This window comes from Mycobacterium asiaticum, assembly GCF_001673315.1.
Classification (GTDB): domain Bacteria; phylum Actinomycetota; class Actinomycetes; order Mycobacteriales; family Mycobacteriaceae; genus Mycobacterium; species Mycobacterium asiaticum_B.
Genome location: NZ_LZLQ01000110.1, coordinates 1 through 43,948 on the forward strand (window position 1 = coordinate 1; position 43,948 = coordinate 43,948).

Below are 43,948 nucleotides of genomic sequence, written 5' to 3' on the forward strand. Positions count from 1 at the left end.
AAGAGACCGACCTGACCCCCCACACCCACAGCCCCGCCGCCACCGCCGCCGATCGCACCGCCACCCGGGCCTCCGCGAGGGAACGCTGGGCACCGTCCGCCACCAGAACCGCCCGTTCGGCCACCCCACGGCGACGCGGCACGGCTAACACCACCGCCACTCCTGCCGCCGCAGGCGATGGCACCGCCGACACCGTTCCCCCCGGCGGCGCCACCCCGGGTGCCTGCACCGAGACCCGAAGGTCCACCGAGACCCGACGGCCCACCCAGATTCGAAGCCCCACCCAGACCCGACGCCCCACCCAGACCCGGCCCGTGGGCAATGCCAACGGCCCCGCCGCGCGCCAAAGCCCAGCCCGCCGAACGCGGTTGGCGACGGGTGCTGCGTGCGGCCACCTTCGGACTGGTCAACCCCGGCCCGGCGGCCGCCCAGCGCGATGCCGCCCAATTCGAGATGGCGATAAGAACCGCACTGCACGGCAACCACAAGGTCGGCGTCCTCGGCAAGGGCGGTGTCGGAAAGACGTCGGTGGCAGCTAGCGTCGGCTCGATCCTCGCCGAGCTGCGCCAGCAGGACCGCATCGTGGCCATCGACGCCGACACCGCGTTCGGCCGGCTGAGCAGCCGCATCGATCCGCGGACCGCTGGTTCGTTCTGGGAGTTGACCGCTGACAAGAATTTGCAGTCGTTCGCCGACGTGACCTCGCGCGTGGGCCGGAACTCCGCCGGGCTCTACGTCTTGGGGGGCGAGCCGCTCTCGGGTCCGCGCCGGGTCCTGGATCCCGCGATCTACCGGGAGGCCGCGCTACGGCTGGATCGCCACTTCGCGATCTCAGTCATCGACTGCGGCTCCACCATGGACGCCGCGGTCACTCAGGAAGTCCTGCGCGACCTGGATGCACTGATCGTGGTCTCCTCGCCGTGGGCGGATGGCGCTGCGGCTGCCGCCAAGACCGTCGAATGGCTATCGGACCATGCCCTGGGCAATCTGTTGCAACGCAGCGTCGTGGTGCTCAACGACTCGGACGGGCACGCTGACAAACGCACCCGATCGCTGCTTGCTCGCGAGTTCGTCGATCACGGCCAGCCCGTGGTGGAAGTGCCCTTCGATCCGCACCTGCGACCCGGCGGGGTGATCGACGTGACCCACGAGATGGCGCCCGCGACACGGCTGAAGTTCCTGCAGATCGCCGCCACGATCACCGGTTACTTCGCGTCCCGGCCACCCCCGCCGCGGAACCGTCCGCCCGGGCGTCTGGACTGAGCTGCGCATCTCTTTCTGTAGCAGCCCTGCAGTCCCGGTGCAGCCTCGGTCACGCACGCGCATGCCGGTGGTCGAACTGCATTCGAGGCCAGCTCGCCGCATCGGGTGCGGCCCCACCTATGCAACAGCGCGAGAGACCTTCTGATCTCTCGCGCTGTGCCGGCACTTGGCGGGTTACGCCGACTGGGCAGTCACCCGCTCGCGGACCGCGAAACCGTTGCGCTCGGCCAGGGACCTCAGCTGGCTCAGCGCGAACGCCCGCGCCCGGCCGGAGTCCGGAATCACCACACCGGCCCACAATCCTTCTGCGCCAGGCAATTCCACTGCTTCCTTGGCGCACAGCCAACGGCGCGGGCAGGCCCGGCACAGCGTCTTTGCCTCGTCGTCAGGAGTGGTGGTCCAGCGGTCGGGGTCTTGGGTGCACACGCCCAGCTGTGGGATTTCGTAAAGAGTTGTTGCAGTCATGTCTTGCATACCTCCGTAAAGCGTTGCAGGTGGTGCCCCTCTGCGCCAGAAGGCTAGCGGACAAACCGTCGCAGTGCAACAGTTCCGCCAAAGCGCCGTTTCGCGACGCTACGGCTTCGCAACAGAACCGGCGAGCCTATCCGACTAACCCCCCATCACCAGGGGGTATCTCCTGTCAATATGCTGTGCGTCGCCCGCAAATTGGCTGGTCGACAACGCAACCGTTGCAGAAAGTGTTTCGGTCTCTACGCCTGGACGGTATGGTTAACCGTAGCGGTGACTCGGTTACTCAGTGACTGCCTCGCAGCAAGCCGACGCGGCCCGGCCGTGAAAAGCGTAGCGAAGGTATAGCAATGGAAGGGTGCGACGGTTACGATGTTGGTCAGCGGAACGCGAGCGCTGCCGCCCGCTGCGACAACCGCGAGCAAGGATTTCACGCACATGCCTCATGCCGAGTCGACGGTCGGTCCGGCTGCGTTGGCCGCGCTACGCGGCGTGGCGACAACTGTCGCGCCCGGCCACGGCGTCGGGCACATGGGCCGTACGGTTCGCCCCCGAATGCTGCTCGAGCGCCCGCTACGAGGCCTAGGTGTTCACGGTTGTAACGGTATGTTCGCCGACGGACCGCGCGAGGGGCCGGTCACCGTCGGCGACAAGAGAAACGTCCGGTTCGGCGATCCCACTGGAGGCAAGGCGTTGACCTTTGAAGCCGTCAGGCCGTCGAATTCGGCTGAAGAACACGATGCCGACATCGATGCCGGCATAGCTCGCGCGGGTGCAGCCGCCGCGGCACGCCGCCGCGAGCTGGACATCAGTCAGCGCAGCCTCGCCGCCGACGGGATCATCAACGCGGGCGCACTGATCGCGTTCGAGAAGGGGCGCAGCTGGCCCCGGGAACGGACCCGCGCCAAGCTTGAAGAAGTGCTCCAATGGCCTGCGGGCACCATCACCCGCATCCGCGATGGCGAGGACGTCGCGCAACAATCGGCGCCGGCCCCGGCGCCGGAATCCGCGCCGGTCGCGGATGCCGCGTCCCCAGCCGACGGACCTGCCTCGTTGATCGCGCAGGCGGTGGCCGCCGCGATCGACACCTGCAGGCTGGCCATCGCCGCACTGCCGCCGCCGGAGGACCCCGAGTTCACCGAGCGGGCCGCGCCCATCCTGGCCGATTTGCGCCAGCTCGAAGGTATTGCCGTGCAAGCGACCCGCATCAGCCGGATTACGCCCGAATTGATCAAGGCGTTGGGCGCGGTGCGGCATTATCACGACAAATTGATGACATTGGGTGCAACTGCGCCGGGAGCGACCCTCGCGCAACGCCTTTATGCCGCACGGCGACATGCCAACCTCTCCACCGCGGAGACCGCGCAAGCGGCCGGTGTCACCGAGGAAACAATTGTCCGCGCCGAAGCAGAGGGCGCTTTGCCGGCCGAGTCCGCCGCAGCTATTGAAGCGCTCATACGACAAATCAATTGAGTTGAACCCGGGTCTGTTCACGCACTGACCGACTCGGGCTGATTATGCGGGGACGTTGTCGCGGCCCCGAATTCCGCTGTGTCGAGTGCCTGCTCTCCGGCGCGCGAATTCGCCCGCAGTATCGGAAAATTCGTGCTTCGAGCCCCGTCAGAGCGCTGTTAAGCTCAACGTACGGTGCGAAGGTGCAGATGAAAAAATACCGTGCACACCAACAGCCAAGTAAGGAAGAAGTCACATGTCGGGTAGCGCGATGTGCAAGACCACCAGTAATTTCATCTATGCTCAGTTGTTTTTACTAGGTGAAGGCATTCCCGACCCGGGTGACATATTCAATGCCGGTTCGTCACTGTTCAAAGGTGTCGCAGACAAGATCGGCGTGGCAATTCCGGGCACCAACTGGATCGGCCAGGCCGCCGACGCCTATTTGAACCAGAACACCGCGCAGGAACTCCGCGCCAAGTTGATGGGCGACATCGACAATTTAACCGGCAATTTGATCTCGAATCAGGCCGAACACGTGTCCGACACGCGTGATGTCCTGCGTGCGATGAAGAAGATGATCGACGGCGTCTACAAGGCGTGCAAGTGGCTGGAAGACAATCTGTGGTTCGTCGGTGACGCTGTGTCGGTCGCGCTGGCCATTCCGTCATGCGGGCTGGCGATGGCCGTTACCGGCGGTGCGTTGCTCTATCTGACGATCATGACCGCGATGAACGCGGCCAGCATGGTCGGACTCGGTGGCCGGCTCCTCGACATCTTGACCAACCTGCCCAACCTGGCCGGTCTGATCCCCGGAATCATCGACAACATCATCGACAACCTATGGCCGCCGAAGTTGCCCGACATCCCGTTCCCCGGCTTCCCCGATATCCCGGGCTTCCCGGACTTCAGCTGGCCGCCCACCCCCGGCATGCCGGACTTCAACCTGCCGATCCCGGGCCTGCCCGAGTTCCAATGGCCGACCATCCCGGGCCTGCCGGACTTCGGCGGACTCATCCCCGGCCTGCCAGGCTTCGGCGGCGATTTCCCGAGCTTCCCCGGCCTGCCCGGGTTGCCGGGCATCCCGAACCTGTTCCCGGGCCTGCCCTCGCTCAACGACCTGCTTCCGGGCATGGGCAACCTGGGCCAGCTGCCTACCTGGACCGATTTGGCCGAACTCCCCGACTTCCTGAGTGGTTTCGCTGGGCTGCCGTCGTTGAGCTTCGGCAACCTTTTGAACTTCGCCCAGCTGCCCGGGGTGGCATCCATCTCTTCGACGATGGGCCAACTGCAGCAGCTGATGGCGGCCGGCGGTGGACCGGGCCAGATGGGCAGCATGGCCGGTCAGCAGGCACAGATGATCTCCTCGCAGGCACAACAGGGAGCGCAGCAGGACGACGGTCGGGACGAAGAGGGCGCCGGCGCGGGTACCGCCGGTGCCGAGCGGGCACCCGTCGACGCGACCACCGGCGGCCAACAAGGCCAACAGGGAACCGTCCTTTAGCAATTAGCCAGTAACCCGCCAAACCCATAGCAAGCCAAAGCCATAGCGAGTAAAACGTTAGACCTAGAGGAGGGTTATCCCCATGTCCGGAATTCTCGGTGTCGTTCCTTCATTCCTGAAGGTGCTTTCGAACATGCAGAACGAGATCGTCGGTGAACTGAAAACCGCGACCACCACGGTCAACGGCATCAGCGGACGCGTCGACCTCACACACGGTTCGTTCACATCGAAGTTCAACACCGCGCTTCGGGAGGTGGAGACCAACCGCACCAACACCGGCAACGGACTGCAGGGTGTCAGCGGCGGACTCGCTTCCAACCTGCTCAAGGCCGCCACCGCTTACCTCAACGCAGACCAGGGCCTGGCCGGCGTCATCGACAAGATCTTCGCCTGATCATGTCCGGTCCGCTCGGTTCCGGTGGCGCGGGCCTCGCGGACGACGTGGTCGGCGTGGAGGTGACCATCGACGGCATGTTGGTCATCGCCGACCGGTTGCACCTCGTCGATTTCCCCGTCGTGCTGGGGATCCGGCAGAACATCCCACAGGAAGACCTGCGGGACGTGGTGTGGGACCAGGTGCGGCGCGACCTCGCGACACAGGGCGTGCTGGATCACAACGGCCAGCCCCACCCCGCTGTCGCGACGATGGTCGACACCGTCAGTAGGGCGGACCGGACGCTGGAGTGCCGGTGGTGGCGGCGGGACCAAGGCGGTTCAGCCGGTGGCGTGATGGTGCGATTCACCGTGTGCCGCAAGGACGACACACACGTCATCGCGGTGCGGGACGGCGAGATGCTGGTGCTGCAGTTGGTGGCCCCGCAAGTCGGACTGGCCGGGATGATGACCGTCGTTCTGGGTTCCGCCGAACCCGCCAACGTCGAACCACTCACCGGAGTCGCAAGCGAACTGGCCGAGTGCACGACGGCGGCACAGCTGTCCCGGCACGGTGTCCCGCCCGCGCAGGCACGCATCTACACCGAGATCGTCAGCAACCCGACCGGGTGGGTGGAGATCATCGCTACCCAGCGCCATCCCGGTGGTACCACCACCCACACACCCGCGGCCGCAGGCGTTCTCGATTCCGAGCACGGCCGACTGGTGTCGCTGCCCCGCCGCGTCGGCGGCGAGCTTTACGGAAGTTTCCTTCCCGGCACGCAGCAGAATCTGCAGCGTGCGCTGGAGAGCTTGCTGGAGCTGCTGCCCGCGGGCTCCTGGTTAGATCACGCGCCCGCCTCCGCCCGAGGCTGACTCCCCTCCCGACACGCAGAAAGGCACGCCATGCCCGGAACCGATTACGACAGCGACGATCTCGGTGCGCTGGATTTCTCTGGCGGGGCCGCCGTTGACGAAGCGTCGTCGCTGGACGCGCTGGGCGAGTACGCCCCGCCCACCGAATCGGCGGAAGCCGACGGTACCGAGCTCGATGCCCTCGACGGACTCACCGATCAGGAGGAGGAACCCGACCTGGCGATGTTCACCGTGACCAACCCTGCGGGGTCGGTGTCGGTGACGGCGTTGATGGACGGCCGCGTGCAGCGGGTCGAGGTGACCGACAAAGCCTCGAGCATGAGCGAATCCGGTCTGGCCGAGGAGATTTTCGTCATCGCGGACCTGGCCCGCCAGAAAGGGCGAGCCGCGCAGCACACCTTCATGGTCGAGAACATGGGCGAGATGACGGGTGGCAACGACCAGCAGAACGCACTGCTGCACGAGTTCGTCGGCGCAACGCTGAACCTGCCGACCCCCGAAGAAGCGGCCGCCTACCAAGAACAGGTGTTCGCATCGCGTTACGAAGTCGACTACACCGCTCGCTACAACGGTGATAAATGACTGATCGCCTGGCCGGTCTGTTCGACAGTGCCGTCGGCATGCTGCCGTTGTCGGAGGCACGATCACTGGATCTGTTCACCGAGATCACCAATTACGACGAATCGGCTTGCGATGCCTGGGTCGGCCGGATCCGGTGCGGTGACACCGACCGGGTGACGCTGTTCCGCGCCTGGTACTCGCGGCGCAACTTCGGCCAGCTGTCCGGCGCCGCGCAAATCTCGATGAGTGCTGTGAACGCCAGGGTGCCCATCGGCGGGCTTTACGGAGACATCACCTATCCGGTCACCTCGCCGCTCGCGGTCACGATGGGTTTCGCCGCATCCGAAGCGGCACAGGGCAATTACGACGATGCGGTGGAGGCGATCGACGCCAGCGCGGTCGCCGGATCAGAGCACCTGGTGTCATGGCTGAAAGCCGTCATCTACGGCGCCGCCGAACGGTGGACCGACGTGATCGACGAGGTCAAGGGCGCCGGAAAGTGGCCGGACAAGTTCTTGACCGGCGCCGCGGGCGTAGCCCACGGCGTGGCCGCCGCGAACCTCGGTTTGTTCACCGAAGCCGAACGCCGGCTGACCGAAGCCAACGACTCGCCCGCCGGTGAAGCGTGTGCACGGGCCATCGCGTGGTACCTGGCCATGGCCCGGCGCGGCCAGGGCAACGAGGAAGCCGCGGTGGCGTTGCTGGAGTGGCTGCAGACCACTCATCCCGACCCGAAAGTGTCGGCGGCACTGAAGGATCCGTCCTATCGATTGAAGACGACGACCGCCGAACAGATCGCTTCCCGGTCGGATCCCTGGGACCCGGGCAGTATGGTGACCGACACCTCCGGTCGGGATCGACTGCTGGCCGAGGCCCAAGCCGAACTGGAGCGGCAGATCGGGCTGAGTCGGGTCAAGACCCAGATCGAGCGGTACCGCGCCGCCACACTGATGGCCCGGGTCCGCGCCGCCAAGGGCATGAAAGTGGCCCAGCCCAGCAAGCACATGATCTTCACCGGGCCCCCCGGAACCGGTAAGACCACCATCGCGCGGGTGGTCGCCAACATCCTCGCCGGGTTGGGTGTCATCGCCGAGCCCAAGCTCATCGAGACCTCCCGCAAGGATTTCGTCGCCGAATACGAGGGCCAGTCAGCGGTCAAAACCGCCAAGACGATTGATCAGGCCATCGGCGGTGTGCTGTTCATCGACGAGGCCTACGCGCTCGTGCAGGAACGGGACGGCCGCACCGACCCGTTCGGCCAGGAGGCGATGGACACGTTGCTGGCGCGGATGGAAAACGACCGCGACCGGTTGGTGGTGATCATCGCCGGCTACAGCAACGACATCGACCGGTTGCTGGAGACCAACGAGGGGTTGCGGTCGCGCTTCGCCACCCGCATCGAATTCGACACCTACACACCCGATGAACTGTTGGAGATCGCGAAAGTGATTGCCGCCGCGAATGACTCGACGCTGAGCGTCGAGGCGGCGGAGCAGTTCCTGGCAGCGGCCAAGTCGTTGGCCACGCGCACAGCGCGAGGCAGGCAGGCCCTCGACATTGCCGGAAACGGCCGCTACGCACGCCAACTGGTCGAGGCCGCCGAACAGTGCCGCGACATGCGGCTGGCCCAAGGCCTAGACATCGAAGCTTTGGATGTGGACCGACTACAAGAGATCAACGGCGCGGACATGGCCGAGGCAATCGCCGCGGTGCATGCACACCTCAACATGAGAGAGTGAACCATGGGGCTTCGCCTGACCACCAAGGTTCAGGTTAGCGGGTGGCGTTTCCTGCTTCGCCGGGTCGAGCATGCCATCGTTCGGCGTGACACCCGCATGTTCGACGATCCGCTGCAGTTCTACAGCCGCTCAGTGGGACTCGGCATTGCCATCGCGGTGATCATCCTGGTGGGCGCGGGACTGCTGGCGTACTTCAAGCCCCAGGGCAAGCTCGGTGGCACCACCCTGCTGACCGACCGGGCAACCAACGAGCTGTACGTGATCCTGTCCGGGCAGCTGCACCCCGTCTACAACCTGACCTCGGCGCGTCTGGTGCTGGGCAACCCGTCGAACCCCGCCACAGTGAAATCCTCCGAGCTGACCAGGATGCCGTTGGGCCAGACCCTCGGCATTCCCGGCGCCCCTTACGCCACACCGGTTTCCGGCGGAAGTTCGTCGATCTGGACCTTGTGCGACACGGTCGAGCGTGCCGACACCGCTTCGCCGTCGATACAAACCTCGGTGATCGCGATGCCGTTGCATATCGACTCCTCGATAGACCCGGTGCAGGCCAACGAGGCACTGTTGGCGTCTTACCAGGGCCAGCAGTGGATCGTGACCGAAAAAGGACGGCACATAATCGATCTCAACGACCGCGCGCTGACCTCGGCGATGGGGATTCCGGTCACCGCGAAGGCCGTCCCCATTTCCGAGGGGATGTTCAACGCGCTGCCCAGTCAGGGGGCCTGGCAGCTTCCGCCGATACCCGGGGCCGGAGCACCCAATACCGTTGGCCTGGACGATGCTCTGGTGATCGGGTCGGTATTTCAGATTCACACCGAGAAGGGGCCGCGGTACTACGTGGTGCTGCCGGACGGCATCGCCATGGTGAACTCGACTACCGCGGCGGCGTTGCGCGCCACCCAATCCCACGGTCTGGTAGCACCTCCCGCGGTGCTGCCCAACGTCGTCGTGCAGATCCCGGAACGGGTCTACCCGTCCCCGCTGCCCGACCAACAACTCAACATCCTGTCCCGACCCGATGAGCCGACCCTGTGCTGGAGCTGGGAACGCGCCGCCGGAGACCAGGCGCCCAAGACCACCGTGCTGTCCGGCCGTCATCTGCCGATACCGGTGTCATCGATGGGCAGCGGGATCAAACAGATCCAGGGGACGGCAACGATTCACATCGACGGCGGCAAATTCGTCCAACTGCAGTCACCCGATCCGCGCTACGGCGAATCGATGTACTACATCGACCCGGAGGGGGTGCGCTACGGGGTGCCGGACGCAGATTCGGCCAAGGCGCTGGGTTTGAGCTCGCCGAAAACCGCGCCGTGGGAGATCATTCGGCTGCTGGTGGATGGGCCGGTGCTTTCCAAAGACGCCGCCATGCTCGAACACGAAACGCTGCCGTCGGACCCGAATCCGCGAAAAGTTCCGGGTGGAAGTCCAGGAGCACCCCAGTGAAGGCCGGAAAAGCATGACGACAAAGAAGTTCACCCCGACCATTACCCGCGGCCCTCGGCTGACACCGGGCGAAATCAGCCTCACGCCACCTGACGACCTCGGCATCGACATTCCGCCCTCCGGCGTCCAGAAGGCGCTCCCCTATGTGATGGGTGGTTGCATGGTCGGCATGATCGCGATCATGCTGGTCGGCGGTACCAAGCAGCTGTCGCCCTACATGCTGATGATGCCGCTGATGATGGTCATGATGATGGTCGGCGGCATGGCCGGCGGCACCGGAGGCGGCGGTAAGAAGGTGCCCGAGATCAACGCCGACCGGAAGGAATATCTGCGTTACCTGGCCGGCCTACGCAGTCGCGTCACCTCTTCTGCCAGCTCTCAGGTGGCGTTCTTCTCCTACCACGCACCGCATCCCGATGATCTGCTGTCCATCGTGGGAACACAGCGGCAGTGGTCCCGGCCGGCCAACAGCGACTTCTACGCGGCCACCCGCATCGGCACGGGCGACCAGCCGGCGGTGGACAGATTGCTGAAGCCCGCCGTCGGGGGTGAACTGGCCGCGTCCACCGCGGCGCCGCAGCCATACCTGGAACCGGTGAGCCACATGTGGGTGGTGAAGTTCCTGCGCACCCACGGTTTGATCCACGACTGTCCGAAACTGCTGCAACTGCGCACCTTTCCCACGATTGCCGTCGGCGGACACCGACCCGGCGCCGATCGGATGCTGGCCGCCATGATCTGTCATCTGGCGGTGTTCCATCCGCCGGACCTGCTGCAGATCCGGGTGCTCACCGAGGACCCGGACGACCCGGACTGGTCCTGGCTCAAATGGCTTCCGCACGTTCAGCACCAAACCGAGACCGACGCCGCAGGTCCGGTCCGGATGATCTACACCCGCCCCGACGGACTGGCCGATCTGGCCGCGCGGGGTCCGCACGCCCCCGACGCCCTGCCCACCGGTCCGTACGTCGTCGTGGTCGACCTCACCGGCGGCAAGGCGGGATTTCCGCCGGACGGCCGGGCCGGAGTCACGGTGGTGACGTTGGGCAATCACCGCGGGTCGGCCTACCGGGTCCGGGTCAACGAGGACGGGACCGCCGAAGACCGGCTACCCGGCCAGCAGTTCCGGCTGGTCGCGTCGAACTGCGACAGCATGACGCCGCTGGAGGCGGGCCGGGTGGCCAGGAAGCTCGCCGGATGGTCGATCACCGGCACCATTCTGGACAAGACGCAGCGCGTCCAGAAGAAGGTGGCCAACGAGTGGCACCAACTGGTTGGCGCCAAGAGCGTTGAAGAGGTCACGCCGGCGCGCTGGCGGATGTACACCGACACCGACCGTGATCGGCTCAAGATTCCGTTCGGTCACGAACTCAAGACCGGCAACGTGATGTATCTGGACATCAAAGAAGGCGCGGAGTTCGGCGCCGGACCGCACGGCATGCTGATCGGCACCACCGGGTCCGGAAAGTCCGAATTCCTGCGCACCCTGATCCTGTCCCTGGTGGCGATGACCCACCCCGACCAGGTCAACCTGCTGCTCACCGACTTCAAGGGCGGTTCGACCTTCCTCGGCATGGAGAAGCTTCCGCACACCGCCGCCGTCGTCACCAACATGGCCGAGGAGGCCGAACTGGTCAGCCGTATGGGTGAGGTGCTGACCGGCGAACTGGACCGGCGGCAGAACATCCTGCGGCAGGCGGGCATGCAGGTGGGGGCCGCCGGTGCCCTGTCCGGGGTGGCCGAGTACGAAAAGTACCGTGAGCGGGGTGCCGATCTAGCGCCTCTGCCAACGCTTTTCGTCGTCGTCGACGAGTTCGCCGAACTGCTGCAGAGTCACCCCGACTTCATCGGGCTGTTCGACCGCATCTGCCGGGTGGGCCGGTCCCTGCGGGTCCATCTGCTGTTGGCCACCCAGTCACTGCAGACCGGCGGCGTGCGTATCGACAAGCTCGAACCCAACCTCACCTACCGGATCGCGTTGCGTACCACCAGTTCTCATGAGTCCAAGGCGGTGATCGGAACCCCGGAGGCGCAGTACATCACCAACAAGGAGAGCGGCGTCGGGTTCCTTCGCGTCGGCATGGAGGATCCGGTCAAGTTCAGCACCTTCTACATCGGCGGGCCCTACATTCCCCCGGCGATCGCCGACACCAACGGTTCGGGTCCGCGGGACGGCTCGGCGATGGCCAAGCAGTCTGTGCGGATCCGCCGGTTCACCGCAGCCCCCATGGCCGAGGAGGTGACCGTTTGACGACCGAACCGGAGGTACGGGCGCTGCGCGAGGTGGTGCTCGATCAGCTGGGCACCGGTGAATCCCGGGCATACAAGATGTGGCTCCCGCCGCTGCAAGATCCGGCACCACTGAACGAACTCGTCGCTCGAGATCGGCGGCGGCCCTTGCGGTTTGCGCTCGGGATCATGGACGAGCCGCGCCGGCACCTGCAGGAGGTGTGGGGCGTGGACGTGGCCGGTGCGGGCGGCAACATCGGCATCGGTGGTGCGCCGCAGACCGGAAAGTCAACGCTGCTACAGACATTGGTGCTCTCGGCCGCGGCCACCCACTCCCCGCGCAACGTGCAGTTCTACTGCATCGACCTGGGCGGCGGGGGCCTGATCTATTTGGAGAATCTGCCGCACGTCGGCGGCATCGCAAACAGGTCAGAGCCCGACAAGGTCTATCGGGTGGTCGCCGAGATGCAGGCCGTGATGCGGCAACGCGAGCAGATGTTCAAAGAACACCGCGTCGGTTCGATCGCCATGTATCGGCAGCTGCGCGACGATCCGAACCAGCCCGTCGCGGCCGATCCCTATGGCGACGTGTTCCTGATCATCGACGGGTGGCCGGGCTTCGTCAGTGAATTCAACGAACTCGAGGCACCCGTGCAGGATCTGGCCGCCCAGGGCCTGGCGTTCGGCGTGCACGTGATCATCTCGACACCGCGTTGGACCGAACTGAAGTCGCGCGTCCGCGACTACCTCGGCACCAAGATCGAGTTCCGACTCGGCGATGTCAACGAGACGCAGATCGACCGCATCACCCGGGAGATTCCGGTCAACCGTCCCGGCCGAGCGGTGTCGATGGAAAAGCACCATCTGATGATCGGAGTGCCCAGATTCGACGGTGTGCACAGCACCGAGAACCTGGTGGAGGCGATCACGGCGGGCGTGGCGCACATCGCATCGCAGACCACCGAGCAGGCGCCGCCGGTTCGAGTCCTGCCCGAACGAATCCATCTGCACGAACTCGATCCGAACCCACCTGGCCCCGAGGCGGACTACCGCACCCGTTGGGAAATTCCGATCGGACTGCGCGAGGCGGACCTGACACCGGCCTACAGCCACATGCACACCAACCCGCATCTGCTCATATTCGGTGCGGCCAAGTCAGGCAAGACCACCATTGCCCACGCCGTCGCCCGTGCCATTTGTGCCCGTAACAGTCCCGACCAGGTGCGGTTCATGCTCGCCGACTACCGCTCCGGTCTGCTGGACGCGGTGCCGCAGTCGCACTTGTTGCAGGCCGGCGCGATCAACCGCAACAGCGCGAGTCTCGATGAAGCCGTTCAGGCGCTGGCGGTCAACCTGAAGAAGCGGTTGCCTCCAACGAATCTGACGTCGGCTCAGTTGCGTTCGCGTTCATGGTGGAGTGGGTTCGATGTCGTTCTGCTCGTTGACGACTGGCACATGATCGTCGGTGCGGCAAGCGGCATGCCGCCAATGGCGCCACTGGCGCCATTGCTGCCGGCCGCGTCCGATATCGGACTGCACATCGTGGTCACCTGCCAGATGAGCCAGGCGTACAAGGCCACGATGGACAAGTTCGTCGGCGCGGCCTTCGGTTCCGGCGCCCCGACGATGTTCCTTTCGGGCGACAAGCAGGAATTCCCGTCGAGCGAGTTCAAGGTGAAGCGGCGGCCTCCTGGCCAGGCATTTCTCGTCTCGCCGGACGGAAAGGAGGTCATTCAAGCGCCCTACATCGAGCCTCCGGATGACCTCGCAGAATAAGTGTTCGGACCACCCCCAACCCGCGGTTAGGATTATTTCAACGCAAGTTTGGAAGCAAGTTGGAAGCCAGTTCCGACGGTAGTTCGAAGCGGACAAACCGAGAACGCAACACGAGTTTGTTTCGGCGAAAACCAGTGACGTTTGGGACCGAAACACAAATACCAACTGAACAAAGTCAAAAGGCGCCCTTTTTCAGTTACAAGCCGCCACAATTCGAAGTCAGAAGGGAGTTGATCTTATGTTCTGGCATGCCATGCCACCCGAGCTGAATACCGCACGGCTGATGGCCGGGGCTGGTCCGGCTCCGATGCTGGCGGCGGCCGCAGGCTGGGAAGCACTGGCGGCGGCTCTCGATGCGCAAGCCGTCGAATTGACCGCGCGGTTGAACTCCCTCGGCGAAGCATGGACCGGGGGTAGCAGCGACAAAGCAATTAATGCCGCGCTGCCGATGGTGACTTGGCTGCAGACCGCATCCACTCAGGCAAAGACGCGGGCGATGCAGGCGACCGCGCAGGCGGCCGCCTACACCCAGGCGATGGCGACGACTCCGTCCCTCCCGGAAATCGCGATGAACCACGTCACCGAAGCGGTCCTCACCGCCACCAACTTCTTCGGCATCAACACCATCCCGATCGCCCTGACCGAGATCGACTACTTCGTCCGCATGTGGACCCAGGCGGCGGTGGCAATGGACGTGTACGAGGCCGAGACGCTGGTCAACACGATGTTCGACAAGATCGAACCGATGACGGCGATCCTCGACCCGGGGATGAGCCAGGCCATGGCCTCCAACCCGTTGATGGGCATGCCGACCAGCATCGGCAACGTGGCTGGTCAGCTGCCGGCCACCGCCGGCCAGGTGGCCGAACTGAGCGGCCCGATGCAGCAACTGACTCAGCCCGTACAGCAGATGACCTCGATGTTCAGTCAGATGGGCAGCAGCACCGGGTCGAGCACCGGGCTTGCCGACGACGAAGCCACGCAATTGGGCCTGGTGGGCGCCAGCCCACTGTCCAACCACCCGCTCGCGGGTGGATCCGGTGCCAGCATGGGAGCGGGATTGATGCGCGGGGAAGCGCTGCCCGGTGCCGGCGGCACGCTGGCCCGCACACCGTTGATGACCGGCCTGATCGACAAGCCTGCCGGTCCCGCGATGATGCCGGCGGCGGCGGCCGGTGAGGCGGCCACAGGTGGCTCGGCCCCGGTTGGCGCCGGCGCCATGGGCCAGGGCGCCCAGGCCGGTGGCGGATCCCGGACCGCCCTGGCGGTCCCCACGGCGCTCGCCGACGAAACCGACGAGCCCGAAGAAGATCTGTGGGACGACCAGGACGACTGGTGATCCCCCGGAACAACAACAGACTTCCCGGCCAAACCCGGCCGGAAGACTTGCCAACCACGGCGAGAAATGGAAAGAGAGAAAGTAGTCAGCATGGCAGAGATGAAGACTGACGCCGCTGCCCTCGCGCAGGAGGCAGGTAACTTCGAGCGGATCTCGGGCGATCTGAAGACCCAGATCGACCAGGTCGAGTCCACCGCGGCGTCGCTGCAGGGTCAATGGCAGGGTGCCGCCGGCCAGGCCGCCCAGGCCGCCGTGGTGCGTTTCCAAGAGGCCGCCAACAAGCAAAAGGCTGAGCTGGACGAGATTTCGACGAACATCCGTCAGGCCGGCGTCCAATACTCCCGGGCCGACGAGGAGCAGCAGCAGGCGCTGTCCTCGCAAATGGGCTTCTGATTCCCCCTCAAATACCACCAAGAAACGGAGCAACAAGATGACAGAACAGCAGTGGAATTTCGCGGGCATTGAAGCCGCGGCCAGCACCATTCAGGGAAATGTCACCAGCATTCACTCCCTGCTCGACGAGGGTAAGCAGTCCCTGACCAAACTCGCCGCCGCCTGGGGTGGTAGCGGTTCGGAGGCTTACCAGGGTGTTCAGCAGAAGTGGGACGGCACCGCTCAGGAGCTGAACAACTCCCTGCAGAACCTGGCTCGGACCATCAGCGAGGCCGGTCAGGCGATGCAGTCGACCGAGGGCAACGTGACGGGGATGTTCGCGTAACTAACGCCTCTGTACGCGTAGAATCTCGAAGCACGAGATCGGGCGAGTTCAACCCATCCGGGGGATCTCGCCCCTTCTCGTGCTTATTCATTTTGACGAACTTCTGAGAGGTTCTCATGCCGGCCGACTATGACAAACTCTTTCGGCCCGTGCAGGATTCCGATTCGGACGACGACGGCGGTTTCTTCGATCCGAATGCTTCATACCCCCCGGCGTCCAAAGGCAACGGGGACAACGGCTCCGACGCCATCGACTGGTCGCAGCCGATTCCTCCGCCCCAGATGTCCACTCCGGCGGCGCCGGTTGTACCGGCTCTGCCCGAGTCGCCCCCGCCTCCGCCGCCACCGGCGCCACCGCCCGAACCGCCGCAGTTCGAGAGGCCGCAGTTCGAGCCGCCGCACATCGCGCCCGCGCCACCGCCTGAACCGCCGCAATTCGAACCGCCGCAAGCATCTGCCGCGCCGGCAGCCGGACCAGCAGCCGGGGGATCCAGACCGCCGCTGCCGCCGATGCCGATCTTCGGGCCGGCACCTACACCGCCGGACGAGCTCCCACAGTTCTCGCTGCAATCGCCGCCCGAACGAACGCCCCAACCCGAAGAGGCCGCCGCCGAACGGGAAGAGTCCGCCGCCACACCGGCCGAGTCGGCACCGGCACCACCCGAGCAGCAGTCCGCTCCACGCGAAACCCTCTCGGCGCCGCCCGAGCCGCCACCGGCACCGGCCGAGCCGCCACCGGCACCAACCGAGCCGCAACCCGCGTCAGCCGAGCCGCAACCCGCTGCACGCGAAACCCTCAAGGCGCCAACAGAAATCCCCCCTGAGCCGCGGCAGCCCCGCCCCAACCCGCCGTCGCGCGCTCCTGAGTCCCGGGAAGGACCGGCGCCGACCACCGGCCGACCCACACCCGAACATCCCTCCGGCCCAAGACCGGCCGCCCGACCGCCACAGCCACAGCCACAGCCGCAGCCACCACCCGAAGGCCCGACCCGCAGGGTGCGCCTCGGTGGGCATCGGCAGGGCCAGCCTCCCCCACCGACCCCCCCAGAACTGCGCCCGGAACCGTCCGCCGCTCCCCCGTCGCGACGAGAACGTCGCGGACACCGCTACCTGCCCGACCCCGAATCCGGCGAACCCGACCCAGCAGCCGGCCCGTATTTCCGGGTTCCGATGCCCCCCAGCGATATTCAGCAACCGACTTCGCCCGTACGTGGTCGCGTCGCGCCACCAGGACCCCCGGTCCAAGGGGGGCCGTCCGGCGGTAGACGCCGGGCCCCGTCCGGCCCAATTCCGGTGCATCCGCCCTCGACCTCGATCCCGCCCCCGCAAGCACCGCCTCCGGCACCACCACCAGCGCCGCGGGCGACCAGCGCGGAACAACCCGTCGCCACCACGGAGATCCCCATCCCGTCTCCGGCTCCGGCGCCGGCTCCCGAGCGGGCCCCACAGCAGCGTTCGCCGTCCAAAAAGCCTCTCCCGCAACGCGGATGGCGGCGCACCGTCTACCGGCTGACCCGGATCAATCTGGGTCTGTCGCCCGACGAGAAGCACGAACACGAGCTACGCGCCAGGGTCAGCCGCAGACCACGCGGCTCCTATCAGATCGGGATGCTCGGCCTCAAGGGCGGTGTCGGCAAGACCACCACTACCGTCACCTTGGGCACCATGCTGGCGCAGGTGCGGGGCGACCGGGTACTGGTGCTGGATGCGGACCCCGGATGCGGGAACCTCGCAGAGCGCGCGGGCCGCACGTCACCGTCTTCGATCGCGGACCTGGTCGCCGACGAGAACCTGTCGCACTACAACGACGTGCGCGCACACACCAGCGTGAACGCGCACAATCTCGAAATCCTGCCGACCGCCGAATACACCACGGCGCAACGCGGACTCAGCGGCGACGACCTGCGCTTCGCCGTCGACACGGTGTCGAAGTTCTACAATCTGGTGCTGGCCGACTGCGGGCCGGGATTGTTCGATCCGGTGACCCGTGGGGTGCTGGAGACCGCCTCGGCGATCGTGATCGTGACCAACGTGTCCCTGGACAGTGCGAGGCAGGCCGAGAGCGCGTTGGAGTGGTTGCGGCACAGTGGTTTTCAGGACTTATTGAGCCGTGTCGTAGTTGTCATCAACCACGTCGCGCTCGGTGAGACCAACGTCCCGGAGAAGCAGTTGGTACGACAGTTCCAGCAATTGGTTCAGCCCGACCGGGTCGTGCTGCTGCCATGGGACAAGCACATCGCCACCGGTACCGAAATTCAGCTCGACCGACTCGGCCCCGGCTATCGACGCCGGGTGCTCGAATTGGCCGCGGCACTGTCCGACGATTTTGAAAGGGCGGGACGTCGTTGAGCGCACCTGCTGTTGCCGCCGGCGCTAGCGCCGCTGGGTCCACCCCCGCCAGGCCCGCCACCACTCGGGTGACGGTCCTTACCGGCAATCGGATGACCGATCTGGTGTTGCCCGCGGCGACCCCGATGGCCACCTACATCGACGAGACCGTCGCCGTCCTCGCCGAGCTACTGGAAGACACCCCGCCGGATGCCTTGGGCGGCTTCGACTTCGCCGCCCAGGGCGTCTGGACCTTCGCCCGGCCGGGGTCCCCGCCGCTGCGGCTCGATCAGTCCCTCGACGAGGCGGGCGTCGTCGACGGGTCATTGCTGACCCTGGTATCGGCCAGCCGGACAGAGCGCTACCGGCCACTGGTCGAGGACGTCATCGACGCGATCGCGGTGCTCGATGAATCCCCGGAGTTCGACCGGAGGGCGGTCGACCGCTTTATCTGCGTGGCCATCCCGATCCTGGCGTTGCCGCTCACCGCCATTGCCATGCGCGCGTGGTGGACGACCGGACGTAGCTGGTACTGGCCGGTGGCGCTGGGGGTATTGGGAATCGTCGCCCTGGCGCTGTCGTTTGTGGCGAAGCGGTTCTACGCCAAGGCCGAACTCTGCGAGTGCCTATTGCTCGCCGCCTATCCCCTGCTCGCAGCGGCGGCGGCCATCGCAGTCCCGCTGCCGCGCGGAGTGAACTCGCTCGGAGCGCCACAACTCGCCGCAGCGGCAACGACCGTGCTGTTCCTGACACTGCTGGTCCGTGGCGGTCCACGCAGGCGTTACGAGGTGGCCTCCTTCGTGGTGATCACCATGATCGCGTTGGTCGGCGCCGCCATCGCGACCGGCTACGGTCACCAACACTGGGTACCGGCCGGCGCGATCGCGTTCGGCCTTTTCGTAGTGACCAATGCTGCCAAGCTGACGGTCGCGGTGGCGCGAATCGCGTTGCCGCCCATCCCCGTTCCGGGCGAAACCGTGGACAACGAGGAGTTGCTCGACCCGGTGACCGCCGAGGACGCCACCAATGACGAGACTCCCACGTGGCAAGCCATCATCGCTTCGGTACCCGCATCGGCTGCGCGGCTGACCGAGCGCAGCAAGCTTGCCAAGCAGCTGTTGGTCGGGTACGTGACGGCGGGCGCCCTGATCTTGGCTGTCGGGGCCGTAGCGGTCGTGGTGCACGGACACTTCTTCGTCCACAGCTTGGTGGTTGCCGGGCTGCTGACCGTGCTGTGCGGTTTTCGCTCGCGCCTGTACGTGGATCGATGGTGCGCGTGGGCGCTGCTGGCCGCGACCGCCGCAATCCCCACGGGCCTGGCCGCGCGGCTCAGCCTCTGGTACCCACAGTGGGCGTGGCTGATCCTCACCGGCTATCTCGTGCTGGTGGTGATCGCACTGATCATCTTCGGGGCAATGGCCCCCATCAAGCGGTTGTCGCCGGTGATGAAGCGAATCACCGAACTGCTGGACGGGGCGGTGGTTGCCTCGATCATTCCGCTGCTGCTGTGGATCACCGGCGTCTACGACATGGTGCGCAATTTGCGCTTCTAGATCGGAGCCGCGACCGAACCCGTCGCGGGCTTGCCGCCGCCGGCACCCTCGATCGGAGCGCTGACCAGCGTGGTTCTGCCCGCTGCGGCTCCTTCAGCCGGCTGACCGTCGGCGGCGTCGTTATCGTCCTGGTCGTCCTGGTCGTCCTTTTTGTCTTCGTCGGCAGGTTTGGTGTCACTGGCGAGTTGCGCCCCTTGTCCACCTTGACCCGCCTGGGAAGCCGCCTGCTGCACGCTCTGACCGACCTGCTGCCCCATGGGCGCCATCTGCTGCGCCATCGGAGCAAGCTGAACCAGTTGCGGCACCGTCGCGGCGATCCGGGGCGACAGCGCCGCCGCCTGCGCTTCCACCGCCGCACCGACCTGCGAGACCGCCCCAGCCGAGGCAGCTCCCGCCAGTTGTTGCGCCGCAGCCACCGGGGCGCCAAGCATTGCCGCGGCCGCACCGCCGCCCAGACCCGTCACCGCTCCCAGCGCGCTGGCTCCGAACGATTGGCCGTCCGCCCCGAACCCGTACTGCCGCAACGCCTCACCCAGCGATTGATCGGCCTTCGCGTAGATGTCGGCCGCCGTGCCCATGCTGGTGGCGGTCCGCTTCAGGGCGGCGGACACACCGGGCATCCCATCGGTGACCAGGGATTCGATAGCCGGCATCGTTTCGTTGATCGCCGCCGAGACAGCGTCGGAACCGGTCGCCGCGATGGGCGCCGGAGGTGCCGGGAAAACCAAGTCGGTGAGTTTGCCCGCTGCGGCAATCAGGCGAGCGGGATCGACGGCTAGCGGTTCAGCCATCGCCGCATCCCTTCACTAGGTTTCCCACCGGGAAAATTTTACCGGACGTGCCGCAACCCCCTAGGCGCCAATTTGGCGTAGTAGGGCGCACGGCGCCCCGGAACGACCCCGCGCAGGCACCTGAGCCCTTCGACACAATGTTTGCCATACCGCTTCTCCGCCCGCCCATTAGGTGGCTTGCGAAATCGCGCTGTCGAGCAGCCCCGCCACATAGCGCCAGTACAGAAACTCTTCGACAGCCGGACGTTGCACCTCGGCGTCTGCCGCACCAAAGGCCTTGTGCAGAGCCAGATCCTGGCTGTGTGCGGCGTAGGCGTGAAATGCCCGCAGATGTGCGATCTCGCGTCCGGTGGCCGTACTGGTCATCGGCTTCATCAACTCGAACCACAACATGTGGCGCTCATCGTCCGGAGCATTGGCGTCGGCAGGGGCCGGCGCTAGCAGGTCCACCAGGTGCAAATCGTCGGTTTCGGCGAGCTGGGCAGCCGCCGCCGGGTCCACCACCTCGAGCCTCGGCCGGCCGACCATCCTGCCGGTGTCAGGGATGTCGTCGTCCTCCAACACGATCTTCGTCACGCCAGGATCGGAATTCGCCAACTGCTCCGCGGTGCCGATCACCGCGCGCAGCTTCAGATCGTGGTACGCGGCCCAGGTCTGCACGGCAATCACCGGGTAGGTGGCGCTGCGGGCCCGTTCGTCGACCGGGACGTTGCGGTCGGCGCTGGCCATGAACACTTTGGCGGGCAGTTGGACGCCTTCGGGGATGTAGGCCAACCCGTAGCTGTTGGCGACGACGATCTCGCCGTCGGTGGTGACTGCGGTAACCCAGAAGAACCCGTAGTCGTCGTCGCCACCGCTGTCCCGGGCGTTGAGTGCGGCCGCGATCCGTCGCGCCAGGCGCAGCGGGTCTTTCTTGGCGCCGCCGGCACCCGACGCCGCAGCCATTGCGTCCCGCGCCGCCCGTGCCGCCGAAACCGGGACCGACGGCAACGCCGTCACGTCGTCCGCGGAACCGGGCTTGTCCTTTTGGGGGTCTTGGGCGTCTTGGGCACCCCGGTCGGGAGCATTGTGCCGGGCCGGCGGTGCGGTGCGCGCCGACGCCGCCTTGGGCGAGACGCCGGCAGGTGCCCTACCAGCCGCACCCAACGGCGCCCTGCCACCCGCGGCACGGGTGCCGGCGCTGGGCGCAGCGGCCGCACCGGCATTCGGGCTCGCACCGGCCGAGGTCCCCCCGCCCAGTCCGGTCGAGGAGCCCCGCGCCGCTGCCGGGGGCATACCGGTGGCCGCTGCGGGTGTCATCGCCGGCGCCGCGTCGTCGCCACGGTGGGAGGGTGCGCCGGAGGGGCCGGCCGGTTGACCGGAGTGCGTTGGCACATCCACGGCCGCGGCCGGCTTCACGTGCGCGGGTTCGGTCCCCGGTGTACCTGGAACGGACGGCGTGCCGGGATCCCCGGGCCGGGACGGCAAGTCCGGCGACGGGCCGACGGGTCCCGGGCCGGGCGCGGGCGGAGCCGGGGTGGGAGCAGGGGTCGGGGTCGGGTTGACCGGAGCCGGCGCGGGGCCGGGCGCTGGCGTTGGGTTCACCGGGGTGACCGGCTTGGCCGGCTGGTCCGGGTTCGGCTTGACCGGCGTGACCGGCGTAACCGGACCGACCGGGCGGTCCGGCTGGCTCGGGTTGACCGGCGTCACCGGAGGCAACGGCGGGATCGGGGTGACGGGTGTGACCGGGCTGACCGGCGTCAGCGGCGGAACGGGAGTGATCGGGGTGACCGGGGTCGGGTTCACCGGATCGAATGGGGTCGGGGTCACCGGCGTCACCGGTGTGCCCGGACCGACGGGCTGGTAAGGGTTGGCCGGGGTCGGCTCGAACGGCGTCGGGGTCGGCCCCACCGGGATAGGTGCACTCGGAGTCGGAACGACCACCGTGGGCACCTCCGGAGTCGGCGGTGTCACCTGGTGCAGCAACTCCTCGAGCGCGTTGTGCGGCGGCTTCCAATCCCTCGACGCCCGAACCTGTTCCGCGGTCTCGGCGACCAAACTCGTGTTGGCCTCATGGGTTGCCCGAACCAGTGCCTCGATGGCGGCCTGGCGTGCTTCGGCTTCGAGTTCGGTGTCGTTCTCCAGGACGATGATTTCGCGCTGAGCAGCGTCGACATTGTTGCCTATTTCGGACTTGGCTTGGACGAGCAAATTGCCGATATGCCGGTGCCAGGTGATAACGGTCGCGAGATAGTCCTGCAGCGTACTCATTTCGGACAGATTCGTGCCGAGCGCGCCATTGGCTGCGTTGGCGGCGCCGCCCGACCAGACACCTCCGTCGAAAACCTCGACCTGTTGACGGCGGGTGGAATCCATGACGTCGGTGACTTTGCGCAGTACCTGATTGTATTGCTGCGCACGGTCGTAAAAGGTTTCCTCGTCGGCTTGCGGCCAGCCGCCGGGTTCAAGCATCTGACCGGCATATTCGCCCGTCGGTCTCGGAATGCCCATCGCTTACTCTCCTCGTCCGCCCGGCGCGCAGCCGCCACTCTCGGGCCGGCCCCGGCCAACCCGGGTCCGCTGAGTGTTATCGGACGTCATGGTTATCAAGCCTAACTGAGGTTATTGCCTGGTAGGTGCGGCAATTTCGCGATCTCGACGATGCCGCGGGCACCGCAAATGACGGCGTTGTACCGCCGAAAGTTCAATAGCAACAAAGTTTTTAGGCAAATCCCGGATTGGCCGCTTTGGTCATCGCTTCGAGCGCCGCGGTGAGTTGTTCGCCGGCGGCCGAGTTGTACTGGGTCGCCGACGCCTGTGCGTTCTGCAGGGCCTCGTTGACCCGCGCGCCCACGACTTCTGCACCCACTTCACGGATCAGGCCATCGTTGATGCGCACACCGGTCAACCACTGGTGTCCGTTGATCGTCACTTCGACAGTCTCGGATTCGTCTGTGCCACGGAAGTTTCCGTTGTTCATCTGGTTGAGCGTGCCTTCGAGGGCAGACTGGAATCGCGCCGCCAACGCCAGCGCCGCCGCGACATGCGGATCCAATTCCGAGTTGGTCACTTCGACTCCTTCATGTCTTGCCGGCGGCGCTGACCGATAACAGCTTCGGTCCACGCCCTGTCCTCGGTGTACAGCGCCTCGTCATCCTGTTGGGAGCCTTTGGATTTGGAGCCTCCGCCGCCCTGGCCGTGAGCGCCCATCGGCATGCCCATACCGCCGCCGGCCATCCCGCCAGCGCGCGCGGCGCCCGCAGCGCCCATCCCGGCGATGTCGCCGGCCCCCGCGGGTCGCATCGACTGACCGTCGAGGCCGGGACCGGCACCGGTCGCCGGAGCCAGCGGCATGGCCGGCATGCCACCTCCGCCACCGCCGCCACCGCCCAGCGACATCGGCTTGACGCCCAGACCATCCGGCAGGCTCGCGGCCGCATCGCGCCCGGCCGCGGTCAGCTCGGCACCGACGCCGGCCGGCATGCCACCACCGCCGGCTCCGCCGGTGGGCGGCATCATCATCGGGGGCTGCATGCCACTGCCGGATCCGCCGGCCATGCCCGCAACCTGCATCACCTGTGTGGGGATCAGCCCCGGAGTCTGCGGCGGTGGCGGCGGATCGATCTTGATCGCCTTGGGCGGCTTTTCCAGCTTGAACGCTTTGATCTGAGTCGAGGCCTTGGTGTTGTAATCGTTCATCACTTCCTCGGACCTCTTCTGGTAATCGGCGTACATCTTGATGGCGTCTTTATTGCCCTCCTGAGCCGACTCCCTGACCAGCGCGATCGCCGCCGACGACGGGTGCGCCTGTCTGGCCCGAACCTGCAGCTGCGCCAGATAATCTGCCTGCTGCGCCAAGGCGGTGGCATTCGCCGCCATGTAGTCGATCCAAATCCGTTGATCGTCCAGTGATTTCTCGCAGGCTTCGGCGGCGTCGCCTTCCCAATTCTTGAAAATACGGAAGCGCTTGATGTCGCCTTGCATCGCGAAGCTCAGCTTGTGCCAACCCTCGGCCATTCTGCTGAGAGATCCTCCCTGATCTCCGGCCTCGAGTTTTTTTGCCGTAGCTTCCATATCCGCATAACCGTCGTCGCCTGCCACGGCTACTTGCGGTGTGTCCTGAAGTCCGGCCGACTCGTCACCGCCCACGCCGCCGGCCGACTCGCCGGCCACCTCGCCGCCGTCGTTGTCCAGCGCGGCCGCACCCTCTTCGTCGACATCCCCGTAGGCCCTCGCCGCGTTACGCAGTGAAGTCGCCAAGCGCGTCCGTTCACGGGCGCCCACCTCGAGGAACATTTGCATGTTCTCGGCGTTCAGTTTGATCTGCTCGGTCGCGTTGATGGCGGTGGTGATCCCACTGGGCGCCACAGGCACATCGGTGGGCGGCGTCGCCATCGGCGCCTCGACCTCGGTGGCCCGCGAAAGAATCTCTTGCTGATCGACCTTCACGGATTGCGGCTGAGTCATATCGGATCGTCCTCCTTATGCTCTAACCATTATCGTCGCTGGAGTAGGCGGTTCCTGCAGCAAAATTCTTGGATAACGCTTACTTGGGTAACGCCAGCTGAAAGCGGCTTTCTTCGGGAGGCAAAATCCGGCGGATCGGCAATTCGCGGTGCCGGGGCGTGCCGATCAAGTTGTGCCGCAGGATGACTTTGTCGACACCGGCATGCGGACCCAGATAAGTCGTCGCGTTCGGCCACGCCACCTTGGCCGCCGGCCCCACCTGCGCGCCGATCAATCGGGCGAACTCTTCGAAGTGCGGCCCCACGGTCACGACGCCCCCCGCTGCCGCCGAACGCACCACGAACTGGGCGAACGTCTGAGCATCACCCAAATTGAGGCTGGCGTCGACATCGTCGAAAGGCATGTACACCCGACACCGGTTGACGGTCTCACCCACCAGCACACCGGCCGAGCCGATCGGGAGCTGGCAGTGCCGGTTGGCGACGAGGTTCTGTCCGGTCAGGGCGGGTCGCTGCCCACCGAACAGCCGCGAGAATCCGCGCGGCGTCTTGGGTTTGCCCGCAGTGGTCAGCAACACGGTGGTCTGCGGCGGCTGACCCGGCGCGATCCGGACCCGTGTGATGGTGTGGTCGGCACGCGCCGACCACCACATGTCGGGACCGCCCGGGGCAGTGTAGGCCGCGGTGTAGGAGTCGCGACCCTTGATCATCGACCACTTTTCGCGAACGAAGCCGATATCGGTGGCGTGGTCGTAGTCGTCGAAACTGCGCCCACACACCGCGTCGACACCGTGGCTGGCCAGGTTGTCGGCGATCCGCGTGGCCGAGGCAACCAGGTAGCGGGCCATGCCCGCCACACCTTCGTCGCGGCGCTGCGCCGACTTCCGGGTTCGTTCGGGATCGGCGCGCAGCATGATCCAGGTCCGACGGTTGGCCGGGGCCGGGTCGGCGCCGATCATCTGCTGGTACACATTCACCACATCCGGCACCGCGGTCTTGCCCACTCGGAAGCCCGCCGACACCACGTCGGCCTCCAGATCGGGGCAGTGCACCGAAAGCAGTTCCTGCAGTAGCCGCGTGTCCAGCACGTCGTCGGTGTGGGCTTGTCCGTCGACGATGACGGTCGGGGTGAACGGTCGCGGCTTGAGTTCGATGACGGCAATCAGGACGCTGCGCCGCCAGCGCACCGCCACGTGATCACCCGGCTTCACCGTGGCGCCGACTTCCGGCTCAGACGGAACGTCGGGTGGCTTGCGGTGCCGCCGCAGCCACGCGAATACCGTTGCCACCCAACCGGTTATCCGACGCCCGAAGAAGGTGACGAAGGCGATGATGGCACCGAGCAGCACGATCGCCAGGCCTGCCCACCAGTAGCGGGTGTGCAGGAACGCCAGGATGGCCGCCGGTGCCAGCACCGCCAGGATCAAGGTGTGTCCGGTGCTGAACTTCAACCGGATCGGACTGCTCATCGGCGCCTCAGCGCCCGCGCGCTCAGGGCGCCCAGCCCCAGCGCGATCAACAGTCCGCCGACCGCCAGGGCCACCGCCGTAATCGGCCGGCGATCCGGTGCGGGCGCCATGACCGGCGGCGGCATCCGTCGGACGGTGTAGGGAATGGTCGCCGGTCCAGGAGCGATGTCCCACGTCAAAGCCGCGACGGCGTTGACGACGCCTTCGCCGACGAGGTTGTCGGTGCCGCCGCCCGGGTGCCGCGCAGTGGACCGGATCCGGTTCATCACCTGCGCCGGGGTGAGGTCGGGGAACCGTTGGCGGACCAGGGCCGCAAGACCGGACACGTAGGCAGCGGCGAACGAGGTGCCGGCGATTGGAACCGGACCTTCCTTGCCCTGCAGTGCGTTCACCGGCTCACCGCGGTCACCGAGGCTTTCAATGTTCTCAGCGGGTGCCGCGACATTTACCCATGGGCCGTGCATGGAGAACGAGCTGGGCACACCGGTCTGGCCGATGCCGCCCACGGTGATCACCATGTCCCCGTACCACGCCGGGGTTGCGATGGTCTGCACCTTGTTCCAGCCACGGCGATCGGACGGGTTGGCCGCGTCGGGCAGCGGATTCTGCGCGCAGTCGCCGCCAGTGTTTCCGGCGGCGACGATGACCACCGCGTTCTTTGCATTGACTGCGTAGTCGATGGCCGCGCCCAGGCTCGCCTCGTCGATCGGCCTGGTCACCTTGTAACAGGCCGCCTCGCTGATGTTGATCACGCCGGCGCCGAGGTTGGCGGCGTGCACCACGGCCCGGGCCAGGCTCCGAATCGACCCGGCTGCCGGTGTGGCATTGGGGTCGTTCGGATTGGGCTGAGAGCCGACGGGTTCGAATGCTTCCGATGTCTGACGAAGCGACAGCAGGCGCGCGTCGGGCGCGACGCCGACATACCCGTCGGTGGGCGCGGGCCGGCCGCCGATGATGGCCGCGGTGAGGGTGCCGTGGGCGTCGCAGTCGGACAGCCCGTTGCCGGCTTGGTCCACGAAGTCGCCGCCCGGTTCGGCGGGCACACGCGGTGACGCGTCGACTCCGGTGTCGATGACGGCGACCGTCACTCCGGCGCCGGTGGCGAATTTGTGCGCTTCGGTGACCCCGATGTAGGAGTTGCTCCACGGCGGGTCATGAAAGCTCGAATCCGGTAGAACCGTGGGCGCAGAGCATTGGACCCGTTGCTCGGTGGGCTGGTCGGGGCCAGTGACATCCGGTGGAAGCGCTCCGGGATCGATGGGAGGCGGTGTGATTGCCAGTGCGGGCGGCGCGGTCAGCACGGCTACCGCCAGCATCATCAGCAAGATCCGGTGCACCCCGGAATCACTCCGTTCATTGAGTTAGTGCGGCGTGTCAACCCTGCGAGCAGTTTAGACGTAACAGGTGCGTAAACGGCGCCATTCGCGGAGTGTGTGCGGCGTGCTTTCGGGGGCACCGGTGTCCAGGCGATGCGGACCTGCGCGGGCATTTTCAACCCGCTTACAAACGCGACGCCCACGGTACCCACAGGATGCTCAGCGGGGGCAAAGCCCAATCAGCACAGAGCTTTCTGTCGGTTTTGCTGGGGCCCTCCTGCTGGCGGTGATCCGCTGCGCACGCTGCAGGCCATGGAGGTGATCGAAGAAGTCGAGAAGACACGCCGCGGTCTCTACGGCGGCGTGGTCGGTACCTCGACGCCGCTGAAACGCTGGCTACGTGGGTGAGAACTGAACTGTCCCAGGCGTTTTGATTCAGGATGGGTCGGTGTCGCCTGGGCTGGAATCACCAGCTGCCGATGCGGGAGGAAATATTCAGCCCTGGGGCACGTGCTTCTACGTCTCCTGCAATGCGAAGGCGGTTGCCTCGTCGAAGTTCAGCGAGTCACCCTCCATTGAGGCGCTTTCGAATTCGCTAGCCGATAGCTGCTGGCGTGCTTGACGTTCGCATTGCTCGTGGAACAGTCCCGCAAAAGCGATGGTGGTGGTACCCATACCGCAAGCGCGGCTGACCGCCGCCGACGCGGCCAACAAAACCACGGCACGTCGCGGATTGTGATTTGCGGCTGCAACCCACGCCAACCCTTCCAGGAACTGGGCACCGGTCCAGTACGCGTCGGTCAACCGGCACAACCGCAGGCCTTCGATGAGCACGCGCTCGGCGGTCTGCACGTCGCCCAGAGCCAGGCGGCTGATCCCGACAGCGCCCAGCACGTATGACCGGTTCACCGCTTCGTGAACCGGCTCTGCCAGTGCAAGCGCCTTCTCCGCCCAATCGAGGGCGCGTTGGGCGTCACCAGCAACGGAGAACCGCCACGACATCATCATCATGGCGAGGGTCTGGACCTGGAAGTCGTCAGTGATGGCCATCGCGTATTCGAAAAGGGTTTGCGCTTGCTCGATTTCCCCGCGCAGCAGGGCGCCGAACCCCTCGGCGCAATCAACGAAGCCCTCTGCCACGGGGTAAGGCATCACGGCGAGGAGTGCGCGGGCCTGCATACTGCACGTTGCCGCGGTCGACCACTCCGCCTGGAAATTCGCGACCATCGCAAGGGCGGCAAACGCGTCGATGCGCTGCGGAGTTGCGTCGGAGGGCGTGGCACTCAATGCCAGCTCCAACCATCGACGTTCTTCTTGGAGCATCCCGGTGGCTGCCCAGACGTGGCGCATGGCGGTCGCCATCTCCAGCACCTCCGACGGAGCATTCCCCACCGCGAATTGCAGAGCTTCTTGCAGATTGGTCATCTCTCGCCGGATTCGGTGGATCCAGCGGACTTGGTGCTTGCTGAAGAACTCGGCCTTTGCTTGGGCCAGCAGTTTTTGGTACCAGTCCAAGTGATTCTTTTGTAACCGCTGGTATTCCTCGGAGGTACTGATACGGGCTTGCCCGTACTCGCGCAGCGTGGCCAGCAATTTAAAGCGGACCACCCCGTCGACTTCCTGGCGGATGAGGATCGACTTGTCCACCAACGCGCATAGTTCATCCAGCAGATCTTCGGACGACATGTTGTGGGCGCAGATCTCTCGCGCGGCATCCAGTTCGAAGCTCCCGGCGAACACCGAAAGCCGGGCCCACAGTAGTTGTTCTTGCGGCGTGCACCGGTCATAGCTCCATCCGATGCACATACTCAACGTCTGCTGGCGGGCGGGTGCGCCGCGCCTGCCGCGGGTGAGCAGCTTCAAGCGGTCTGAGAGGCGATCGGCGATATGTTCGACCGCCATGACCCGCAATCGTGCCGCGGCGAGCTCGATCGCCAGGGGCAGGCCGTCGAGTTGGGCACAGATCTGTACGACCGCTGCGGCATTGTGCTGGGTGAGCGTGAAGCGCGGCGCGGCGGCGCGGGCACGCTCGACGAACAACGTCACCGCGTCATATCGGGCCAGCTTGCTGCGGTTGGGCACCGAGTCAGCTTCCGGGTAGGACAGTGGAGCCAGCGGCAGGACGGCTTCGCCGGCGATGCCCAAAACCTCGCGGCTGGTCGCCAGAATCCGCAGTCGTGGGCAACCCTCCAGGAGGTTTTCAATGAGCTGTGCCGCAGCGTCAATGACCTGTTCGCAGTTGTCGAACACCACCAGCGCCGCACGATCGGCGAAGTTCTCCACCATCACATCGACCAACGGTGTGGCCGCTCGGTTATGGATGCCCAGGGCGGCTGCGGCGACGCCGGGGAGCAGCGCCCCGTCGCTGAGGTCGCCGAATTCCACCAGCCATACGCCGTCGTCGAATAACGGCACCTGCTCGCGGGCGGCCTGCAGGGCAAGGGTGGTCTTGCCGACTCCGCCAGTTCCGGCGAGGGTCACCAGCCGCGACGTCGAAAGTAGGCCGCCTAGTTCACCAAGCTCGGCTTGGCGCCCAACGAAACCGGCCAACGGCGCGGGAAGATTGCCTCGGCTTCGACGCGCCGACGGCTGTGCTGCCGAGCGGGCACCAGTCCGGGCCGGCCGCGCGGTGCCGCGCAATGCCATCTCATCCGCGGGCAGCCCCAGATAAGTCTGCAGGTCTTGCAGCGCTTCACCGAATTCGGCCGCCGACGGCCGATTCTGCGGGTTCGTAGCAAGCGCCGTGTGGATGACCGCCGCCACGTCAGCGTCCGCGTCGATGTCCAAGTCGGTCAGCCTGGGTACCGGTTCGGTGGTGATGCGCATCAGTTGGGCGACAACGGATTCGCCGCTTCGACGGGCGTACGGGTCGCGGCCACTCAGCGCGCAATACAGGGTCGCGCCCAAACCGTAGACGTCGGAGGCCGGATCAGGGGGCTCGCCCTGGATCAACTCGGGGGCGGTGAATCCCGGTGAGCCGGTGAAGACGCCCGACTCGGTCTTGAAGGCACCCGACATATGTGCGATGCCGAAGTCCGTCAGGGCTGGTTCGCCGTAGTCGGTGACCATTACGTTGGCGGGTTTTACATCGCGGTGCACGATCTGCAACCGGTGCGCCGACTCCAATGCTCCGGCGATCTTGACGCCGACTCGCAGCGTGTCTTCTGCCGATAACCGGCCCAACCGGTCGATTTCGGTCTGCAGGCAATCGTGGCGGTAGAACGGCATGACCAAATACGGGTAACCGTCGTAGGTTTCGCCGACTTGGAGCACCGCGGCAATGTTGGGGTGGCCCGTCAATTTGGCCATCGCCCGTTGCTCGCGCTCAAACCGGGGACGGTTCTCGTCAAGGTCAATGGTCAAGATTTTCACCGCCACCAGGCGATCCAACTCGACCTGCGTACAGCGGTAGACCACACCGAAACCACCTCGGCCGATCTGTACCGCGTCCTCAAAACCGTCCGCGCTCAGTTGCTTGACAATCGGATTACCCATGTCACGCGTCACCACGTGAGCGTTCATGATCGGGAGTCATTCATCGTGGCGACACTCAACAACGCGCTATCCACAATTGCTGCCGCCGTCTGGGCCAAATAACACAAGCTGTGAATCGAATGCCGCAGTGCCTCCTCCGAGCTTTTGGCACCGTCCAGGAACCATCGAATGTTCGGCCTCCGCGTTGCAATGAGGATGATTGCGCGACAACCACTTCCAAATGCGTGACGCAATTGCAGCCTAGGTTACCGATCGCAACGGCTCAAGGGATTTCGAAGATCCCGTCGCCAATCCATACAAATTGCTTCTGACGCGCGACAGGCCCCTCAAACACCAAGCCGAGGGGTCGCGCTAGCCGGACCGGGCGAACACCGGCATCACAGCGCGTGAAACCCGTCCCGTCCGATCTCATTCATCCAGCATTTATTTTATGCGGCGCGCTACGCACCGCCCGCCGGGTAAAGAAGCCCATCGCCAACCGGTACAGCAGCGTTGACGGCGGAATGTAAAAGCCGAAATCAGTGTGCGGGTAGTAGTTGGCGGTGCACCCACTGTCATCGACTTCCAGCCAACCGGTATAAAGCCGCTCATGTTCGCTGGTGGGATGACAACTGAATTCGTGTGCGGTCAGCCCGGCACGTCGGCACCCCGGTGGAAGAATCGCAGCGGCGGCATCGAGTCGCACAGCGCTGCCGTCTCCGCCCGAAGTGCTAACGCTCACCGGCACGACCACAGGCAGCCCGTCATCTCCGACCCAACCGAGAAGCAAATTCTCCAGTTTGCCTGCCGCCTTGGCGACGCGGTCGCAATCGACGCGGGCCGCGGTCCCGCCGGCGGGCGGGCGCTGTGACGATGGCGGAGGACTGAGGGCTTCACCGATGATGGTCGGTTCGCCGCCGGCCCGTAGGTCTGGCCACACAATGATGCGCCGCACCGCTATGTCTACTGACAGGCGCGTGTAGTAGATCCTCAGCCAACGACGCCAGACGGCGTTGGGGAGGGGACCCTCCTTCTCCTTCCAGCGCTCGCCCAAAGTGGCCGGATAGTTCTCGATCGGCTCTCCGATGGTCGCGGTGCCCTGCACGAGGACGTACTGCCTGCTGCTTGCTGTGCTGAAATGCCGGGTGTGAAAGGCCAAGGCCACGTTCGGGTTCCGCCGAGTACGATCCAGCTTTTTGTTGGCGCTCGCCGAGCTGTTGACTCTTGCCGTTCCAGTGCTCCGGTCGTGTGGTCCGAAGTTGGTCATCGGAGTCACCACCACACCTCGCGCGGGGGTGACGGAGGCCATCGCCAACACTTGATCGCCGGCCAGCACTTCCTCGAGTTCTTCAGGCCACTGAACATTCATCCAGAATTCTCCTTCGTCGGGAAGTTCTGCATCGAAACTCTTGGCGCGGAACTTCTATCGACCATCCCGTCGAGAAGGACCCGGACGCGTTTCTCACTGTGCTTGCAAGTTCGAGGCGTGGCGGCGAAAGCCACGCAAACAGTAGCAGCCGGAACCGACCGTCGCTAGGTAGTCGGCTAAGAAGTATTCGTCCAGCGGATGCACGCTCTCCTAATAACCTTGAGAGCTGCGTTCGAACTCGCGGAGTTTTCTGGATCGGCTTCTCAGAGCTCCGCAGACAGTCGTTAGGCGCCCATTCCAGCGCTCCGACGGTCCCGATGCCCAGCCCCAGCGGTCACCCGTGGTATGCGGCACAACCCGGTGAACTGGGTTTATGCGCAATCATGTCTGAAAAACGGCGTCACCGGGCAGGGATGCGCCCCGGAAGTCGCGCAGACGCGGTGAGCCCGATCCGACTTAGAACCAGTGATCACCGCCCACCCAACCGGACCGTAGCGGCGTGTTTAACCAGCGCACGCCTAGTGCCGTGATTAGGGATTACCTGACTAGTGCATGCCATGCTGCGTCACGATGTCACGATTCATACTCAATACAAATACATCGCTGAACCATTTTGCAGTTGCTCGCAAGCCAAGGGCCTAAACTACTGCGCGAAGTAGCACATGATCGAGCGCGGCATTTGATGGCGGCCACGGGTTGGCCAGGACATGCGAGCTGAGGTAGGTCTCATTACAACTGAATCCACCAGAAAACCTGTCCCAGGAGATGGCGCTTCCCCGGTGAATAGCCGCTTGGACGCGGCGGGTGGGGGCGAAGTCCCCATCGGGCCCCTCGGCGAGCTTGACGATGGACAGAGTTTTTGGCGTGTCTCGACCTCGCCGCAGCGTTCAACGATTGATCTCGAAGGATTCCTGCCGGTAGTCGAGCGGATTGCTGGCACCGATGTCGGCCGTGCCGCGGCTTTGACGGTCCATCACGCTGCGGTGCAGTCCGTCCTGTTGTATGGGCGGGAAGCGTTGCGACAGCGGTATTTAGATGAACTGTTGTCGGGCAGTACGGTCGGAACCCTCGCCATCACCGAGTCTGATGTCTCGAGCTCTAATCCGCGGTTACTCGCGAGCACGGCGACCCGGGACGGGGACGACTGGGTGATCCATGCCGTGAAGTCATGTATCACCGGCGCCGAGTGGGCCGGACTGTTTGTGGTCCTAGTCCCGTTCAGCACAGACGAAGGCGCCGCGCTGACCACGGTGGTGGTACCGGCAGACAGTCCGGGTGTGAGAGTTCTTCAGCGCGAGGACACCCTCGGTCTCCAGTCGGTGCCGGTTTCGGCGATCCGCTTCGACGCCGTCCGGGTGGCGCCATGGCAGATTCTCGGTGAGATCGGTGACGGCCTGGATGTCGTCGGAACGGGTCTGCGCGTTGGGCGGATCTGTACCGGAGCGATCTCACTGGGCGTGATGAAGCGCTGCATGCAAATCATGTACCGCTTTGCCTCCCGGCGCGAGGTTGCCACCGGCCGCCTCCTCGCCGATCCCGAGGTAGTGCGAAGATTATCGCGCATCACGTCAGAGATCACGGCCGTCGACGCGTTGCTGAGCGATGTCGCGGCCGATCCCGATGCGCCGCAAGATATTTCGTTGGCGCTGAAGGTCGCGTCCTCGGAATTTGCGTTCCGGGCCGCGGACGACGCCGTGCAAATGCTGGGCTGGCGTGGCTACGTCGAAGGCAACCAGGTCTCTTCATTGATGCGCGACGCGCGCTTCTTGCGTATCGGAGAGGGTCCCTCCGAGGCGCTGCTGACCGAGCTGGGCGCAAGACTCGCAGCCCGTTCCGACACCGTTTATACGTGGATTGCCGAACGCACTCCGGACGAGGACTTGGCCAGCAGACTACGGGCCTCAGCGCAGGAGCTGGTTCAGGATAATTCGGTCAACGCCTTCTACAATCTCGGCTGGTTCTGCATCTGGGCGATCTTCGAGGCGGCCGTCGGGCCGGGGTCTGCGGCGATGACATTCATCGAAAGCGCCTGGCACAGCGAAAGGGTTCGTGCGGCAACCTCTTTGAGGTTGGAAGAAGGTTTCGATCAGGTACTTCCCACCTATGCCGAAACGGTCGGAACGCTGGACGAGATGCTGGCCGAGAGAGGCACGGCCCCCGACGCGATCCTGCGGCCGCGCAATCGACCGAACGGCCCCGGCCTGCCGATCATCGGGCCGGAGCGCCCGGGATATCGCCAGACAGTTCATGGTCTCGTCTTTTCGCAGATCGAGCGTGCACCTGATGCCGTGGCGCTCGAATGTGAAGGGCCAGTGCGAATTACCTACGCCGAGCTCGGCAACCATGCCGACGCCCTCGCCGGTCGCCTAGCCGAGCTCGGCGTCTTGGGCGGTGACGTTGTCGGTGTCTTCCTGAGCAACACCGTTCACGTCGCCATCGCCTCCCTTGCCGTCCAGCAGGCCGGCGCCGTATTACTCATTCTGAACCCGGCCCACCCGCTCAGTCGGGTGACCGGGATGCTGGCCGACTCGGGTGCCCGGTGCGTGATCGTGGACAACGACACTCGCGGCATCCTCCCCCCAGATGCCCCGGAGTTGATCCAAGTGGACGGCATCGGCGAGGTGGCCCTTTACTCCGCGAACACAGATCCCGATGCCCCGTCGTACCTCAACTTCACGTCCGGCTCCACGGGCCGACCCAAAGGGGTGCTGAATTCGCACTGCTCGTTCGCGAACGAGCTCTTGTGGCGACGCGACGAGTTTGGCCTCGGCGCCGATGACGCGATCCTGCAGAGCGCCTCGCCGGGTTTCGACATCTTCATGTGGGAAATATTCGGGCCGCTCGTCTCGGGCGCCCGCCTGGTTTTCATGAGCCCAGCTCAACGGGAGTGGAACCCGCTGACGATCGTCGAGCACGTGCAACAGTTCGGCATCACGGTGCTGCAGATCGTGCCATCACAACTCGACGTGCTGCTCGACGAGCCCGGATTCAACCAGTGCGGAAGCCTCCGGTACGTGTTCTGCGGTGGCGAGCCGCTATCTCTCGCTTTGGCACGGCGATTCGCCGAAGTGCTGCCGAATACCGAACTGGTGAACCTCTACGGGCCGACAGAGGCGGCGATCGATGCCCTCTATTGGCGCGTCAACCTCGACGACGAAGCGTCCTGGGCTCCGATTGGTCGTCCCATCGCGAATGCCCGGTTATACATTGTCGACGCCGAGGGTGACCTTGCGGTCGAGGGTGAACCGGGCGAGCTGTGGATCGGAGGCGCTGGAGTTGCACTGGGTTACATGGGCGTTCCCGCGCTCACCGCCCAGAAATTCCGTCGAGATGTTCGCACACCGGGTCCAGGTAGCCGGATCTATCGCACCGGTGACCGGGTACGTCAGCGTCCCGATGGGACCGTGGAGTTCCTGGGGCGGATGGACCGGCAATTGAAGGTCAACGGTGTTCGAATCGAACCCGGTGAGATTGAACGTGTCCTGTGTGGGCACCCCGGCGTGCAGCAGGCAGTAGTCGACGTTCGAGACCGCGCGCCCGGTGAGAAGGCGCTCGTCGCCTACCTCGTCGGCGGTATGGACCACGAGACACTCGACTCTGCGTCCGCTCTCGAATACGCCCGTGACAAACTGCCTACCAGCATGGTGCCTGCGGCGATCATCGTGCTCGATTCCCTTCCGCGCACCCCGGCGGGAAAGGTGGATCTTGCTGCGCTGCCGAATATTTCGTTCGATGACATCGGAGCTGGCGCCGGTGTTCTCCCTCCGCGGCTGCTAGTCATCGCCGGAATTTGGGAAGAGATTCTCGGTATACCGATCACCAACCCCGACGCAGATTTCTTCAGCATCGGTGGGCACTCGCTGGCGGCCCTGCGCGTCATCATGCGTCTCCGGGAGCGCACCGGGGTGACGCTGCAGATGCGGGAGTTCGTGGAGGCGTCCACCTTGAACTTGGTTGACGCCTTGGTCGAGGAGAGGCGCGGCCAACGCTCGGCGACCGACGATGTTGCCCTGGCCGGACCCACACCGGTAGACCGCAGCAAACCGTTGCCGTTGTCGCCGGTACAGGCGAATCTTTGGTATTTGCAGCAGCTCGTGCCGACTATGGCGGCGTACAACATTCCGGAGGCGGTCCGAATCCGCGGTCCCGTCGACATTGAACGGCTCGAGGCCGCGTTTAGCGAAGTCGTGGCGCGGCACGAAGCACTGCGGACCATTTTCCCGTCCCGCCAGGGTGAGCCGGTTCAAAGTATTCTGCCCCCGAGGCCGATTCAGGTAGAGCGCGCCGACCTCGGCGATACGCCCCCCGACCGACGTGAGGCGGCCGCCTTAGAGCTGCTTGCGAAGATGTCCGCTCGGCCGTTCGACCTCTTCCGTGAACTGCCCATCCGTGTTCTTCGAGTGAGCCTTGCTGCTGACGACCACTACGTCGCATGGTGCTTGCACCACATCGCGGCGGATGGATGGTCGGCCGCCGGTCTGCTGCCGGTAGAGGTCAGCAACGCCTATGCCGCTCTCGGCGCCGGAGAGTCCCTGCCGCCGTTGGATGTTCAGCCCGTCGATTACGTCGATTGGACAGTCCGTCTGCTGGATGCAGACCGCCGTGCTCAACTGGAAGACTTCTGGCGCGACCACCTGCATGATTCGCCCGCGGAAATCGAACTCCCCCGGGACCTTCCACGGCCCGTCCTCGGCCGGTTCCGCGGCGCGCGGGTGCGGATCTCGCTTTCCGAAGCCGACCGGCAGGCCATACGGACCCTGGCCCGTCAACAGAGCGCGACCACCTACAGTGTGCTGGTCGCGGCATTCATGACATGGATCGCCGGCTATGGCAGGCAGCGTGACATGGTGGTCGGGGGTGTGACCGCCGGCCGCAGCCACCCGAGCGTCGAGGGCAGCATCGGCAACTTCGCCAATATGGTCGCGTTGCGTTGCCGGCTCGGCGATGATCCCGCTTTTGCGGACCTGGTGGTGCGCACCCGCAACGAGATTCGCGAGGTGGTGGACCACGCCGCTTTGTCATTTCCCGAAGTAGTCAACGTGGTGCGACCCGAACGTGTCGGTACCCGGAACCCAATTTTCCAAGCTGCTGTGACGCTGTATGACGGTGACGTCATTCCGCTGCAGATCGAAGAGTCGCACGTGCAGCCCGTCACCATCGACTCTGGATCTGCCAAGTTCGACCTGCTGGCGTCGTTTGTCGACGACGGCGCCAGCCTGAGCGGCTTTCTTGAATACGATTCCGATTTGTTCACCGCGCGCACCGCGCAACGCCTTGGAACCGAATTCACCTCCGCCATCAGAGTTTTGGCTCAAGACCCGGCCTGCACCGTGGAGGAGTATGCCGAGCGCGTCCGTTCGGCGGCGGCCCGGCATGCTGAACCGGCGCCCTTGACCAGGGCTCAGCGCCGGATCTGGTTGCTCGACCGAATGAGCGGCGGAGGCAAAGAACTTTGCTCGCAACGATATTTCGAACTGCGCGGCAACGTCGACGTCAACCGGCTGCGGGCCGCGCTGGACCTTCTGGTCCAACATCATCCAGGGCTTGCCACGATCTTTCCCGAGAAAGAGCGCGGCGTCGTGCAGGTCGTCGGTCGCCCCACACGGGTGCAGATGCACGACCTACGCGACCGTGACGGCGTAATCCGTGAAGAGCTGTGGCGTCGCGTGATTGACGCCGATGCGGGCCAGCCGATCAACATCGCGGTCGATCCACCGTTTCGCGCGCTGATCATCCTGGTCGAGGATGACCGGGTCATCCTGGGGATGAACTACCACCACATCGTCGCCGACTTTTGGTCCGAGGCAACGATGTTCGCAGAGCTATCCGCGCTCTATGCCGATCCACGTCAGCCACGCCGAGACAGCACCAAGATAACGATGGGCGAACTGGCCAGCGCCCAAGTCGCCCGGGCATCGGATCCGGTCGCGAAGGCGAGCTTGGATTATTGGGACCAGACCTTTCGCGGTATCCCGGCCCGGCTCGAGTTGCCCACCGACCGGCCCCCGCTGATCAGGCCGTCCCTGCAGGGCGCCAGAGTCACTACGCGGTTAGCAGATCATGTCCGAGCACAACTCGACGATTTTGCCACCAGGACAGACATAGACCGCTCCACGATCATCCTGGCAATGTGGCAATATCTGCTGCGCCGTTACACCAACCAAGAAACGGTGGTTGTCGGCGTGCCGGTGCCGAATCGGCCGACCGAAATGCCGGTGCCGCCTATCGGGTACTTCTCTGACCTCGTACCGATTCGGGCCGACCTCGCGTCCGGACTAACCCTTCAAGCGCACGCCACTCGCACGGCGGAGCGTTTGTCCGAGGCTTACACCCACACCGACATGTCATTCGATGACCTGGTCGAGCGATTCGGCTCACGCATGCCCAAGGGAGCCCAGCTGATCGAGGTTTCGTTCGTACCGGAAATTCCCGGCGCATGGGGTCCGAACCTGAACGGCTTGCAGGTCAGCCCCGTACCGCATGATCCGGGGCGAGCTCTGTTCAAGCTGGGTCTGAGTCTGGAATCAGACACGTGTGACGTTGGAGGCGAGTTGCAGCTCGTCTTCGACTTCAGCACGGCGTTGTGGGATGCGGAAACCATCGAGCGGATGGGCGCTCACCTGGTGACCTTGTTGGCAGCAGGATTGTCCGAACCGGATGTTCCGTTGGAGCGATTCGCAATGTTGACCGACGCCGAGGCTGCGGAATTGCGGAATGTCGATGCGCGCCAAGCTTATCCACCCGAGCACCCCACACTGCATCGTGCGTTTGCGGCGCAGCTGAAGATGCGCCCCGGCGCGGAGGCCGTGAAGTTTGCCGGGCCCGAACCGGTGAGCCTTACGTTCGCTGAGCTAGACCGCGAGGCGACGGCCTTAGCGGGGTTACTGATGACCAAGGGCGTCGTGCGCGGCGACAAAGTAGCCCTGCTTTTGGAACGCACGGAACGCATACCTATCGCGGTCCTGGCCATTTTGAAGACCGGCTCCGCCTACGTACCAATCGACCCGAGTTGGCCGGCCTCCCGAGTCCAACTCGTCTTGGACGACTGCCGCCCTACGGTGATTGTCACTGAATCTGCCCTGCGACATGTGGTGGCAGAGTGCGAGGCGCCGACTATCGAGATTGATGTGATCAGCGCGGTCAATTCTGCCCTCGACCCCGTACCGGACCTCCCGGACACCGACGTCGATGCCGAAGACACCGCCTACGTGATCTACACATCGGGTTCGACGGGTCGCCCCAAAGGCGTTGCAGTGACCCACCAGAACGTGATGCGGTTGTTCACCGCGACTGACCAGCTCTTCGAGTTCACCAGCGACGATCGGTGGACGATGTTCCACTCGATAGCGTTCGATTTCTCAGTGTGGGAACTGTGGGGAGCGCTGCTGCACGGTGGGTGCGTCGTGGTCGTGCCATACCTGGTGAGCCGCAACCCTGCCGCCTTCCGCGAATTGCTTTCCGCTGAGCGGATAACCGTGCTCAACCAAACGCCATCGGCGTTCCGGTTGGTGCGTGACGCCGACGCGGACGATCCGAGCACCCTGTTCCTCCGCTATGTCATCTTCGGCGGGGAGATGTTGACTTTCGCCGATCTGATCCCCTGGATCAAAGCGCACGGTGATTCGAATCCCGAGCTGATCAACATGTACGGCATCACCGAGACAACAGTGCACGTCACGTTCCGTCGGCTGACGCGGGGGGACATCCTCGGTGCGCACAGCTCCATCATCGGTCGCCCCATACCGGACCTGGAGTGCCTACTCATCGATCCCGAAGGCAACCTGGTGCCCTACGGTGTGCCGGGCGAAATCTGTGTCGGCGGTCCGGGTTTGGCGAAGGGCTACCTGGGGATGCCCGAACTGACCTCACAGCGATTCATTGCGCACCCGTTCCGTTCAGGAGAGCGCCTGTACCGGTCTGGTGACAGCGGTCGACGGTTACTCGATGGCGAGATCGAGTACTTGGGCCGTCTCGACCATCAGGTCCAGCTTCGCGGTTTCCGTATCGAACTCGGCGAGGTCGAGACGGCGGTGCTCGGCCTGGATGACGTAATGGCGTGTTACGCGATGGTGCGCACCGAGGGCGGGGAGCCACACCTGGTTGTGTATGTCGTCACCCGCGGCGGCGAGCAATTGCCGCTTGCGGAGACGCGCCGTGCACTAGCAGCCCGCATCCCCGATTACATGCTGCCGTCGGGGATTGTCACCCTGGAGTCGTTGCCCCTGACCGTCAACGGCAAGATCAATCGTGCAGCCTTGCCGGCTTATTGGACGCCTCCTGCGCCACCCGAGGTAGCTGCAGCAGCTCCCAAGGATGTCGGCCGAGACGCCCCGATGCGAATCGATGTGAATGACACGATCCGCATCGACCGCAACGCCACGATTAGGCTCGTCCGCAAATCGACCGCGGACATCGGTCCGGTAGTCGACCAGATCTGCAGCGTTTTCGCCGACGTTCTGCAACTGGCCTCGGTCGCTGCGGAGGACAATTTCTTCGACATCGGTGGCGATTCCATGCGAGCGGTGCAGCTCTCAGCCAAGGCCAAGGCGCTCGGCCTGCAGGTGTCCGTACAAGACCTCTTCCGGCTGCAGACCCCCGCCGAACTTGCGGCGGGACTGGTGCCGACTGAAACGCCTCGCGAAACACTCAAGGTCGCACGAGCCACGCGACAACTGCTGATCCCGGAGGGCTCCGAGGGCGCTTTTCCGTCGGATGTGAAGGATGCCTACCCGCTCTCGGCCCTGCAGGCCGGCATGCTCTTCCACAGCCGAGTCGACGGACCCAGCGTCTACCACGATGTAGTCAACTACCTCGTGCAGGCTCCGTGGGACGAAAACGCGTTTCGGTCGGCCCTGTCCGACGTCACCAGAAGACACCAAATCCTGTGCACGACATTCGACTTATCCGCCTATTCGGTGCCCCTGCAGCTAGTGCACGAGCCTGGGTCAATCCCGCTGAAGGTCATCGATGTGTCCGATCGGCCTGAAACCGAACAAGATAACGCGTTGACGGAATGGATGGAGCTCGAAGCACGCCGCCCGATCGAATGGCGGACCCGGACGCCGCTTGATGTGGTGATCCACTTGCGCGGTGATGACCGGTTCGACCTCAGTCTGAGCTTCCACCACGCTCTGCTTGACGGTTGGAGCGTGATGGAATTGCAGCGGGATTTGCTGACAACCTACGACGCATTCCGCTCAACCGGACATCCTCCGGCCCGTGAACCCCTGCAGGCACGCTTCCGCGATTTCATCATGCTCGAGCAGGAAGCGATCGGCAGTCCGTCGCGGTCCTTCTGGCAGCAGCAGTTAAACCACGTGGTGCCAAGTCTTTTTCCGGCCACTCCGTCCGGACCCAGGCGCCTTCGCGTCACTTTCCGCCAACTCCAGAACTCGATCGAGCCGCGCTTGCGTGGGCTCGCGAGGCGGCAGCGAGTATCGATCAAGAGCACGCTGCTGGCCGCCCATATCGTGGTCATGGGTCGACTGGCCGCCAGCGACGATGTCGTCACCGGACTTGTCGTCAATGGCCGCCCCGAGACAGAAGACGCCGCAAGCATTTTGGGCATGTTCCTGAATACGGTTCCGCTACGGGTCAAGCTGAACGCGCCCAATTACCGCGAGCTTGTCGGTGCCATGTTCGCCGCCGAGCATCAGGGACTGCCGCACCGCCGCGTGCCATTGCGTACGATTCAGCGCGACATCGGCGTCGGAAAGCTGTTCGAAACGGCATTCAATTACGTCGAGCTGGATGCCGGCGGGCCTGATGACCCAACACTCGAGAAGTCGTCGGTGTTGCGGCGCAACATCATTGAGCACACGAACCTGCCGCTGGTAACGGTGTTCAGTAGGGAAGCGGGTGCGCTCGGGGTAGGCATTGAGTTCGATCCGCGGATGATCTCCGAGGAAAAAGTCGACTTGATCGTCGACGCGTACGAGGAGGCCATCGGCGCTATCGCCGAAGGAGGGTTGGCGCCGTTGCCCGACTTCGCGGCTGAGACCCAGCTGCAATGCCTCTACGCCGCTCGGCGCGCGGCCCCCGCAAAGGACGGCGACGCACTCGCCGCGGCCCGCGCCCATCTCGGACGAATTTGGGAAAACGTCCTGGGTCGTCCGGTCGGTCCCAACGACAGCCTGCTGGACAGCGGTGGGGATTCCATACAGGCCATGGTCGTCAGTGAGCGGATAGCGATGGCATTCGGCTGCCATCCGCCGCTCGAAGAGCTCCTCCACGGGGCGACGGTGGAGCGGCTCGCGTACTGGCTGGCCGCGCCGCAGTCTGTCAAGGCGGCTCTGCGGCACGAAGAGTCCACCGCTTGAGAGCGGACCCGCCGCCGCTTCGGCTCTTTTGTCTCCCCTTCGCGGCCGGGAGTGCGTCGGTATACGCCGAGTGGTGTCAGTGGTTGCCCCCGTACGTCAAGGTGGTGCCGGTCGACTACCCCGGGCATGGCCGTCGCTTCGGACAGACGCCATTACCCGCTATTGATCAGATCGCCTGGGTTCTTGCCCGGGAGATCGTCGCCGACCTCGATGGACCGTTCGCCTTATTCGGCCACAGCATGGGCGCGCTGGTGGCTTTCGAACTGACACGCGAGCTGCGGCGGCGGCGCGCTCAGCTCCCAATGAAGATCTACGCCTCGGCGAGCCGGCCCCCCGTGAGCTTGCAATTCGGAGCCCGCGGTTCGCATCTGTCGGTGCTGCCCGACCATGAGCTGCGTGGGCGCTTAACCGACCTCGGCGGAACCCCCAAGGAGTTGCTGGACAACGCAGAACTCATGGAACTCCTGCTGCCGATCGTGCGCGCGGACCTGGCCGCCTGCGAGAACTACGTCTACCGTCAGGAACCGCCGTTACCCTGCCCCATCACAGCGCTGGGCGGCGCGGACGACCGCACTTTTGACCAGGCTGAACTTCCTCGCTGGCGGGAAGTGACCGCCGGGTCGTTCGAAGCCGTGACCATGCCCGGCGATCATTTCTTCATCCGCAGCCATTGCGATCAACTGACGAAGTGGCTTGGCACGGATATCCGAAAGATGATTGAAAATCACTTTTGATAGTCAGCGCAAAACCGTGCGGAACGCTACGAAAGTTGTTTCAGCACGTGGATCGGCCCGCGACCCAACTATGCGCAGACCCGATCGGGTCGACGCTCGACCCCAGACACCCCGATGCGATCCAGCGAAACCTCCTGCTGCGGTGGCCAAACCTGCATACATCAGTCTGTCCGCGTCGCGGACCGACACCTTCACCGCACGGACTCGCGGGGACGCAAAGCGGCGCATAGAGGCGGCCGCGCCGCTTGACAGAGTTGTCTACATATCAGCTGGTGGCCGGGGTTCGAACGGCGTGTACCACCACCAGTCGGCGCGTTCGCCGAGGGGTCCGGGGCGGGCGGTACCGTCGTCGTCATGCCGGTGCCCGGCAGGTGACGCCTGGCTGTGCGGGTTGCGGATTTTCGC

The 43,948-nt window shown here is 65.0% G+C and carries 27 protein-coding genes and 1 pseudogene; 18 read left to right on the forward strand and 10 right to left on the reverse strand.

The genetic code is table 11. The features are described 5' to 3' along the window. Positions 1 to 328: hypothetical protein (locus A5636_RS27375; RefSeq protein WP_253900611.1), on the reverse strand; the 328-nt coding region annotated here is incomplete at its 3' end. On the opposite strand from A5636_RS27375, the gene A5636_RS16775 reads away from it, so the two are divergent. Continuing rightward, entirely contained in the window at positions 220 to 1,263 is a 1,044-nt protein-coding gene (locus tag A5636_RS16775; RefSeq protein ID WP_437339841.1) for a MinD/ParA family ATP-binding protein, read from the forward strand. The genes A5636_RS27375 and A5636_RS16775 overlap by 109 nt on opposite strands. Positions 1,264 to 1,437: 174 nt before the next feature. On the opposite strand, the gene A5636_RS27910 is transcribed toward A5636_RS16775, so the two are convergent. Continuing rightward, positions 1,438 to 1,728 carry a WhiB family transcriptional regulator gene (locus tag A5636_RS27910; protein WP_065159793.1) on the reverse strand — a complete coding sequence of 97 codons (291 nt, stop codon included), beginning with the start codon at positions 1,726 to 1,728 and terminating at the stop codon, positions 1,438 to 1,440. 441 nt (positions 1,729 to 2,169) lie between these two features. On the opposite strand from A5636_RS27910, the gene A5636_RS16785 reads away from it, so the two are divergent. The 14 genes from A5636_RS16785 to eccD all read left to right on the forward strand — a co-directional run bounded on the left by A5636_RS16785 (position 2,170) and on the right by eccD (position 19,626). Continuing rightward, positions 2,170 to 3,204, forward strand: coding sequence for a helix-turn-helix domain-containing protein (locus A5636_RS16785; RefSeq protein WP_155763857.1), 1,035 nt, complete (start codon positions 2,170 to 2,172; stop codon positions 3,202 to 3,204). A gap of 235 nt (positions 3,205 to 3,439) precedes the next feature. After that, the gene (locus tag A5636_RS16790; RefSeq protein ID WP_065159772.1) at positions 3,440 to 4,687 is read left to right on the forward strand and encodes an EspA/EspE family type VII secretion system effector; all 1,248 of its coding nucleotides are present in this window, start codon (positions 3,440 to 3,442) and stop codon (positions 4,685 to 4,687) included. A gap of 82 nt (positions 4,688 to 4,769) precedes the next feature. Next, entirely contained in the window at positions 4,770 to 5,081 is a 312-nt protein-coding gene (locus A5636_RS16795; protein WP_065159773.1) for an ESX-1 secretion-associated protein, read from the forward strand. A gap of 2 nt (positions 5,082 to 5,083) precedes the next feature. Further along, positions 5,084 to 5,935 carry an ESX secretion-associated protein EspG gene (locus A5636_RS16800; protein WP_065159774.1) on the forward strand — a complete coding sequence of 284 codons (852 nt, stop codon included), beginning with the start codon at positions 5,084 to 5,086 and terminating at the stop codon, positions 5,933 to 5,935. Positions 5,936 to 5,965: 30 nt separating this feature from the next. After that, positions 5,966 to 6,517: a DUF2694 domain-containing protein gene (locus tag A5636_RS16805; protein ID WP_065159775.1), complete on the forward strand. Its 552-nt coding sequence runs from the start codon at positions 5,966 to 5,968 to the stop codon at positions 6,515 to 6,517. Continuing rightward, entirely contained in the window at positions 6,514 to 8,235 is a 1,722-nt protein-coding gene (gene eccA / locus A5636_RS16810; protein WP_065159776.1) for a type VII secretion AAA-ATPase EccA, read from the forward strand. Before A5636_RS16805 ends, eccA begins: the two co-directional genes overlap by 4 nt. A gap of 3 nt (positions 8,236 to 8,238) precedes the next feature. Then, a complete protein-coding gene (gene eccB / locus A5636_RS16815) occupies positions 8,239 to 9,684 on the forward strand; it encodes a type VII secretion protein EccB (RefSeq protein ID WP_065159777.1) in 1,446 nt (481 codons plus the stop codon). Between the two features lie 13 nt (positions 9,685 to 9,697). Beyond that, entirely contained in the window at positions 9,698 to 11,935 is a 2,238-nt protein-coding gene (eccCa, locus tag A5636_RS16820) for a type VII secretion protein EccCa (RefSeq protein ID WP_065159778.1), read from the forward strand. Further along, positions 11,932 to 13,689 (forward strand): type VII secretion protein EccCb, encoded by a 1,758-nt coding sequence (gene eccCb, locus A5636_RS16825; protein WP_065159779.1) that lies wholly within the window; start codon positions 11,932 to 11,934, stop codon positions 13,687 to 13,689. The genes eccCa and eccCb overlap by 4 nt, the downstream gene beginning before the upstream one ends. A 238-nt stretch (positions 13,690 to 13,927) precedes the next feature. Further along, positions 13,928 to 15,028, forward strand: coding sequence for a PPE family protein (locus A5636_RS16830; protein ID WP_065159780.1), 1,101 nt, complete (start codon positions 13,928 to 13,930; stop codon positions 15,026 to 15,028). A gap of 90 nt (positions 15,029 to 15,118) precedes the next feature. Further along, on the forward strand, positions 15,119 to 15,421 hold the full coding sequence (gene esxB, locus A5636_RS16835) for a type VII secretion system ESX-1 WXG100 family target CFP-10 (protein WP_065144405.1): 303 nt from the start codon (positions 15,119 to 15,121) through the stop codon (positions 15,419 to 15,421). Between the two features lie 37 nt (positions 15,422 to 15,458). After that, the gene (gene esxA, locus A5636_RS16840; RefSeq protein ID WP_065159781.1) at positions 15,459 to 15,746 is read left to right on the forward strand and encodes a type VII secretion system ESX-1 WXG100 family target ESAT-6; all 288 of its coding nucleotides are present in this window, start codon (positions 15,459 to 15,461) and stop codon (positions 15,744 to 15,746) included. A gap of 116 nt (positions 15,747 to 15,862) precedes the next feature. Beyond that, a complete protein-coding gene (locus A5636_RS25665) occupies positions 15,863 to 18,094 on the forward strand; it encodes a MinD/ParA family ATP-binding protein (protein WP_081287836.1) in 2,232 nt (743 codons plus the stop codon). After that, on the forward strand, positions 18,091 to 19,626 hold the full coding sequence (gene eccD, locus A5636_RS16855) for a type VII secretion integral membrane protein EccD (RefSeq protein ID WP_065159783.1): 1,536 nt from the start codon (positions 18,091 to 18,093) through the stop codon (positions 19,624 to 19,626). The genes A5636_RS25665 and eccD overlap by 4 nt, the downstream gene beginning before the upstream one ends. Here the strand turns inward: eccD and A5636_RS16860 are convergent. From A5636_RS16860 to mycP, 6 genes are all read right to left on the reverse strand, one after another. Next, entirely contained in the window at positions 19,623 to 20,417 is a 795-nt protein-coding gene (locus tag A5636_RS16860) for a hypothetical protein (protein WP_065159784.1), read from the reverse strand. The two genes, eccD and A5636_RS16860, sit on opposite strands and share 4 nt — an antisense overlap. A 168-nt stretch (positions 20,418 to 20,585) precedes the next feature. After that, a complete protein-coding gene (locus A5636_RS16865) occupies positions 20,586 to 22,907 on the reverse strand; it encodes a secretion protein EspK (protein WP_065159785.1) in 2,322 nt (773 codons plus the stop codon). Between the two features lie 211 nt (positions 22,908 to 23,118). Beyond that, positions 23,119 to 23,466, reverse strand: a complete 348-nt coding sequence (locus A5636_RS16870; protein ID WP_065159786.1) for a YbaB/EbfC family nucleoid-associated protein — start codon at positions 23,464 to 23,466, stop codon at positions 23,119 to 23,121. Continuing rightward, positions 23,463 to 24,863: a PPE domain-containing protein gene (locus A5636_RS16875; protein ID WP_065159787.1), complete on the reverse strand. Its 1,401-nt coding sequence runs from the start codon at positions 24,861 to 24,863 to the stop codon at positions 23,463 to 23,465. Before A5636_RS16875 ends, A5636_RS16870 begins: the two co-directional genes overlap by 4 nt. A gap of 79 nt (positions 24,864 to 24,942) precedes the next feature. Beyond that, positions 24,943 to 26,331 carry a type VII secretion protein EccE gene (gene eccE, locus A5636_RS16880; protein ID WP_065159788.1) on the reverse strand — a complete coding sequence of 463 codons (1,389 nt, stop codon included), beginning with the start codon at positions 26,329 to 26,331 and terminating at the stop codon, positions 24,943 to 24,945. After that, positions 26,328 to 27,668: a type VII secretion-associated serine protease mycosin gene (gene mycP, locus A5636_RS16885; RefSeq protein WP_065159789.1), complete on the reverse strand. Its 1,341-nt coding sequence runs from the start codon at positions 27,666 to 27,668 to the stop codon at positions 26,328 to 26,330. Before mycP ends, eccE begins: the two co-directional genes overlap by 4 nt. 282 nt (positions 27,669 to 27,950) lie before the next feature. Here mycP and A5636_RS27915 point away from each other — a divergent pair. Next, positions 27,951 to 28,019: pseudogene (locus tag A5636_RS27915) on the forward strand (hypothetical protein); the annotation flags it as partial. A 144-nt stretch (positions 28,020 to 28,163) separates the two neighbouring features. Here A5636_RS27915 and A5636_RS16890 read toward each other — a convergent pair. Beyond that, entirely contained in the window at positions 28,164 to 31,169 is a 3,006-nt protein-coding gene (locus A5636_RS16890) for a protein kinase domain-containing protein (protein ID WP_253900612.1), read from the reverse strand. Between the two features lie 385 nt (positions 31,170 to 31,554). Next, entirely contained in the window at positions 31,555 to 32,490 is a 936-nt protein-coding gene (locus A5636_RS16895; protein WP_065159790.1) for a pyridoxamine 5'-phosphate oxidase family protein, read from the reverse strand. A 707-nt stretch (positions 32,491 to 33,197) separates the two neighbouring features. Here A5636_RS16895 and A5636_RS16900 point away from each other — a divergent pair. Both A5636_RS16900 and A5636_RS16905 read left to right on the forward strand, forming a co-directional pair. Next, the gene (locus tag A5636_RS16900; protein ID WP_065159791.1) at positions 33,198 to 42,809 is read left to right on the forward strand and encodes a non-ribosomal peptide synthetase; all 9,612 of its coding nucleotides are present in this window, start codon (positions 33,198 to 33,200) and stop codon (positions 42,807 to 42,809) included. After that, positions 42,806 to 43,543, forward strand: coding sequence for a thioesterase II family protein (locus A5636_RS16905; RefSeq protein ID WP_155763859.1), 738 nt, complete (start codon positions 42,806 to 42,808; stop codon positions 43,541 to 43,543). The genes A5636_RS16900 and A5636_RS16905 overlap by 4 nt, the downstream gene beginning before the upstream one ends. Positions 43,544 to 43,948: the final 405 nt, after the last annotated feature.

Bases quoted from the DNA above. Each gene is read 5' to 3' on its own strand.
- A5636_RS27910 (WP_065159793.1), bottom strand. From the start codon at position 1,728: ATGACTGCAACAACTCTTTACGAAATCCCACAGCTGGGCGTGTGCACC.
- A5636_RS16785 (WP_155763857.1), top strand. From the start codon at position 2,170: ATGCCTCATGCCGAGTCGACGGTCGGTCCGGCTGCGTTGGCCGCGCTA.
- A5636_RS16790 (WP_065159772.1), top strand. From the start codon at position 3,440: ATGTCGGGTAGCGCGATGTGCAAGACCACCAGTAATTTCATCTATGCT.
- A5636_RS16795 (WP_065159773.1), top strand. From the start codon at position 4,770: ATGTCCGGAATTCTCGGTGTCGTTCCTTCATTCCTGAAGGTGCTTTCG.
- A5636_RS16800 (WP_065159774.1), top strand. From the start codon at position 5,084: ATGTCCGGTCCGCTCGGTTCCGGTGGCGCGGGCCTCGCGGACGACGTG.
- A5636_RS16805 (WP_065159775.1), top strand. From the start codon at position 5,966: ATGCCCGGAACCGATTACGACAGCGACGATCTCGGTGCGCTGGATTTC.
- eccA (WP_065159776.1), top strand. From the start codon at position 6,514: ATGACTGATCGCCTGGCCGGTCTGTTCGACAGTGCCGTCGGCATGCTG.
- eccB (WP_065159777.1), top strand. From the start codon at position 8,239: ATGGGGCTTCGCCTGACCACCAAGGTTCAGGTTAGCGGGTGGCGTTTC.
- eccCa (WP_065159778.1), top strand. From the start codon at position 9,698: ATGACGACAAAGAAGTTCACCCCGACCATTACCCGCGGCCCTCGGCTG.
- A5636_RS16830 (WP_065159780.1), top strand. From the start codon at position 13,928: ATGTTCTGGCATGCCATGCCACCCGAGCTGAATACCGCACGGCTGATG.
- esxB (WP_065144405.1), top strand. From the start codon at position 15,119: ATGGCAGAGATGAAGACTGACGCCGCTGCCCTCGCGCAGGAGGCAGGT.
- esxA (WP_065159781.1), top strand. From the start codon at position 15,459: ATGACAGAACAGCAGTGGAATTTCGCGGGCATTGAAGCCGCGGCCAGC.
- A5636_RS25665 (WP_081287836.1), top strand. From the start codon at position 15,863: ATGCCGGCCGACTATGACAAACTCTTTCGGCCCGTGCAGGATTCCGAT.
- A5636_RS16860 (WP_065159784.1), bottom strand. From the start codon at position 20,417: ATGGCTGAACCGCTAGCCGTCGATCCCGCTCGCCTGATTGCCGCAGCG.
- A5636_RS16865 (WP_065159785.1), bottom strand. From the start codon at position 22,907: ATGGGCATTCCGAGACCGACGGGCGAATATGCCGGTCAGATGCTTGAA.
- A5636_RS16875 (WP_065159787.1), bottom strand. From the start codon at position 24,863: ATGACTCAGCCGCAATCCGTGAAGGTCGATCAGCAAGAGATTCTTTCG.
- eccE (WP_065159788.1), bottom strand. From the start codon at position 26,331: ATGAGCAGTCCGATCCGGTTGAAGTTCAGCACCGGACACACCTTGATC.
- A5636_RS16890 (WP_253900612.1), bottom strand. From the start codon at position 31,169: ATGAACGCTCACGTGGTGACGCGTGACATGGGTAATCCGATTGTCAAG.
- A5636_RS16895 (WP_065159790.1), bottom strand. From the start codon at position 32,490: ATGAATGTTCAGTGGCCTGAAGAACTCGAGGAAGTGCTGGCCGGCGAT.
- A5636_RS16900 (WP_065159791.1), top strand. From the start codon at position 33,198: ATGCGAGCTGAGGTAGGTCTCATTACAACTGAATCCACCAGAAAACCT.